This is a genomic window from Paenibacillus pseudetheri (assembly GCF_924513355.1).
GTDB classification, from domain to species: Bacteria; Bacillota; Bacilli; order Paenibacillales; family Paenibacillaceae; genus Paenibacillus_AQ; species Paenibacillus_AQ pseudetheri.
In genome coordinates, this window is the sequence record NZ_CAKMAB010000044.1 from 1 (window position 1) to 54,003 (window position 54,003).

A 54,003-nucleotide genomic window follows, 5' to 3' on the forward strand; every position below is an offset into this window, starting at 1 on the left:
ACTTTGAAAGCAAGCTTTCAAAGTAACTCCGCTCGACTTGCATGTATTAGGCACGCCGCCAGCGTTCGTCCTGAGCCAGGATCAAACTCTCCAATTAGTATTGAAAAGAGCGATATGCTCAATTTGAAACATCTGACGAGAAAATTAATTCTCACGATGAAATTTCAAAAGCGTAAAATACGCTGTGAAACTCATCAATTTTGGATTTCACTCTCGTGATTTCCTACTCACTCGTTGTTCAGTTTTCAAAGATCAATGTCTCATCTTTCGTTGTCGTTGCTTGTCAGCAGCGACCTTTATAATATATCACAGCACCTTTGTTTTCGTCAAGCGTTTTTTTAATTTCTTTTTTTCGCTTACCGTTTCAGCAAGTTGTTAATCAACATCTTGTCCAAAGGGGCGAGACTTAATGTATCATATTTTTCAAACCTACGTCAAGCATTAAAACAAAATTATTCTTAATCCTATTAACATTACCACTCCCGGAAGACCAAGAACCGTTACTGCGCCTATGGTTGCCGGATTTAATGGAATATGAACTTGTGTGATCAAACCCGAGAAATTGACAACATATATTGCGAGCGCAGCCAGTACCAAATGAACTCCGAACAGACTAAGCCATCCAAAGCCAAGTTTTTTCCGGAATACAATTACACTTAACAACACAACCGATATGACCAGTACTCCTATAGCTAACATTCTTAGCATGTTGATCCCTCCTATTTCCTTTTGACTAGCGCCTACATCTGACTGCTATTTAATCCAATGCTCTTTGCATGTTTGAGATGTATCTGATACTTGCGCTCTGCTGCCTCTAAAATATAAATAGCGTAATCAATTTGATCTTGACCCAACGCTTCATCAAACATTAGGTACGCTCTCTCCCACTCCGATTGCGCCTTACGAACCTCCAGTAACGTTTCCCAGCCCTCCGTATCTTTTCTAACCTGTTCTTCGTCTGTCCCCCGCCACAATGAGCTCCACCATCCCATTACCCATTCCTCCTTAGAATAATTTCGATGCAAAATTACATCTCGTTATTCTCATTCATATCGGGATAGGGACAAACTTAGAACAAAAAAAGGAGGCCCAAGGGCCTCCTTTTGAAAAACACGACTTTAGAGCTACTAGAATAGCTCACGACGACCTTCCAACGCTTTGGACAAGGTAACCTCGTCGGCATATTCAAGATCGCCACCAACAGGCAAGCCATGGGCTATTCTGGTGATTTTAATCTCAAAAGGTCGAACTAGACGAGAAATATACATCGCCGTTGCCTCACCCTCAATGTTGGGATTGGTCGCCATGATAAGCTCACTTACTCTTTCATCACTCAGACGAGTCAATAATTCCTTCAAGCGAATATCATCAGGGCCTATACCTTCCATAGGTGAGATTGCACCCTGAAGAACATGATAATACCCATTAAACTCTTTGGTGCGTTCTATTGCCACCAAATCTTTAGAGTCTTGGATCACACAGATCACTGAAGGATCTCTGGTTTTGTCCTGACATATCTTACAGGGGTCCGTATCCGTAATATTACAGCAGACGGAGCAATAATGAAGATTACGCTTGACGCTTACTAGCGCTTTAGCAAAATCGATGACGTCATCCTCTTTCATGTTAAGCACATGAAAAGCTAACCGGGCGGCTGTCTTCGGCCCAATCCCGGGCAAGCGCGTAAAAGCATCGATCAGCTTGGCTAGCGGTTCGGGATAATACAAATTAATAATTCTCCTTTAGACGAAAGTGGAGTGAGTGAATTAGAACAAGCCTGGGATCTTCATTCCACCAGTAAATTTACCCATATCATTGTTCGCAAGGTCTTCAGCTTGAGTCAAAGCATCATTAACCGCAGTGATTACTAAATCCTGTAGCATTTCAACATCTTCCGGATCAACAGCTTCTGGCTTGATTTGGATAGAAAGCAACTTTTTGTGACCATTCACTTGAACTGTAACTACACCGCCACCTGATGAGCCTTCAATAACCTTGCCACCTAGTTCTTCTTGAGCTTTAAGCATTTGCTCCTGCATTTTCTTAACTTGCTTCATCATTTGGTTCATATTATTCATACATCGTCTCTCCTTTGGAATGCGCAATTTGCGCTAGTATGCTTACATTACTCTTTTATGACAACAAGGTCTTCTCCAAAAAGCTGGATAGCCTCATCAATCCAAGGTTCAGATTTCGCATCTGCAGTATCATGTTCATGCTCTAGCCGCAACTCTTCTTTGCTAGGCTGTCCCACTGACTTCTGAGCGGCTTCGTTCCAATCGCGCTGCATAATAGTTACCAGTCTATAAGGTTTACCAAGACGCGCTGCAAACACATTCTCGATGACCTGTCTGTTTGCTGGCTTCTCCGTTGTATCACGATGAATCGTGTTCTTAAATGCAACAAGCACAGCATCGTCCATTACAGATACAGGTTCTCCGTCTACAAACCACGCATGAACCGTTACCTTCTCCTCTTTTACCCCTTGCAAGACAAGACTCCACTGTTTGTAGATAGCTGCAAAATCAGGACTATCCTTACCAGCAATAAACTTATCAACATTTGGAGGCATTTTGGAGGTTGCAGAGATTCTAGGCGCAGAACTTGGAGTCGGATTCGATTTCGCAGAAGAGGCACCATCTCGCCCACCTCCGGAAATACCACCGGACTGCAATGCCTGTTCCAGCTTTTTCTCCAGCGCAGTAATCTGTCTCTTGAGCAGATCAAGTTCGCCAGAGTGGACTGCAGGAGCATTTACCCCTGATCCAGCCTGCAACGCACCTAACGGAGCAGCTGATGCGGTCTCACTTTCATCTTGCTGCAAGCTACAAAGCTTCATCAACGCGACTTCAAACAAAGTCTGCGGATGAGTAGCATATTTCATTTCACCCAGGTACTTATTAAGTGTATCTACGATCTGAAACAGACGATCCCGGGAAAATGCGGTGGCCATATCTTTAAACTCGGCGGGATTAAGCACTCGCTCCGTCAGTTGATCGGCCCCGGGTACCATCTTAATCATCAATAAATCACGGAAATAATACATAAGATTCTCTAGACATTTATCAGCACTTTTACCTTCATGCATAAGCTGTTCAACAAGCTCCAGCAAAAGACCCATATCACCTTCCAATATGGCAGTGGCAAGACGTGCAAATTGCTCAGAGGGTATCCCTCCGGTCATCCCTAGCACTTGTTCGTACGTAACTTTGCCATCTGTAAAAGATGAAATCTGATCCAGCAAACTCACTGCATCGCGCATACCCCCATCAGAAAGGCGGGCAATATACTGCAATGCGTTAACATCGGCTGTAATCCCTTCCTTCTCACAGATAGCGCTTAGATGTGCTGTCTGCTCTTCCAAAGCTACTCTGCGGAAGTCAAAACGCTGACAACGAGAGATGATCGTCGCTGGCAATTTATGAGGCTCCGTAGTCGCAAGGATGAACATTGCATGTGACGGCGGCTCTTCTAATGTCTTTAATAGCGCATTAAAAGCTTCTGTTGTCAGCATATGCACTTCATCAATAATATACACTTTACGGCGCACCTCGGTAGGTGCATATTTCACCTTGTCCCGAAGGTCGCGAATCTCTTCTACACCCCGGTTGGATGCCGCGTCTATTTCCTGCACATCCATCACATTACCCGCAGTGATTCGCAAACAGGAAGGACACTCGTTGCAAGGCTCCGGACCTGGCCCACGTTCACAATTGACCGCTTTCGCTAAGACTTTAGCAGCACTTGTCTTACCAGTTCCCCGCGGACCACTGAACAGATAGGCATGCGAAACCCGCTGTTCACGAATTGCGTTTTGCAGCGTTTGGATAATGTGCTGTTGTCCAACCATGTCTTGAAACGACTGCGGCCGCCAAGCACGGTACAGCGCGATATGTTCCACTATGCATTACCCTCTCTTAGGCTGCCTCTTTCCCGGCATTTGTCGCAAATTTATTATACTATATTCATCGGCTATTGACCAAAAACAAAAAGCATCTTTGCTTGTGGCAAAGATGCTGTTATAAACAGAATTATAAACCGTGCACCTGTTATTGATGACTACGATCCAAGCGGCAACCCTACATGACTGCTCGGGCTAGGCCACCCTCCGGCACAAGAGTAACTTACTTATGGCTGCTTCCTTCCGGACCTGACCAGGTTCATAAGCACTCATTGCGGAGGACCCAACCGTCAACACAGCCCGTAGGAACCAAGGCCTCACATCGATAGCACCTCTAACAGGAATTCAACCTCGCTACAGCGGATTGCGAGTTACAGGGCACCGCTACCTCCCCGTCTAGCACGGCGAAGATAAGTATAGCTCACGCTCGGACAAAAATCAACTCCAAGACATAAAATGAGCCCCCAGCGTGAAAGCTGGGGGCTCGATCTAACCATTAAGCCGCTAAGCGGCTACTCCAATTAGATACCGTATTTCTTCTTGAATTTATCAACGCGACCGCCGGCATCCAGGAACTTCTGCTTGCCAGTGAAGAAAGGATGGCAGCTGGAGCAAATTTCAACACGAAGCTCTTGTTTAACAGAGCCAGCTTCGAAAGAGTTGCCACATGCGCAGGTTACCTTAGTTAAGTTATACTTTGGTTGAATTGCTGCTTGCATTTTGAATTTCACCTCTCATGCCCTAAGCCTCATGCGGACCCAGAGTTATATGATTACACTGTGGTATTTTAGCACGAAAAATTCAATTGATCAATATGTTTCATTGGTAATTCATTGGTACATTTACTCTATTAAATGTTGAGTTCCCGTTGCTTTACCCGAGCCATATTTGCTGGTGGTACATGTGTGTAAGAACCAATAACAACATCCGGCAATTCGTCCCGGAAAATTTCCAGCATCGTCTTCATGCCGAGAATTTCACCCTTAGCAGGAGGAATTAACTCCAGATAACTCTCTGGATCAATGTTCAGATTACGCATCTGAATAAGCTTCAGATCCGTACGTCTTACAAACTCCACCATCGCCTCAATCTCTTCTTCGCGATCAGTTACTCCAGGGAAAATCAGGTAGTTGATCGATGTGTAAACACCCTGCGAGGCAGCATATTTCAAAGACTTCTCTACATTAGCCAATGTGTAGCCACGTGGTTTGTAATAAGCATTGTAATGATCATCTAGAGCACTAATCGTGCTGACACGCATCAAATCCAGCCCAGCATCAACGATCCCTCGCATATGATCGCTTAATCCGGCATTGGTGTTGATGTTGATATAGCCCATATCTGTAATCGAGCGCACTTCACGAATTGCTTCTATAATAAGTTTTGCCTGCGTAGAAGGTTCCCCTTCACAGCCTTGTCCAAAACTGATAATCGATTCAGGCGTCTTCAAGTGCTCCAACATAACTTGTGAAATTTCATTGACCGTTGGTCGGAAATTCATCCGAGTCTGCGGTGACACAAAACCACTATCATCAGGCTGCTCAGAAATACAGCCAAAACATCCAGCATTACATGAATATGAGACAGGTACACCGCCCTCCCAACGCCCTAAGAAGGTGTTGGAGGAAGTGAGGCATTCATAACCAAGCGCACAGTTAGAAAGATGCTCATAGAGACGGTTTTCAGGATATTTGGCGGTCAACTCGCCAACACTTACCTCAAGATCCTGTTTATCACAGTTCAGTGGATTCCACTTCTCCGGATTATCGGTCGGGTCCGCCGCAACATAGAACCCGCCATCCTTCCACACTACAGCTGAATACCCAAACAGAGGAAGCTTATAAGACTTATCTGTCTTCACATACCCAGGAAGACACAAGCGAGTATAGCCCTGAGGCAGCAGTGCGCCTACAGCCTGTGAGCCATCTGGCAGCGACATCATTTCGCCGGTCTCAGGATCCATGCCCACCGCCCGCGTACTTGGCAAGCCCACAAGAGTAGCGCCTTCAGGCAGCGGGATCAATTCTTCCTCCAACATTTCAACGATCATATCTCCGCTACGGGCTAGCCCGTACAGTTCAGGATGATCATATACGTTTCCTTGCCCGTCGGCATATACCAAATACATGTTAGTCTCCTCTAATTATCAATTCTCAAGTTGTAGGTACTGATGAAGTCTTCGCCCGTGTTGTGCGACGAGCAGCCGTACCACTGTTGGAAGTTCCTCCGCTACTTGCAGTTCCATTTGGCGATTGTTTAGCTCCCGCAACGTCAAATGATGCTAAGAACTCAGCATTAGTCTTTGTATCACGCAGCTTTTTGATGAATCCCTCCACAAAATCGTAGGATTCATTCATGTTTTTGCGAATCGCCCAGATCGTATCAAGCTCTTCTTTGCTCAAGAGTACTTCTTCACGACGTGTACCTGAACGACGAATATCAATAGCAGGGAAAATACGGCGTTCCGCCAATTTGCGGTCCAAATGAAGCTCCATATTACCAGTACCCTTAAACTCTTCATAAATAATATCATCCATGCGTGATCCGGTATCAATTAAAGCAGTTGCTAAAATAGTCAGTGAACCGCCCTCTTCCACATTCCGTGCAGAGCCAAAAAACCGCTTCGGCCGATGAAAGGCTGCTGGGTCAATCCCCCCACTAAGTGTGCGTCCAGATGGTGGAACCACAAGATTATACGCACGTGCAAGACGGGTAATGCTATCTAAAAGAATAACTACATCCTTCTTGTGCTCAACTAAACGAAGAGCCCTTTGCAACACAAGTTCGGCCACCTTAATATGATTCTCTGGAAGCTCATCAAACGTCGACGCAACCACTTCGCCTTTTACTGAACGCTGCATATCGGTTACTTCTTCGGGACGCTCATCTATTAGCAATACAAAGAGTTCAATCTCAGGATTATTAGTGGAAATACTATTGGCAATTTCTTTCAAGAGGAGCGTTTTTCCTGCTTTAGGAGGTGCTACAATCAAACCCCGCTGCCCCAAACCTACAGGAGCGAGCAAATCCATTATTCGGGTAGACAAATGAGTAGGGGATGTTTCAAGTGGTAGCTTGTCTTGCGGATAAAGTGGTGTTAATGCCGGAAAATGTAGTCGCTCCGCTGCGCTAGCAGGGTTCTCACCATTAACGGCATTGACTTGAAGCAGTCCAAAATATCGTTCATTTTCTTTCGGTGTCCGGCATTTCCCAGACACAAGATCTCCGCTTCTGAGATCAAACTTCCGAATCTGTGAGGCTGAGATATAAATATCTTCAGCGCTAGGCAAATAGTTAATCGGCCTTAGAAATCCATAGCCCTCGGGTAGAATTTCCAGTACGCCTTCCATAAACATAAGACCGCTTTGCTCTGCCTGTGCCCGAAGGATCGCAAAGATCAGTTCCCGTTTCTTCAGCTGTCCGTAATACGGGATCTGGTATTTCTTGGCCAGCTTATACAACTCGGTCAGCTTCATTTCTTCCAAATCGGAAATTTGAAGATCCATGTAATAACCACCTATTCAATTTTTAAATGAGTTCGCCCTAGTCTATCTACTAGGCAAAATGATGAGTCTATTAAAATGCCCATTAGGATATTAATACCCAATTTGGAAGGATATATGCGGTAAATAAGCAAATAAACCTCCTTCCAAACGGGATATCCTAATTTTATTCGTTCTCACGCCAAACATGAGCACCAAGTTGTCGAAGGTTGCTCACTAAATTATCATAACCACGGTCAATATATTCTACGCCGGTCACCTCGGTGATCCCATCCCCTACCGTCAATCCAGCAATAACAAGAGCAGCGCCTGCCCGTAAATCGGTCGCTTTCACCTTTGCAGCGTTAAGTTTACCGCCCTCAATAATTGCAGAACGACCTTCAACGCGTATTTTCGCGCCCATTCGTACCAATTCTGGCACATGTTTAAAACGGTTGCTGTAGACGAAATCGCTAAGCACACTAACGCCTTCCGCCTGCGTTAACATACTTGTCATAGGAGATTGTAAATCTGTAGGAAAGCCAGGATAGGTCAACGCTTTGACATCTGCGTGCTCATATTTAGCTCTACCTATAACGCGAATACTTTCGTCAAGCTCTTCAATATCAACGCCCATCTCTAAAAGCTTGGCCGTTAAAGCTTCCAAGTGCTTAGGAATAACGTTATCTATCAACACATTACCACGCGTAGCCGCAGCGGCAATCATATAAGTTCCTGCTTGAATCCGATCGGGAATAATGGAGTGACGGCAACCGTGCATCTCCGATACCCCTTCGATTCTGATGGTTTCTGTACCAGCGCCTTTAATAACAGCGCCCATAGAGTTCAATAGGGTTGCTACATCTATAATCTCAGGCTCTTTAGCCGCATTTTCAATAATTGTGGAGCCTTTGGCACGTGAAGCCGCCAGCATGATGTTAATAGTGGCACCTACGCTTGATACATCTAAATAAATCTTCGCACCGCGTAGCTCTTTTGCATATAAGTGGATAGAACCATGTTCATTGGTAACTGTTGCTCCCAGTGCCTCGAATCCTTTGATATGCTGATCGATTGGACGAGGTTCGAAGTTACAACCACCGGGCAGACCTATTGTCGCCTCTTTGAATCTTCCAAGTAGAGCTCCCATCATATAATACGAAGCTCGAAGTTTCTTAACCGGACCATTAGGCATAGGTATAGAAACAATACGCGAAGGATCAATTTTCATCTGGTTGCCTGACCAAGATACACTTGCGCCAAGCTCTTGCAAGATTTCGGAGTAAACGGCTACATCACTAAGGGACGGTAAATTATCAAGAACAACTTCAGATTCGGCCAAAATCGCCGCAGGAATAAGTGCAATAGCACTATTCTTTGCTCCACTGATGGTTACAACGCCCTCTAGCGGACGTCCACCGCCAATCATTAATTTTTCCATAGATTTATCAATTTCCCCCTACGTGTATTGCAGCTGTGTGGGCAATACGTGCTGTGGACTTTTAGTGATGAAAATGGAAAGACACCGGCTAAGCGGTGTGCTTTCCTCATCAAACTATTCAACTGGGCAGAGCTACACCCTGCCCTTTACAAATTGCTTGTCCACCTGTGGCGGAAGCTAACAATGATTAGGCTTTGTTATTGGATCCAAATTCGCGGATTTTACCGATAACGGTTTCTTTGATCGCATCGCGACCTGGTGCGATGAATGTACGTGGATCGTAAGCATCAGGTTTAGCAGCTAGAACTTCGCGAACAACTTTTGCGAACACGATTTGGTTCTCAGTGTTTACGTTGATTTTGGAAGTACCCAAGGAGATAGCTTTCTTGATGTCATGTTCAGGAATACCTGTACCGCCATGAAGAACCATTGGGATGTTAGTAGCGTCGCGGATTTCTTCCATTTCTTTAAATCCGAGGTTAGGCTCGCCATGGTAAGGTCCATGAACGGAACCTAGTGCAGGAGCCAAAGTGTCGATACCTGTTTCTTTAACAATACGTACGCACTCATCAAGCTTAGCATACATGATGCCGCCGATAACGTCGTCTTCTTGTCCACCAACAGTACCTACTTCTGCTTCTACAGAAACACCTTTAGCGTGAGCATATTCAACGACTTTTTTAGTCATATCAATGTTCTCATCGATTGGGTGGTGGGAACCGTCGATCATTACGGATGTAAATCCAGCATCAATTGCTGCTTTACATTTATCAAAGCTAGATCCATGGTCAAGGTGGATCGCTACAGGAACTGTGATATTCATATCGATAATTAGACCTTCTACCATCTTAACAACAGTAGTGAAGCCGCCCATGTGACGTGCTGCGCCTTCGGATACACCAAGGATTACTGGTGATTTCTCTTGTTCAGCGGCACCAAGAATAGCTTGTGTCCACTCCAAGTTGTTAATGTTGTACTGACCTACTGCGTATTTTCCTTCAAGTGCTTTCTTCAACATGTCTGTCATAGATACTAATGGCATGGTTTCATCCTCCTAAGAATGTTGGTTGGCTATGTTTTTAAACCGACATCACATACAGGCTTATTATAACACAACCTGAGTCAAATACTAAATAGGATAAACAAAAAAATGTCCCGGTGGGACGATTTTTATCCAGCCTGTATGGCAATTAGACTCAACCTGTTATAATCACCATAACCAAATAGGATCGATACAGAAAATATCACTTTAACTGCATTGATCTACTGACTTATTATGAAGATGCATATTGACCGCTACCCGCATTTCATCGATGTCAAATGGCTTTGTGAAATGCATCAATGCGCCCAGCTTGGTTGCTTCCTTAATCATATCCAGCTCTCCATAAGCGGTCATCATAATGACTTTAATGGACGGATTTAGCTCTTTCAGATGCTTCAAAATCTCGAGTCCATCCATTCCCGGTATTTTCATATCGAGCAAAACCAAGTCAGGAGACTCACTGCGAACAATGTCTAAGGCCAATTTTCCGTTAGCTGCTTGAAATGTCGTATATCCTTCGCTATTGAACACTTCCATAAGAAGAATCCGAATCCCATTCTGATCATCGACAATTAACACTTTCTTTTTTTCCATATAATACCCTCCCAGAGATTAAGCCAGATTGACTATACCGCGCTCTCCACAGCTAACGGCCCCTTCAGAAACTAACCCATACGAAACCTATTATTCGTGCTTCACAGCCTAAATCCTTCTAATTGGATAAAATGGGTAAATAAAGAGTCTGAATTACTGTGATGTCATTTAAGAAGCTCTTCAAAATGGACAAACAGGTACAAACGCCTTCGGCGTCCTTATAAGGACGGTAGGCGTTTAAGCGTGAAATACTAGACATAAAGGATAGGTGAACAAGTTATACTTTCAAATATTAAAAAAAAGAGCCTCCAACTAGGAGACTCCTCAGATTTGATTAAGAACCCGTAGGTTCCGATAATGTTTACAAAATTACTGCTGTTCGGAATGAGTCAAAGAAGCTTTGACGAAATCACGGAACAACGGTTGTGGACGGTTCGGACGTGAAGTGAATTCCGGATGAAATTGAACCGACAAGAACCAAGGATGTCCTGGAAGCTCTACAATCTCAACTAAACGGCCATCTGGAGAGGTTCCGGAAATAACCAGACCTGCTTTTTCAATCTCATCACGGTACGTATTGTTGAACTCATACCGATGACGGTGACGCTCGTACACCAGTTCATCATCGTAGCAAGACATTGCCAAGGAACCCTCAGCAATCTTACAAGGATACAAACCAAGACGCATAGTACCACCCATATCTTCAATATCCTTCTGCTCAGGAAGCAGATCGATCAGAGGATATGGTGTGTTCGGATCGATTTCGGAGCTATTCGCACCTTGTAGACCTAGAATAGAGCGGCCATATTCGATTACGGAAACTTGCATACCTAGACAAATTCCGAAGAAAGGTATCAATTTCTCACGGGCATAACGAATCGCAGAGATTTTACCTTCAATTCCCCGATCACCGAAACCACCAGGAACTAGAATACCGCCAACACCGCGCAGCATTTCGTCCACATTTTCATCTGTGATTTCCTCTGCATTGACCCAGCGAATTTTCACTTCTGCATTGGAAGCAAAACCTGCGTGTGAAAGTGACTCAACAACGCTCAAATAAGCGTCGTGCAGGGCTACATACTTACCAACAATCGCAATTTCCACTGTTTTCTCTAGCTTCTGAATCCGCTCAAGCATACTTTCCCATTCACGCATATCTGGCGCAGGTGTTGTAAGCTTCAAATGATTAACAACAATCTCGTCCAATCCTTCATCACGAAGATTCAATGGAACTTCATACAACGTTGAAGCATCGCGGCATTCCACAACAGCATTAGCATCAATATCGCAAAAGAGTGCAATCTTCGCTTTCATATCTGCGGAAAGCTCATATTCCGTACGGCACACGATGACATTCGGTTGAATACCGATACTGCGCAGCTCTTTAACACTGTGTTGTGTCGGCTTTGTCTTCACTTCTCCAGCAGCCTTGATATAAGGAATCAAGGTTACGTGGATATACATCACATTTTCCCGTCCGATATCACTCTTGATCTGGCGAATGGCTTCCAGGAACGGAAGACTCTCAATATCACCTACGGTTCCACCAATCTCTGTGATTACAACATCAGAGTTGGTCTCCCGGCCTGCGCGGAACACGCGTTCTTTGATCTCATTCGTAATGTGTGGGATAACTTGTACAGTTCCGCCCAAATACTCTCCACGACGTTCCTTGCTGATTACGGATGAATAGATCTTACCTGTCGTCACATTGTTGTTCTTTGACAGATTAATATCGATAAACCGTTCATAATGTCCAAGGTCAAGGTCAGTCTCCGCACCGTCATCTGTTACGAATACTTCACCGTGCTGATAAGGACTCATCGTTCCAGGGTCTACGTTAAGATACGGATCAAATTTCTGAATCGTTACCTTTAGACCTCTGTTTTTGAGCAGCCTGCCCAGCGAAGCGGCAGTAATGCCCTTGCCCAGGGAAGACACAACGCCACCCGTTACAAAAATATACTTTGTCACTGTAAAACCCTCCTAAATAAAGTCCAGACATAAAAGCGGCGCATGGTGTTTATCGTAACCCGTTTTACTATCATCAAAACAGGGGAAATCAAAAGTTTGATTCACTGGGGAAAACACTTGGCGTCGTCCCGCGAATTACATAAAACTACAGCTACTTTGCATCTAAAAAAACAAAAAAGTGACACCCGTAGAACCGGGGCACTTTTTATTTTAAAAAACGCGTTTATTAACTTACATGATAAGCCCATGCAATAGTTTACTCTGACGATCCCCCACTGTCAAGGGAGGAATTATACCATTAGCAAGACTCTTTGAAATTATTTATCTTACTTGTCAGCTTCTGCATCGTCTTCATCTGAGTCATCTTCTGCATCATCTTCATCTGAGTCATCTTCGTCTATGTCATCTTCATCGATCACGACATCTTCGTCGACTTCTTCTTCGCTGTCGTCGTCGGAATAGAGGTCGTCGCGATCTTCATCGATAGCGTCGAAATCCTCTTCTTCGGCAGCGTAGTTTTCTTCTTCTTCAGCAAAGTCGTCGTCTTCCAAATCATCGTCTTCATCGTTGATGATACGCACGCGTTTGGTGTTACCAACCGGATCATCAGAGCGCTCTAGAGGATACCAGCGTTTCAATCCCCAAAGGTTGGTTCCGACACAGGCAAAACGCCCATCAATGTTAATCTCGGTATATAACTGGGCAATAGTATCTTGGCTTTGTTGATCGGTCATGCCGCGCAGCTTGGCTACCTCGACCATCAGATCACGGTAATAATACGGCGTATTGGCTGCTTTAAGTACCAGAAAGGCAAGATCCACCATTGGCATTTCTTTAACTTTCTCAGGGTCTAACTTTAAATTGAGTGGCGTACTCACTAAAGGACACTTCCTCTCACGCATTGTTCACATTACGTTTTATTTCAATAATATCCATTAACAAAACTAAGTAAAACCTATTTGACAACAAATTGCAAGTCAAAAGCGCTATCAGCTAACAGAAAGAGCCTTCAGGCTGTTATCCATAGCAGAAACCTGTCTCCATCTTAAAGAAGGATAAAGCCAAAACATATGTACCCAAGTGAAACTTATACTTCCTTCTAAATTTAAAAAAGGCGGAGGAAATCCTCCGCGCATGACTGTATCCACGCCAAGGATCGGCTCCTTACGTGATGTTACAAAGAGAGTGTTAATCTCTTCTGTCTATTTTATGTAAAGCGCCGTCTTTTGACACGATGGGCAGCCCATTTCGTTAAAAAAGGGCAAGTTCCCATTCGGACCCCCTCTTCCACTCATACAATATGGCAGCAGGGCACCGAGGAGGGGACAGCGAAACCTATGGACTATCACAAATTTTGGCACATGCTTCTTGAAGAAATATCGGTTGCCCCCAACAATGGTGAGCGGCGTATTCTTACCTTCAATGATCCCCGCCAGTATGCCGGAGCATTTACACAATGGAAAGCGCTGAAAGCGAAGCAGCCTGAGCTGCGGCAAGTGCAGGTATCTCCGCTGATCCGGGCCTTCTTTGTGCCTGCAGCCGGAGCTGGAAAACTAATGAACCGATTTGCAGATCTCCTAAATGTCGAAGAGGATCTACAAATACAAATCCATTCCATAGCTAACGAAAAGAGCGGTACCGCCACACTCCCTTGGGGAGTAAAAGCGATTCATGCTCCTCAGGCATGGTCCAAATCAACCGGAGTTCACGTCAAAATCGGCGTAATCGACACAGGTGCTGATTACCGTCATCCCGATTTGAAGCATTCATTAGCCTCCGGGGTCAACCTACTACACCGCGGAATGTTGCCGCTAGATGATAATGGACACGGGACTCACATCGCCGGCACTCTAGCTGCGGCAGGAGGAACACGCGGTATGATGGGAGTAGCACCGCGAGCGCTGTTATACCCAGTTAAGGCCTTTGATCATAGCGGCTCCGCCTATGTATCGGATATTGTGCTGGGCATTGATTGGTGTGTACAGAACAGAATCGATATCATCAATATGAGCTTCGGAATGAAAACCAGAAGCAAAGCACTTCACAATGTGGTTATAAAAGCGTACCGGGCCGGAATCGCTATCATTGCCTCCTCCGGGAATGATGGCAAACGTGGGGGGGACTATCCGGCACGATATCCTGAGACGATTGCCGTGGGCGCCATCGACAAAAGACATCGTGTTGCTGGCTTCAGCAACCGCGGTTCTTATATCGATGTATATGGCCCGGGCGAAGGCGTGCCCTCCTGTTGGCTGAAGGAGGGCTACAAAGAGATGAGCGGCACCTCCATGGCGACCTCGCATATTACGGGAGCCGCTGCACTACTGCTCGCGCTGCGACCGGGTATCTCGCCAAGGGAGCTGAAGCTGCTCTTACGCCGCACCGCGTCCCCGGTGCGGCTGCGCAAGGGGCAGCGACGCGCATCCCTTGGCGGCGGCGCTGCCGATGCCCTACGCCTGCTGAAAGCAGGAGTGAGGGCCAAGCGGGCGGTCTCCGCGAACGTATAGACCCTGCCCGGGAGCCGGGTGGGTCACTCTGACGTGAGCGCAGCTTGTGCCGGTGCGAAGAACGGCACAAAATAAAATCCGCCTCCGAGGGAACCGGAAAGCGGATTTTTTGTCGTTTGATGCCTCAATTACATGCGATCCGGTGCAGAAACACCTACAAGACGCAGGACATTAGCAATGGTGGTACGCGCAGCACCAAGCAGCGCAAGACGTGCCACGGTTTGAGCGGCATCCTCAGTGATTACACGTTCGGCTTTGTAATAACTGTGGAACATCGCAGCCAGCTCATATACATAACGGATGAGGCGATGTGGAGCATAACCTTCAGCCGCAACAGCAATTTCTGCTGGGAGCTCACCAATTTTGCGAAGCAGGTCATATTCATGCACTGCTGTCAGCTTGGAGAAGTCAATTTCAGCGTAGTCAGGAATGGAGATCCCTTGCTCCTCTGCCTGACGGAAGATGCTGCAGATACGCGCATGCGCATATTGAACGTAGAATACAGGGTTCTCATTAGAAGTAGAGATCGCCAAATCCATATCGAAATCGAGATGGGAATCCATACTACGCATGGTGAAGAAATAACGAATCGCATCGATTCCTACTTCCTCCATCAAATCTTCCATCGTAACCGCTTTGCCGGTACGCTTCGACATTTTAACCTTTTCACCATTCTGGAACAGGCTGACCATCTGAGCAATCAGAACCACTAGCTTCTCAGGATCATTGCCAAGTGCTGACATCGCCGCTTTCATCCGCGGAATATAGCCATGATGATCCGCACCCCAAATGTTAATCATTTTATCGTAACCACGACCATACTTATCGCTGTGATAAGCAATGTCCGGTGTAAGGTAGGTGTATGTGCCGTCGTTCTTAATCAGAACGCGGTCTTTATCATCGCCATACTTAGTCGTTTGCAGCCAGGTTGCCCCATCCTGCTCATAAACTTCTCCACGATCACGAAGCTCGTCTAGCGAGCGTAACACTTCTCCGTTCTCGTACAGCGAAGTCTCACTGAACCAGATATCGAAGTTTACGCGGAATAGTCCCAGATCGCGTTTGATTTTTTCGAGCTCTTTATTAAGTCCATAGGTCCGGAAAAAAGCTGCGCGGTCACTTGGGCTCATTTCGAGTAGTGTATCTCCCTTTTCAGCCACAAGCTCTTTAGCAAATCCCTTAATATCCTCGCCATGGTAACCGTCTTCAGGCATTTCTGCTTCTTGGCCCAGCTCCTGCAGGTAACGAGTTTCAATGGATTTACACAGGTTGACTACTTGGTTACCGGCATCATTAATATAATATTCCCTAGTCACCTGATAGCCTGCATAATCGAGTACGTTGCAAAGCGCATCGCCGACAGCAGCACCACGAGCATGTCCTAAATGAAGGCTACCCGTTGGATTAGCGCTGACGAACTCCATTTCAACCTTCTGACCTTGACCGACGTTAATACGGCCATAATCATCACCCTGCTCAGCAACAAGGCTAATAACTGGGTACAAATAATTCTTGGACAACGTAAAGTTAATAAAGCCTGGTCCGGCAATCTCAGCTTTTTCAATAGAAGCGCTGCTAGTATCCAAATGTTCTATAATTGCCTCAGCAATCTGGCGTGGGTTACGTTTTGCGATTTTGGTCAGCTGCATAGCAGCGTTCGTAGCCAAATCACCATGTGCCTTATCTCTTGGTACTTCCAATACGATATCCGGAACCTCTTCCGGTGCAACAATTCCTGCATTCACAATTGCATCGGCAATGGCTTCTTTTACCCGTTCATTCACTAGCTCCAACGGATTCTTTCTCTGTGTCATAATTTCGGTTCCTCCTGTATATGCAAACTAATAGCAAACTTTCCTGACAATTCCTCGTATACGTACAAATCATATTCCCATGCAACCGTTAGGGAGCGCCCTTCGCGCACCACGTCCAGCTTGTTCGTTACTGTAGAAAGATTAAACTGTGTATATGGTGAACGATAGAATCCCGGCAGACGCCGTCCGGATTGAAAGCTCTGTTCCGACTGTATCCCACCGTGGCGGATTAGCTTTAGCTGATTGCCTGCAATCTTTATTGTTGTACGAACAGAAATTTCCTCTCCTCGAGGGCCTTGCTCTAACTCTTCATATTGAATATATAGATGCGGTCCTTTGGATACTACCTCTCCATTCGCTTTCATAACATTCCGCTGACCATCTTGAAGGCTCACGAGCGTAATAGAGACGTCATATTTGTTAGACTGTATTTCGGGCATCACACGTTCCTCCATTCTGCAAGCCTCTGCATTCTGCATAAGAAAAACGCCTGTCGTAAAACTTAAACATTTTTATATTCATTCAAAGGCCTATTCGCTTTCCCATTGTACACTATATCCAGTTCAAAGAAGCATTTCAATCTCAGAATCCATTAGATCTAGCTTAGCTCATAAAATTTTACCATATTGATGAATAAAAGCACACTTGGAACATGTAGTAAAACTGTACACAAGTGCAACCAACTTCATAATCACAAAAAAACAGTTCCCTTAGGAACCGTTTAGAAAACTAAACGCCATACTCACTACCTTTACTAACCCGCTCATTACAAGGACAAAATTTTCAACGAAAATCTAAGTTGCCAAGAAGCACCGCCATCTTTAGTTACATATAACGATGAATAATCGCGTTCGCGAACGGCTAACCAGCCTTCTTTATTACTAGTGAACGAGATTACTCCTTCATACCCAGCAATCGCCGGAAGATTGGTCCACTGCTTGCCACCGTTATATGTGCGTCCTACCGCTACTTTTTCTGCTGCGTCGGAATAACCCACCAAGAAGGTCGTATTGTTCCCTATCAGCTCCAAATTTCCCGGTCTGCCAGACGCAGGCCCCTTATTTACTACAGCTTTTCCACTACCCGGAGAAGGTCCACCCCCAGCAGTTTCCTGGGCGATCACTCTATTCCAGCTTTTCCCCTTATTCGTACTTGTATATAGGGAATATGAGGTTTGACTCATCCCTGAGCCGCCAAAGAGAACCACATCAACTTGATCTCCCTTTGAAGTGATTTGCCCATACTCTGGATCGGTAAAGGCTACTTTTAACGATAAACTCCAAGTTTTACCACCATCTGCGGTCTTCATTACCCGGTAGCTGGTTCCAGGCACAGTTACAACGGCCCAGCCGGTATTACGATCACTGAAATAAGCACCATGTGTATTGGATGGGGTTGAAATCTTACTCCAGCTAAGTCCCCCGTCCTTGGTGTAATACGTTGATGCCCTGTTATACCCGAAACCAGTCTTACTGTCGATAAAATCGATTCTTTCAAAACTAACAGCTTTATTCGAAAGTCTTTTCCATTCTGAACCACCATTAGAGGTGCTGATTAAATATTGAGCTTGACCGTCTTCTACAGAAGCAAGGGCAAAACCATGCACGTTATCGGGAAAATCAATCTGTTTAAAGCTCCATTGGCCTTCATAAATTTCTTGAAAATTGCAGCCTCCATTAGAAGTGCCAATCATAAATCCATTGCCTGCTGCCCGTCCGATATCCCCATTCAAAAACTGAACATCAGAAAAGGTAAGCGGTGTGGATACGTCTCCTGAATGCTTGTTTTGCAGAGACTGTAGTAGCCCATGATCTCCAGTGCCGCAAGCCGCTGGTGTGGCCGATGCCGCAGCATGTACAGAAGAAGCTGATGCACCCCATCCTGAAACCATTATTAGCGTCGCCGAAAGGGCGGTTATTGTCGTTCTGTGAATCTTTTTCGTCCAGTTCATAGTGACACCTCCTATTGTATATATACCCTCGCTTTCAATCTCTACTCTTTTATACCTCCTGAAGCACGCATAATCCACCATTGAATAGTCACAAAATGGAAACAGTTTGTCATCTCCTATTTAAATCTCCTCCGGCGATAGTCCCTTTAACAGATCACCTAGTTATACAATGAATATCCTTCCAGTTCCTTTCCCATAATACAAGGAGAAGGGAGTCTGGTGCCATGTCACGTGAATCAACGAGTCCACCCAAACGAAAAAGCCGCTTCCGCCGTTTATTCCGGCTGCTGGTAGCCATGATTATATTGTTTCTACTGACTACGGGAGCTCTGCTCGGTTACCTATACCAAAAAGATCTCCCCCCCATTGGGGACGATGTGCGCTCCAAGCTACTAGACTCCAGGGGCAATATTCTTGCCACCTTTACCTCAGACGGGCGTAGCCGTGAACCGGTCAAACTAAGTCAAATTTCTCCCCTGCTCATTGAAGCCACGCTAGCCGTCGAGGACCGTAAGTTTTACGAGCATTCCGGATTTGATATGAAGGGAATGGCCCGGGCCGTGCTCGTCAATCTGGAAGAGGGAAACCGAACGCAAGGGGCTAGCACGCTAACTCAGCAGCTCGCGAGAAATCTTTATCTATCACACGAGAAGACATGGACGCGCAAAGCTAAAGAAGCCTTGTATACGATGCAGCTCGAGATGAAATACAGCAAAGATGAAATTTTGAACATGTATTTAAATAACATCTACTATGGTCATGGTGCCTATGGCATTGAAGCAGCCTCTCAAATGTATTTTGGTAAATCTGCGGCAGATTTAGACTTGGCAGAGAGTACCATGCTAGCTGGGATTCCAAAAGGACCAACCTATTATTCACCTTATAATCATTTAGACAACGCTAAAAAACGCCAAAAAATTATTTTGACTGTCATGGCTAATCTAGGAGAAATCACACAAGAAGAAGCGGGGCAGGCTGTTCAGGAGGACTTGAACTTAAAACCACAAGGCCAGAAAGATACCACTGTGGTTGCACCCTATTTCAAAGATTATATCCGCAATCTGGCCACAGAATCTCTTCACATCAGCAGTGATGAGCTGGAACAAGGGGGACTAAATGTTTACACTACCCTTGACCCTGACATGCAGCATGCCGCAGAACAAGCAGTCGACAAAGAGATGGATCAAAAGAGTGATCTGGAGACCGCTCTTGTTTCCATCGATCCTCGCACTGGCTACATTAAAGCAATGGTCGGCGGAAAAAATTATCGTACCAACCAATACAATCATGCTCTAGCCACTACACGTCAGCCTGGCTCTTCCTTTAAGCCGATCATGTATTTAGCAGCACTCTCTTCTAAAGAGATGACTGGTCTTTCCGTTTTCAAAAGCCAGCCAACGATGTTCCATTATGATAACAATCGTAAAACCTATCAGCCTCGGAACTTCGGGGATAAGTATCTGGGCGAAATCAATATGCGACAAGCCATTGCAGCATCCGACAATATCTATGCTGTGAATACGATCATGAAGATCGGCGCGGATAAAGTGAGCGAGATGGCAGCCAAGATGGGCATTGACAGTCCGCTTCAAAGCGTGCCGTCACTGGCACTCGGCACCTCACCGATCAGTCCGCTAGAAATGGCTGCGGCATTCACTGTTATTGGAAACAGTGGTCAGAAAATGCCAACCACAGCCATTCTGAAAATAACGGATTCCAATGGTATGGTACTGTATGAAGCACCACAGCCAAAGGGCGAAGCCATTGTAGAGCCTTCTGCCGCCTATGTATTAACCCGTTTAATGGAGGGGGTATTTGAGAATGGGGGGACAGGAAATCGCGTAGCTTCTATAATCAAACGTCCGGTAGCCGGCAAGACGGGAACTACAGATACAGACGGCTGGATGGTAGGCTTCACCCCTGAGCTATCCACTGCAGTTTGGGTTGGATATGACAAGGGGCGCGACATCACAACTACCGATGGTCGACGGGCAGCTCCAATTTTTGCGGAGTTTACTGAAAAAGCGCTGGAAAATATCCCACCTAAGATTTTTCCCATTCCAGATGGTGTAGTCAGTGTATACATCAATCCCCAGTCCGGCAAGCTAGCTACAGCAGACTGTCCCGAAAAAGAACTGGAGACTTTCATTAGTGGAACTGAGCCTACCGAATACTGTGATCAACATGGCAAAGCTCCCGCTGTCGATGATGCACAAAGCAAAGTAGATCCTGCTGAAGAAAGCCGTTCCCTGTGGAACAATATTAAACGCTGGTGGTTGAATTAACCTCTTCATTAAATGGAGAGGTTTTTCTTTATTATTACTTATTTATTGTAGAATCGATAGGATGGATAAAACTCGATTTTCACTTCTCCCACAAAGGATGTAACCGCTTCATTAATTGTATTCACCCCATTCTCTTAACTCACAATTACTGCTATAATAGTTAGTAGCAACCAAAATATAAAGATGTAAATGAGGGACATGGGATGAAGGATACAGGCATGATCCGGAGTTTAGACAGTCTTGGGAGAATTGTGGTTCCCGCAGAAATCCGTATGACTCGTAATATCGACATTGGTGATCCTATCGAATTTTTTATATTAAACGATAACACCATCATACTCAGGAAGTACACCTCGACAGAATGTACGTTTTGCAGAAGCCACGACCATGTCACCTACTATAAAGAGCAATTTATTTGCAGTAGCTGTCTAAAAGAAATTGCCGATCCTGAACGCATGTCTCAAGTGCCTGAGGCGCGCCAAGATTTTGCAGGCGAAGTGTCAGAGCACAGCAGCACGATCCGGAAGACGAAGACAGAGGATATGTGCCAACGCCTGGAGCGGGCCATAGAAGAACATCCATATGCCAATCAGAAAGAGCTTGCTGAAATTCTTGGGATCAGTCAAGCCAGAGTAAGTCAACTCAAACGCAAACTTAGTACGGCAGGCAAATTGTAAACTAATTCATTGTGTTCAATTCAAAAAGGCTTCGACTCTCCTATTTCAGGATGTCGCAGCCTTTTTTCTGTATCAGGTAATCTTGACCGGGTGATTCGTTTCTACTCAGTCAATGCAGCCTTAAGCTCATCGGAGGACGCAGTCCACCATGCCTCATTATGAGAGATCAAGAGGGATTTGAGGGCAGCTTTTTCAACTGCGCCAAGCCCTCCCACATCGATTTTGCGTTTTAGAGCAGCATCCAACTTATTGACATGCTCGGCGAGAATTTTCCATCCGCGACGCGCTTCCGTATCGATCCACATTTCACAGGCTGTTATTCCACCATAGAATTGACTATCCTGTGTACGGTCCACTGCTACCCATACCACCCAAACCTGTCTACCATTAGGTACATCTTCACGGTTCATGGAGAATTTAATACCCTTTTCAACCTTACTCTTGGCATGCATGGCACCGATATCAATGACTGCTTCACCGCCATCAATAATGACAGGTGATACGTTATTGAGCTCTATAGAGCCTGCTCCAAAGCCTTTATGTTTACTTTTGGCATTCACAATATTTAAGGCAATCTGTTTCTTGCCCTCCGGTTGTATGTTGTCCACGAGTGCACACCCTTCCTCTTACGAATAATTTAATTTTAGCTAATAATGCGGCGATTGCAAACATATACATCCCGTAGATGCTTGTCACGGGAGGAATCACACTATGAAGTCACTGTCATTAAGGTACATCATCATCTTTGCGACCCTGGCCACCCTCGTGCTATTAGGAGGCATATGGGTCTATTCGGGGGAGAACTCTACATCTTCTGTTACTAGCTTTGTTTCAAAAGAGGCCAAGTCCTCAAACGGCACAGCTCCTGCGGCTGCACCACAGCAGACACTGCCTGATAGCGCCCCCGTTCCAGCAAAAGAGGCATTAAGTCAAAGAGTTGCCGAGTATCACATTAATGTTCAGCTTATTCCTGATACAGAAACCTTAATCGCTTCTGAGACGGTAACCTGGACACACCCCGGTGCAAAACCGGTAAGTGATCTATATTTTCATATGTATCCAAATGCCTTTTCTTCACCAGATACTACCTTTATGAAGGAGTCCGGAGGAACGCTCAGAGATGACACCATGCCAGAGAACGGCTTTGGAAGTATGACTTTAACCGATTTGCGCACATCAGAAGGAACATCACTAATGCAAAGAGTGCAATTTGTACAACCCGATGATGGTAACGTCAACGATAAGACACTCCTAAAGGTACATCTCCCACAGCCAGTTAATGGTGGAGAAAGCGTCACGCTTAGACTCCAGTATGAGGTCCAGCTCCCCAAAATATTTGCCCGTATGGGCGCATCAGGCAATTTCGTGATGGCTGGGCAATGGTTCCCTAAGCTTAGTGCATACGAGCCTATGGGAACACGTGGGGTTAAGGAAGAGGGCTGGGATTTGCATCAATATCACGGCACCTCTGAGTTTTACAGCGATTTTGGTATCTTTAATGTAACGATTGCGGTTCCTTCCGACTATATGGTAGCTGCGACCGGATTTCCTGTGAAGAATGCCAAGCTGAAGCAAGATCAAAAAATATATCAGTTCTACGCTGACGATGTCCATGACTTTGCTTGGGCGGCATCCCCTGATTTTACAGTAGCCGAAGAAGCCTTCTCTACGCCAGAAGTGCCTGGTGTACGGATTAAGGTGTATCTCGATCCATTGCACAAAGACTTAAAGGAGCGATACCTTCAGGCCGCGAAGGCTGCTCTAACCTACTTCAGCAAATGGTATGGTCCTTATCCCTACTCGACTCTGTCTATTATCGTTCCGCCTAAGGAGGGCAATGGGGCTGGTGGAATGGAATATCCTACACTCATTACAGCGTTTGGAGCCAAAGACTCTTCTCCTGACACCTCACTTGAAAGAACCGTCGTTCATGAAATTGGCCATCAATACTTCTACGGTATGGTAGCCAGCAATGAATTCGAGGAGGCCTGGCTAGACGAAAGCTTCACTTCTTATGCTGAAGACAGACTCATGGAGCAAGAATATGGCATCAAAACGAATCTCCCACTTCAGTCCAGCTTGGTGACCAAATCAGAGCCGCTAAATTTAGAGACATGGAAATATGCCGGGGCAGAATCCTATAGCCGAAATGTGTATATTCGCGGAAAGCTAGTACTCAAGGATATTGAACGCCAAGTAGGCACTAAAGCAATGAATAGCATCATGTCCACTTACGCACGTAAATTCCGTTTCCAGCACCCCACTACGTCTGATTTTCAAAAAGTCGTTGAGAAGGTAACCAAAAAATCGTGGCAGCCTTATTTCGAAGATTATATTTATGGTGGTGGTGCTCCTGATTTTTCAGTAGATACGATTACGATGAAAAAGAATGGCAACAGCGATGCTCAGAGCTACGAATCCATAGTGAAGATTACAAACAAAGGAAGCCATTACGTTGACGTTCCCATTAAATTCACATTCGCCGATGGCTCTGCTACAGAGCGGGTTTGGAGCGGTGAAGGAACAGAGGCTACATTCCAATTGTTAAGCGATAAGCTTCTTCTCTCTGCTGAGGTTGATCCTGAGCATACCGTTCTTTTAGAAAACAAACATCTTAATAACTTCAGACTGGCGGAAATAGAGCCTAAAACGCTCTCCCGCTGGACATTAAGTGTAACTAAACTAGTTGAAACCGTGCTCGGAACTCTTGTCTGGTGAGGTGAATGATTGTGAGAACATCGATAACCCGCGGCTGGCAAAGCATGAAGGAGCAATTTTATATTCTGATTCTGCTCTTCATCTACCGACTGCTCTGGGGCTACTTTATGTACGGCTTCATCCGGTCTGCTATCGTTCCAATTCTACTGCGCTATCCAGATAAAGACGCTGGAGGCAGCGGTATGGGCAGACTACTCTATTATGTCGAAGGCCAGTTCAGCTTGGACACAGATCCTACGATACGTACTTGGTTATGGATGTTCCTAGGGCTTGTTGTCTTACGACTGCTACTCTCCCCCTTCATAAGAGCAGGATTACTGCATGAACTCCATCAGGAGCGAAAAGGAGAGCGTGGCCTGTTCTTTTTTCCCGGTATGAAGCTTTATGGCTTTCCAGTGTTTATCTTCAGTCTAATCGAATGGGTGCTGGGTCTACTTCCGTTATACTGGCTTGCTCCAAAAATGTACGGGCTATTCTTATCCTCCTTTCTGAACTACTCTTTGTTACTTCATCTAGTTCCATACGTATTGGCATGGCTTATATACATCTTTATCGTGCGCCTGTTCCTTCTATATATGCAGTTTGGTTATACCAGCGGCACGGGGATGTTCTCCTCCTTATTCATTTGCTTGAAGTCGCTGATTCCAGCAATAGGCATTTCAATCATACTTGGTGCAGCAGGCCTGGTCCTTTTGCTAGTGTGCGGAGTAACGGGTATCTACTGTCCTGGCCTACCAGCACTTCTTATTCGTCAACTTTCATCACTGCCCTCAACACTCTTCAAAATGTGGGGAATTTCAGCTCAATATCATCTATGGCGCAGTAAAGCATTTCCACAATAATTTGAAGCATTACAGAACATAATATAAGAGTCCCGGTTCCTGAATCAGGAGCTGGGACTCTTTCGCGTTATAGACAAATTATGAGGATTTGCAAAATCGTAAAGACTTTGTTACAATAAATCCTGTTCCATTGGTAACAAGTTTGTAATCATTTGAAACGATTTCTACATAACTTCATGTATTTGTCGTAGTCTTGTCGATAAGTCACTGTCTGGTGCATAAAACGCCGAATTCCTTGCACCGGGAAGTGGGGGAACCATATTTTGGGTGAATTGATCTCGCTTTGCAGTGATCATAGGGGAACCTTCTACCGAATCCTTAAGCTAACCTCACAGGCATTGGAAGGGGTACAAATTTTTTGAAGAACTTAAGAAAAGCATGCGTCGCTGCGGCGCTAGGACTTGTGATGGCGTTCTCTATTGGTGGAGGAAGTGCCTTTGCAGACTCTAAGATGGACAGTGTTATTTCAAAGACTGTTGGAGTTGCCTATAAAACCGGAGGCACTAGCACTGCCGGGTTTGACTGTTCTGGATTCACTACGTATGTATACAAGAAGGTGGGTCTTTCTTTGCCCCGTACTTCAAAAGCTCAATATAATGTCGGAACTCCTGTTGCCAAAAGCAAATTGCGTTCAGGTGACCTGGTTTTCTTTAACACATTGGGCAACGGCGTATCCCATGTCGGCATTTATGTTGGAAACGGAAAATTCGCACAATCATCATCTTCATATGGCGTGACCATCACTTCACTTAGCCAGTCCTACTGGGCCAATCGCTACGTTGGTGCTAAAAGAGTAATGAGTACTTCCTCATATCAAGCTGTAGCCTACGATTAATACTTCCCCACAACTATAACCTCACAATTACATTATATAGACCTGGGTTTGATTATTGACTTAATCGAATCCAGGTTTTCTCTTGCCTTACTATATTCTTTACACCACTAGAACGGACTTTAAACACTTTTATTTGATAAAAATTTCAATAAATACAAAAATTAGTTTAATATTATCGCTTACATATGCATTTTGTCTTTAAAAAAACGAATTTTTTTGCATGATTATGTTAAAAACGATTGCCAAGCGGCACTCTGTTTGTTACAATAACTGCAGTAAGATTTTAGTAACATTTTTGTAATCATTAAGTTGTTATTTACAAAGGTTTTGTCATGTATTGATTACAAGCTATCCTAATCAACAGTATCAGCCGAGTTTCCTAACTATTAGGAAAACGGGGGAACCAACTTTGGGTGAATTGACCTCCATTTTTAGAGGGGTCATAGGGGACCTTCAACCGAACCCTTAAGCTAACCTCGTAGGCATCCGGAAGGGGTATAAACTTTTGAAGAAGAAGCTAGCAGCAGCAGTACTTAGCTTTTCCATTATTTTCACCATCGGAGCAGGAAGCGCTTCCGCAGATTCCAAAATGGATAAAGTGATCGACAAGACCATCGGAACTAAGTATGTATCCGGCGGCATCTCCACAAATGGATTTGATTGCTCCGGATTTACAATGTATGTGTTTGATAAAATTGGTATCAACCTACCACACCAATCAGGTTCCCAGTATCAAATGGGTACTGCTATCTCCCAGGATGATTTAAGATCTGGAGATCTTGTATTCTTTAATACAAGTGGTAAGGGTGTCTCCCATGTCGGTATTTATGTCGGTGAAGGCAAGTTTGCACATGCATCTTCCTCACGCGGTGTAACGATTAGCTCCCTGAGTGATAGCTACTACGTGAAACGCTACATCGGTGCTAAACGGATTATGAGCACGGATGCTTATCATTCTGTTGCTTCTGAGACAGAAGATAATGATGATGTTCAATAAGTAAATCGTACATAGGCTCTTTTCCAAGATGTTGATTCTTGGGGAAGAGCTTGTTTTTTTGTCTTATTTAATATTTACCCCTCTCAGAATTTGTAAAACATGTTTCTTTTCATGACCTATGCAGTTAAAAATAAAATTATACGATTATTTTGGCCATCGCATTATTTAATGCTTCTTGGGGTTACACATAAACATCATAATTACCAGGTGGTACCTACGAAAATGCATAACCTAAGTCTTTAAAGGATTCAGACAAACTTAACCCAGCGTGTGATCCTGCATATCACGTTTCATCCCGAATTGTCTTTCATATAGTTCTTTATATACTCCATCCCTCCCTAACAGGTGTTCCTTATCACCTTCTTCAGCAATCCGTCCGTCATTTACAACGATAATATGGGATGCGTTATTAATCGTTGAAAGGCGATGTGCAATAACTATACTTGTCTTATTCATCAATAAATAATCCATTGCCTTCCGAATATAGTACTCTGATACCGCATCAAGAGATGAGGTTGCCTCATCCATTATTATAATTGGTGGATTCTTCAGCAGAACCCGAGCTATAGAAATCCTCTGCTTTTCCCCTCCAGACAATTTAACTCCACGATTTCCAACTACTGTATCATATCCATTAGGGAGATTTATAATGAACTCATGAATATAAGCTGCTTTACAAGCATTTATCATCTCTTCTTTCGGAGCACTGTAATTAGCATACTGTAGATTTTCCTTTATGGTTCCATTAAAAAGATAAGTCTCTTGAGTAACAAGACCGATTTGAGAGCGTAACGATTGCAAAGTCAGCAGACGGATATCGATACCTCCGATGGTTATGCTCCCAGAATCAATATCATACAAACGTAAGATTAAGTTAGTAATCGTCGTTTTGCCCGATCCGCTAGCACCGACTAGTGCAGTCATCTTTCCGGCGCTTGCAATGAAAGAAATATTTTGCAGTGTCGGATTTCCATTTTGATAGGAAAAGGTAACATTCTGAAATTTTATGTCTTTAATGACATTATTCTCAATGGCAACTGCATGTGGATGATCGTTAATCTGGAGCTCCATATCGAAGTACTCAAAAATACGTTCGAACAGAGCTAAGGATCTTTTTATATCGATATACAGACTAGTCAATTGATTAACCGGACCATAAAGTCTTCCCAGTAATGTTACGAAGGCGATAATAGCTCCGATAGTTATCTCTCCTTGAATAAACAAATATCCACCATACAAATAAATAAGCATCGGGCCAATACTTGTAAAAGTAGTCATGACCATTATGAACCAACGCCCAGCCGTCGACTCCCTAATTTGTAAACGTGCCGATTCAGCGTTAACCGCTTTAAAACCTTCGTATTCCTTCTCTTCTCTGGTAAATAATTTCATCAAAATATAACCGCTGAAGCTCAGTGTTTCCTGGATAATTTGATTTTCCTCTGACATCTTCTCTTGAGTCTGTTTTGCAAGCTTCCAGCGGATCTGACTCATTTTACGAGTAGGAAATATAAACAGAGGAACAGCAAACATGCCTAACAGTGCAAGTTTCCAATTCATCATTATTAGTGCAATAGCTGTGCTAGATAAGACGAGGATGTTATTGAAAAAGCTTACAACCGTGCCATTAAATACGCCCTGTATTCCTGAGATGTCGCTCGTCATTCTAGTAATAACTTCACCTTGTTTGACAGTAGAAAAAAACTGTAGCGGCATTTTTTGCAAGTGTCTGTACATTTGATTTTTCATATCATACACAATGTTTTGAGAGATGAATGCATTTAAATAACTTTGCCAAACCCCTAATAAGCCAGAAACCATTGTCGTAGTCAGGGATGCGATAACCAGTAAACATAAGAATCTTAAATCTTTCTCTGGAAGAGCCTGATCGATAATATATTGAATGAAGATGGAGGGCAATATTCCAAGCGAAGAGGTTAGACATAATATGACCATCACAAGTAGCGTATGCCTCCAATAAGGCTGAAAATACTTAGATATTCTAATAATCAATGCTTGATTAAGTTTTATTGCACTTTCATGATCATTAAACTTCATACGTCCCACTCTCATATTGCGATCCCATCCTCACTTGATGAAGTACGTAAACTTAACCCTACTACTCGATTGATATATTTTATATAAAAAAATTGTAACGGATTAGGATTTATGTCACTGACTACACTCACTTACAACTATTAGTATTTTAATTACATATTATGGATTGGAGGCTTAGCTATGAAACTAAATCTTTTTACTACAAATGCCTGTAATTTGAACTGTACATATTGTTACGAAAAAAATAAAAATAACTTAAAGATGTCCATATCTATCGGAAGACAAGTTATAGATTTCTTTTGGGGAAAAGTCAAGGATGGCATTTTTAATATTAATTTTCATGGGGGAGAGCCCCTGATTGAGTTTAGCCTCATAAAAGATTTGGTCCAGTACATAAATGAAAAATCCCGAGACCAAGAACCCCACTTCATCATCGATTACTCATTAACTACAAACGGCACATTAATCACCAAAGAAATTAGCTCGTTCTTTAAAGAAAATAAATTCAATATTCGGTTGAGCCTAGACGGCAATCAGGAGGCTCAGGACCTACATCGAAGAACTCACGGCAATCAAGGAACCTTTGACAAGGTTATTCAAGGAGCAAAATTACTGAAGGAAGATCATATTGATTTTGCCGTAAGAATGACCGTAACACCGGATAATGTTCACTTTCTTGTAGATAGTGTGATATGGCTGATTAATAATAACTTTGAAAAAATAAATATTGTCGCCGATGCATTTGCAGATTGGGATAAGAACTTTGTAATTCTAACAAACTCATTCAAGCGCATTAGAGATATATATTTAGAAGCTAGAAAAGAAAAACGGATCGTTATTAATCTTTTTGACGGGAAGTACTCTTCCTATATGCTCCATAATCCTCCGTTATTTTGTAATGCCGGTTCGGGCAGCTTTGCAATCAGTACATCAGGTCTAATCTATCCATGTGTTTATGTAGTTGACATTGAGGAGTTCTGTATTGGCGATCTCAGTAGAGGAATTTCCCCATTAAAAAGAAAGCGATGCATCGAAAGTTGTTTGAAAAGAGAGGATAGCTGTGGCGACTGTACCATCCAGGGCTTTTGTCACGCTAAGAAATGTGGATTCCTAAACTATTCCACAACCGGATATCTAGACGATCCCAATCCCTTCTTATGTAAACATGAGAAACTATTGTACAGGATGATCAGTGAGGTATTTGATCAACTCTATGGGTGGAAAGATCATCAAATCATTGGAATGCTCAATAAATTAAAGACATTCCCCCATATAAAGGCCAATGAGGATATTGAAAAATATCTATTATGAAAGGGGTTTTTATGACAAAAATGGATGAATATAGAGTCGCGCTGATTGTTCCTTTATTTTGTGAGCAGCAGGATTTCTCAGATATGGTTGTTGAGTATTTAGGATTTGGTTACATAGCGTCCTATTTGCGGAATAAAGAGATCTTAGTAGACATCATCGATCCATTTGTTCAGAAGCTCACTTCTGAAGAGGTTGTAGCAAGGGTATTACACGGGAATTACAACCTTTTAGGATTCACGCTTATGTCTTCTGATTACCTTAACGGTATGCAGAAAATTCTGAACCAGTTACCTATTGATTTCATCTCAAATGTTCACATCATGGTTGGAGGATATTATCCGACCTTTCAAAAACAAAAACTATTTACAGTCGAGCCTCGAATTAATTCATTAATAGTTGGAGAAGGCGAAGTTACTATAGCTGAACTTGTCGATAGACTAAGAACTAAAGAAGACCTACGCGGTATTACGGGATTAATTTATACGGAAGGAAACGACATTGTTACGAATAAAAGTCGGGCGTTAATGTCAGAGGAAGAATTAGATCGACTGCCGCTTCCTGCCAGAGATCATATTGACACCATTATCAAGAATAATGGCAGTATTCAAATTTTATCAAGTAGAGGATGCTTCGGGCAGTGCACCTTCTGTGCTGTTAATGTTTTTTATGATGAACAGCCCGGCCGAAAGTGGAGAAGTAGAAGTCCAGAGAGTGTAGTTAAAGAAATTGAGGAACTTGTATCCAATTACAATATTACTTATCTGCATTTCTCAGATGAGGAATTTGTTGGACCTGGCAAGAGAGGTAAGGAACGCGCAAGGAAAATTGCCGAATTAATCTTAAAAAAGAACATTAATATTCGATTCAGTATGTATTGCCGAGCAGATAGTGTTGAGGCGCAAACCTTTGAAATCTTAAAACAGGCAGGACTAGATAGTGTCTTCCTTGGTGTCGAGTTCGGTGTACAGAAGTTATTGGATTATTACAAAAAAGGGATTACTTTGGAACAAATTAAGAAGGCACTTTTCACTCTAGAATCACTAAAAATCAAGATCAAAATTGGCTACATTATGTTCGAACCAACGATTGATTTGGACTCTTTTAGGGAAAATTTAAAATTTTGCTATGAAAATACGAAGTTTACATTGAGAAGAGTAGTGAGCCAGTTAGCAGTCTACCCAAATTCAAAAGCGTACTGGACATTGCATTCGGAGATTGAAATGGATGAACAGATGTCTTTTGATAGGTTGTTTGGAGATCACTATAAATATAAATTCAAACACAAAAAAACTAATTTCTTATACAGAATACTAAAAGAATGCTTGGGTGTAATCTCGCCTTCTAAGAAATACCTGGAGATATTGAAAGAAACATCATTAGGTAAACGGGAAATTATGATTAAGGACTGGGCAACTGATGTGTACAAGATGATTGATGCTATTGCCGCTACCCTTATTTTGGAAACGAACTTATCTGAAGAAAATTTTAATAAATACTGCTCATATTTTAAAAACGAACTACTGCTGTGGGATTCGGACAAGCATAAACTAGCCGTAGTTAACCAAAAAAGGAGGTGATAAAAATGGAAAACGAAATCCAAAATAATTTATCCTCTGCAAATGAAGTTGATGAAGAATTAGAAATCGAAGGTTATAGCACTTGTTATACTTCCGGCGCTATGTGTTTTCATGATTGCTTTTGGTCCACATCAATATTTTCTGAGTCTGATTAATAACTGAAGCACCATGCCGTTCGGATCCCTTGCGATAAGAACGGCATTCTTCTTTATCTAGTTGATTAAATGAGAGGATTCTATGAGAAAAATTAAAATCGCTTTAATCGATAGCGGTGTCGACATGAATCATGCCTGCCTATCTTCTAGAAATATAACGGGAATCCGAATAATTGAAGAACATGGGGATATAAGTTATAAAAATTTCATTTTTGATTCTAATGGACATGGGACTGCTCTAGCAGGAATAATTTACGATAAATGCAGTCATGTGGACTTGCTAAGTATCGCCATTTTGGACAACAACCTTAAATGCAAATTCAAGGTTTTAAAAGAAGCAATACATTTTGCCATTGATTCTAATGTCCATATTATTAATTTGAGTCTAGGGACCGTAGTTGATAGGCATCGGGAAGAACTACATAATCTTTGTAAAGAAGCTGTAAATAAGGGCATTCACATTGTTGCAGCTTTTAACAATAATACTAGTACAAGCTATCCCGCAGAATTCATGGATGTTTTTGGTGTGAGGAACGAATATATCATAGAAAAACAGGGATTTATTTTCGATTCTAATAGCCTTAATGTCTATACCAATGGCTTCAAACAGAAAGTCTATTCAAAAAACGATACAACTCTCTATTTGTCCGGCAATAGCCTTGCTTCGGCACATTTCTCTGGCATCTTAGCGAGTATTATGTTTACGGAGGAACGTAAGGATCGGGAGTTCCTTATCAATTATCTTACTGAACATAGCATGCGATTATCTACCGTCAAAAAGAATAGGAAGGAAAGCCTGGGAAAAATATTGGATATTCAAAAGGGACTGCTCTTCCCTGTAAATGAGGAAAACATTAACCGTATACGATTACATCAAAATGGTGACCCGGACATTGTTGGACTATTAGATTATAGGTATTTTCAATTCGACCATTACTGTGTTGAAACACAAGAAGGTATAAAGAACATTAAACTTTTCAGGAATATTGAAGAGGGACTAAAGGATGCCGATGCTCTGCTTATTGGAGACATTAGCTTTATTCCCCCAAAAGAAAGACACGACTTAGTGGTTAACTTAATAACATCGGCGATAATGCTAGGGAGGAATGTATTTACTAAGGAGTTGCTCCATACCGACGATTATAAGGATTTATATGATTTATCAGTAAAACAAGGGACTTTTATCAAATCTAAATATCTTTGATCTTTAAATCTTCTGTAATCTTAATAATCAGTGCAGGGGGAGCTTATGTATAAAGTTGAACTGGAATTATTGAAAAACTGCAATTTACATTGCGCATATTGCTATCAGACTCATTCCAATCAAAAAATGGATCCGGATATCGCAAAAGAAGCAATAGACTTCGGCATCAAGAATGCTAAGGAACTGCATGCAAAGCAACTTTTAATAAGTTATTTTGGGGGAGAACCTCTTCTGCGTATAAATCAGATTAGAAGCTTAACCGAATATGCCATATCATCAGCGCAATTGCATAATATAGATGTATTTTTTGAGATAACAACAAATGCGACCTTATTTAATCAAAATATTAATAACTTTTTCATCGAGAATAATTTCTCATTAAAAATAAGTTTGGATGGATCGCAATATTATCATGATTTAAATAGGTTAACCATAAACGGCGGAGCAAGCTATGAAGCGATAACAAAAAATATGGATTCTTTTATTACGTATCAAAGAACACTTAAGAAACCCGTGCAGGTAAGCATGGTTATTAGCAAAAATACTTATCAAGGATTCTTTTCAAATATCAAACATCTACTTAGCCTGGGATTCCGACTATTTGATACTACAATTAACTTTAATGATAACTGGTCTTTAGAAGAATTTAAGCAGTTAAAAATCGAATTTGAAAAAACTGCTGATTTTTATGCACAGAAAGCTAAGTCTGGGCAATGGTTCTGCTGGACCTTTATTGACAAAGGGATTAAACCTCAGTTAAGAACTAGGAAGAATTATTTTTGTGGAGCAGGAGCCACTAGTGTATTTGTTAATACAGCCGGTGACCTCTTCCCTTGCTTTGCTTGTTTTAAGGATGAAGCACTTATCGGAACATTAAGTGATGGCTTTCGAAACAAGAGCGTAGAGAGGTTTAAACACTACAAACGTAATTTATCAGATACATGCCTAAAATGCGAGATCAAACCCTATTGCACAGTTTGTGATTGTTTAATGATGAATTTGGAGATGACCGGGGATTTTCATAACGTTCCTATGATATTTTGCGAGCTTGAGAAAATACGATATGAACTAATTCAAAAACTGCTATTAGACCCTGAATGGAACGAAGCATTTAAAAAAGTTACTATACCGAATTAAGGGGGCAGATGTGGCTTTGATGAAGTACACATGGAATCCAACAATAGATATTCAGTCTAGGGAGGATACATACCTATTTATAAACCCGGAACATGGAACCTGGTTAAAGTCAAAAACTAAGACTAAGCTTCTGCTTGAAGATATGATCAGTGGAAGGAACAGAAATGATATCTCGGAGCATACCAAATATTCTATACTCCAGCGATTCATTGAGTCAGGAATGATCATTAGAGATGGACAAGTTATGAGTACACGAAGCAAAAAGGATATAAAATCAGTGTATCTAGTTGTTACAAAAACATGTAATTTATCTTGTGATTTCTGCTCAATGGGCTCAACTCCAGCCAAATATGACCAGCTTAGCACCGAGGAAGTTAAGACGGCTATCGATAGACTTAAAGATTATTACATCGGCAGAATTGTTATTACAGGGGGAGAGCCCTTTTCTAGACGGGATATCCTTGAGCTAGTGGATTATATTCATGAAAAACTCTCCTGTAAAATAGTAATTTGCACAAATGGATTATTGCTTAACGCTGAAAAAATACAACAGCTTAGTGGCAAAGTATCCCGAATTGATATGAGTGCAGAGAATATATTTTCCAGTGTTAACAAATACGATGTTCATAAACTCTCCAATTTAATACAGAACCTCCGGCAGCATAATATTAGTCTGTGCCTTTCTTACGTCCTTACAAAACAAAACCAAACCCATGTCTTTGCGTTTCTTGATTTCATCGAACTAACAAATACCATATTTTCATTAAAAATAGTAGGTCCCATTGGAAATGCAAGAGCGCATAAACATTTGTTTTTCTCCAGCGATTCCCTTACAGAAGCTTACAGTGTGATATTCAGATACATCTATAGGATGGGCTATCAAAGCGAGCCTTTCAAACGATTTCTAATTCAGAATCTTGTACCTTCTTACGGTTGTTCTGCAAGAAACAAAATGCTGAGTATTCATGTAGATAAAAATGTATATTCTTGTCATTCTCTAACTACACCCGAATTCTCAGTAGGGAATATTATGGAGGATACTATTGACAGGATTCTTAAACAAAGTTCTAGTAAGGCTGATTCCCTATTCTATAAACAGTCTTTTGAGATAGATCAAAGAACGGTCTGTGCTGATTGTAATGTTAGATATTTTTGTCAAGGATCATGCTATGCAGAAATGTACAACAACGAAAGAAGAAAGGGCATACTACCTCCTGAATGTGGAATCAAAAAAGCAGTGCTTATTTTTAATATTTGGCACTATGATCATAAGCAATCTTTTCTGGATAATCTAAAAGTGTTCATTGACCTCCTTGAGTCTACCAAAAAACAAAAAAACGAGGTAATGCGATGAATATACTAGTAAATAGTTATTGTAACTTATCTTGTGGGTACTGTTTCGCCAAAAGCATGTTAAAAGATGACTCTATTCCTCAGAACATGTCAGTGGAAGATTTTGAATACTGCTTAAATTTTCTGAAAGATTCAAAGTTAAGCCAACTTCGTATCCTCGGGGGAGAGCCAACTGTAAGCAGCAAATTTCATGAATACTGCGATATTGCAATGACCAGAGATCATATCAAAAGAGTTTTACTTTTTTCAAATGGAATAATACCTGAGCACTCTATGGAATCAATTATAAAGATGAGATCAAAGAAAGCTATTGATATCCTTATCAACGCTAACCCCCCCGAGTTTCTACTGAGCAAATATAGTAAACTGGAACAAAGTATTCAAGTGTTACTTGAAAATAAAATTGAGGTTGTACTTGGCGTGAATCTTTCAGGCGAAAATTTTGATTATAGTTACATTCTGGATTTGTTAAAAAAGTATAAGCTTAAAACGGTGAGATGGGCTATTGTAGCCCCTACTAAAACTGATTTAGACATGTTTGAACCGCTCCAATATTATAAAAAGCAAATCCCAAACGCTTTACGATTTCTAAAAGAGTGTTATGAACTAGATGTTAAACTTGTCTCTGACTGTAATGTAATTCCTCTATGTGTGTACGACGATGCTCAGCTAAGAGAAATATCAATTTACAATCCATTTTTCTTAAACTGGAAAAGGTGTGTGCCAGTGATTGACGTTATGCCTAATTTATCTGTTATCAGATGTTTTGGAACAAGCGCTATCATGAATACATACTTAAAAAACTTCCATAATCGAAATGAACTCATTAAATACTTTACGGAGAATATTGATAATAAACTTAATGATGTCTTATTTTCCGATGAATGTAAGGATTGCATTTTACACAAAAAAAATCAATGTAGTGGAGGATGCCTACAATTTCAACTTCACAAAAAGCAAAGTTCATTATTAAGTATATAAACTAATTCACTGTCTTAAATTTGAGCTGCATGGTCTAGTTAAACTCTATGCAGCTCGTTTTGCTTTTACATTTCAAATCAGAGCCTTTTTGATATAAACGCCCCCATTTATCCCTTTACGAGCAATTCCTCCACCTTTTTGTATATAATTAGTTATAAAGTTAAACCTTCGTGAAAGGAGGTCCTTGACCTTATGATAAATCCCTCTGTTGCTTTTCATGTAGCGCCTATGGAGACCAGTCACGCGGAAGAGATTTGTAACTGGGATTACACTGCTCCTTATAATATTTACGGCTGGATGCCGTGGGAGCAAATGCAGGCTCTTGGAATCGAGTTCGGTGACCCTCAGCTACGAAATGAGCAATATGTCTCCATATTAAATGGGCAAGGGACTTTGTGTGGATTCGCGCAGTTGTTTCCAATGGAAGGTGTTGTTCGCTTGGGAATTGGCATGCACCCTGATCTATGCGGTCAAGGTCTAGGAAAAATATTCGTGGATACAATCGTGCAAGCAGCCTTAATTCGTTATCCTGAGCATGAGATTGATCTAGAGGTAATGACCTGGAACCAGCGGGCGATCCGGACTTACCAAAAGTGTGGATTTACAATTACCGATACGTATGAGCGCCTAACCCCCACAGGAAACAAACCTTTTTATTGCATGGTCTATGACAAATAATATTAAATTCCATATTTTTAATGATTTGATGGCATTGTCGTTCATTTTTTTGTCACAAACCCTATGATAACGCTTCACCTTGAGCTATAATGTAGGGAGCAGCTTACATAGAAGGGACGAACTGGGATGCAGAAATGGATCATGAGCGGTTTGTTTTTTGCCGCCTGTGCCTTTGCGGTAGTACTTATGTTTACACTTCCAGGTAAAGAAGAGGTAGCTGAACAGAATAAGCCGACGATGCCGGAAGTCCAATTGGATGCGGCAAAGGCGGAAGCAACCGTGAAAGCCAGCTGTATCACATGTCACGGTGATCAGCTTCAAGGTGGAGTTGGACCCAGCCTTCAAAATGAAGGCGGTCAGCATGATGCTGAAGAAATCTACAGTATTGTCACTAAAGGACGCGGTCAAATGCCTTCCTTTAAAGAAAAGCTAGCCCCTGAGGAGATTGCAAACGTCGCCCTTTGGCTCTCAGAGAAAAAGTAACTACCTAAGCAACTAAAAACGCCCGTGCCAGAAGATAGTTAGTTCACTATCTGCGCACGGGCGTTTATTTATGAGTTTGGGTGACACTAACGATTTTTCTCAAAGGCTTCATTAAATTCATGTACCTCTCGAATATCTAGAGCTGTAATACCGTCTTCCTCATTTGATTTCAGTCGTAAAGTCACTGTCTTATAATCAATCGTAATATGTGGATGGTGATCAAAGGCTTCTGAAATGGTGGCAACTTCATCAACGAAAGCAATACCCTTCATATATTGGCTGAACATATATTTTCGCACCATGGTATTCTCTTCCAGCTTCCAACCTTCCAGCTTGCTGATCTGCTCACGCAGTTCTTCTTCCGTAAATAACAATTCGTTTCCTCCCTTACTAAAAATTGCAGTAAAATCCGCAGGTCCGTTTACTCGTCTTATTCGTTAAACAAAACATCCCTTAGCTTCTGAGGTCCAAGGGATGTGCCAGGATAAAGGCAATATTTTCGATTAAATGTATTCAAGAATCCCAGCGATTATAACTCGGCTATACCAATTTTAACACGGGCTACTAACTACGGGCAAATTACGCCCCGCCGCCCCCTCTTCTTAAATCAAAACAACAGAGGCTAAATCCTCTTCTCCGACTAAAATATTAATGCGGTGCGTGTCCTTATCATAGATGATAACGCCGCTCCCCACCTCAATCATAGGTTCATTACCTAGCGCGAAGAAGAGATCCTCAGCCAGCGCCTCCCATACCTCCAGCTTGGATTCCTGCGGCAATTCTTTCCACTCTTCCGGATCCATTTCAAAAAATAAGTACCCATCGGAAATTCGTCCAACAGCCTCGGTTAAATCCGTCAGGATTTCACCGTAATCTCTACCATGCTTTACACCCACATGTATCACTCCGTTTTCTCCACAGATGAATAATTACTTACCTTATCCATTATAGCCGAAAAAATGACTTCACAAAAAACGGAATGATGTCGATAAATAAGAATATACGTTATTCGGTTTCGCACAGAGTGCCTTGCCGCTGTTTCAAGGATGATATACGCGGCTTTGTCGGAACACATCTTATAATCTCATGGACGAGGTGCATAATGGAAATTTCAACAATAATCGGTATAGTTTTTGGCTTAATTGCTGTAATCGGGGGTATGATCCTCAAGCACGCTCCTCTTCACGCTCTGAACACACCTGCTGCCTACGTTATTATCTTAGTGGGTACGGCGGCTTCCATCTTCATGGCCTTTCCATTCTCGGAGGTCAAGAAGATTCCAAGTCTATTTAAAATGATTTTTGTCAAACAGAAATTAATCAGTAAATCCGAGTTAATTAAAATGTTTATGGAATGGGCTTCTATTACACGGCGTGAAGGTCTGCTGGCCCTTGAGTCTAAAGTCGATGAAATAGAAGATAACTTTCTCCGAAATGGCATGCGGATGATTATTGATGGAAATGATCAGGACTTTGTCCGCGATGTTCTCATGGAGGACATCCACGCCACAGAGGATAGACATAAAGCAGGCGCACTCATTTTCTCACAAGCAGGTATGTATGCTCCTACACTTGGCGTGCTCGGGGCTGTTATCGGACTTATCGCCGCTCTGGCTGATATGAGTGATATGAACAAATTGGCTGCAGCAATCGGGGCTGCCTTTATCGCAACACTACTTGGTATCTTTACAGGTTACGTATTATGGCATCCTATTGCCAATAAGCTAAAACGACTTTCCAAACGTGAAATTGAAGTTAGAATGATGATGGTCGAAGGTCTATTGTCCATACAATCCGGTGTATCCACTATTGCCATCAATCAGAAGCTTGCTGTCTTCCTGACACCTTCGGAACGAGCTAAGTTAAATGATGAGAAGGAGGGTGGATCGGGTGAGCAAAAAGACTAGACGACACGAGGAGCATGAAGAACACGCCGATGAATCGTGGCTACTGCCTTATTCTGATCTTATGACCCTTCTGGTAGCATTGTTCATCGTAATGTATTCTATGAGTGCAACGGATGCTAAAAAATTCGAAGAGATGAGTCAAGCCTTCAGTTCCGCTCTTAATGGCGGCACAGGTATTCTTGAAGAGCGGGCGGCAATGCCATCTAAGACTCAAGAGGATTTAGGGAAAAATGATCAAATGGATAAATCAGTAGCCAAGAAAAACGAACAAACAGAAATGGCTAAGCTGCGGCAAAAGGAACAAGAGGATTTAGAGAAGCTTAAAAAGCAGTTTGATCAATATATCAGCAAGAACGGTCTAACCGATCTTCTCAGCACTAAGCTCAATCAGTCTCAGCTTATGATTACGATAAGCGATAACGCGCTGTTCGCTTCCGGACAGGCTGTAGTTAAAGATGATTCTCGTCAATTAGCAAAGTCCATCTCAACCATGCTGCAGCAATTCCCGGATTATGATGTAGTCGTGCAAGGACATACCGACAATATCCCTATCTCTAATAGCAATTACTCTTCCAACTGGGACCTGAGCGCGGATCGTGCCCTTCAGTTTATGAAGATCTTGCTAACGAATACGAATCTGAATCCACGGAAATTTAGTGCGATTGGTTATGGGGAGTACCACCCCATTTCTGAAAATACTACAGTTGTTGGAAGAAGTAAGAACCGCCGGGTTGAAGTATCAATTATTCGTAAATATCAAGAAACCAAAGAGTTCTCAGGTATCGCTCCTTCCGATGACTGATAGTTATCCTATTACAAGCATAAAGAGCTGTCCCAAGGTCTTAGACCGATGGAACAGCTCTTTTTTGATACCATTGTATTCAAAGTTATAGAAGTTGGTAGTTCAGTGTAGCTCCAAGTTCTTGCTTCTCTTCAGCAGACAACTCACGCCATTCTCCTGTTTGTAATGCCCCTAGACGAATATTCATAATCCGAATACGTTGCAGCTTTCTAACCTCGTAGCCAAAAGCGCTGCACATACGGCGGATCTGACGATTCTTACCCTCCGTCAAAATAATACGGAATACACGCTCTGTAATACGAGTGACCTCACAAGGTAGCGTCTTCTCACCTAATATCTTTACGCCGCTGGACATGCCGGTAATAAATGATGGCGTAATCGGCCTATCTACAGTAACAACATACTCTTTTTCATGCCGACCTTCGGCCCGTAAAATCTTGTTAACGATGTCTCCATCGTTGGTAAGCAGAATCAATCCTTCTGAATCCTTATCGAGCCGCCCAATCGGGAAGATTCGCTCATGGTGACCTACAAAATCAACAATATTGCCCTTTATATGCTGCTCTGTAGTTGATGTAATACCCACTGGCTTGTTTAACGCAATGTAAACCGTCTGGCTTGATGTTTCAAGCGCTACACCATCTATTCTCACATCATCGCCCGGAACGGCCTGACTGCCAAGCACAGCAGGTTGTCCGTTGATCGTAACTCTACCACCTTCCACGAGCTTATCTGCTTCACGGCGTGAACAGTAACCTGTCTCACTGATGAATTTATTAATTCTCACGTTGTCCTTCACTCCGTTCATCCTTAATATTAAGCCAAGGGGTAACCGTACCAGCTGCAGGCAGCTTGATCATAACGGTTGTCCCTTGACCCACTTCACTTTGTATTTCTAAATGACCCTTATGAGCCTGAATAATACGTTGGCTAATCATTAGCCCTAAGCCTGTTCCCGATTCCTTATTGGTGAAGAAGGGCTCACCTAGCTTAGGCAGCATATCCTTAGGAATTCCTTCGCCTTGATCTGAAATAAGAATGAGCACAGAATCCAGGGTATTGCTTAACTCCATTGAAATCACACCACCATCAGGCATAGCTTCAATAGCATTTTTGACGATATTAATAAACACCTGCTTTAGCTGGTTCACTTCACAATGTACGGTGGATGGATATTCAGAGAATGTCGCACTAAACTGAATCCCAAACAAATGAGCTTGACTGTCTAATAGAGAAACCACATCACGAAGGATAGTCCGCACATCTTTTTCCTGGAAATGAACAGCTTGGGGCTTGGCCAAAATCAAAAATTCACTTACGATCAGATTAATCCGCTCGAGCTCGGACAACATCAGTTCAATATGGAGGGGGACCAAGATCTGCTTTTCTTGTTGAAGCTGCAGAAATCCTTTTAGCGTCGTAAGAGGATTACGAATCTCATGGGCTACTCCCGCGGCTAATTGGCCTACTGTAGTCAGCTTCTCAGAGCGTCTAAGCAGTTCTTCCATTCGGTTACGTTCCGTCATATCACGTGAAACGTGAATAAACCAATGTGGATCGCCCTCTTCGTCCCGAATCAGCGAGGTACTAACACTAACTTCAATAATTGTGCCATCTCGCTTAAGTCTTATTGTTTCGATTGGTGGCAGAATTGCTCCATTTTTTAATGCGTTAAGCCGCTCCTCCTCCTGCTTGAGTGCTGGTGCAGGGATAAGATACGGCATTTTGCCTATCACCTCAGAAGCACCCCATCCATACAGTTCTTCAAAGGCTCTGTTAGTGCTAGTGATTCTTCCATCCATATCCATCGTATGAATAGCGTCAGAAGTGCCGTTAATCACAGATTCCAAATGCTCCTTAACCGCTCGGTTCTCTTCCAGTGTCTGTTTGAGTCGATTGGTGCGCTGCATGAGGTGAGCCGTCATAGCGTTGATTCGTAGTGCCAATTGCCCTAACTCATCCCGGCTGGTTACCTTAAGTGGTGGCTCGAATTTCCCTTTGGCTACATCGTTCACTTTGGCAAGTATCGCCTGAATCGGACGAGTAACAAATCCAGATAGTATGTAACTACATAACAAGAATAATGTAAGCAATAACAGTGACGTTGTCAGATTTTTAATTAATTGTTCATGAACCACAGATGAAATCACGGAGTAATCCAATACGACTCCAATCACATAAGTTTTCAGCCCAGGAGATTGAATAGGGATGTAGCTTTTGAGAACTCTTTCCCCATGTACTTTCATCTCCAGTGTAACCGGCTTCTGCTTCTCTTGAGCTAATAGAATCGCCGCTCTATCCCGCTCCACATTACCATAAGTATAGGTACCATACTTAATGGGGCGGTTACCAAGATTCTTATTCAATGTGTCACTTCCGTCAGCCTTCATACTTGCTGAACCAAATGTCACTGGGTTAAATCCTGTAAGTTCCAAGATCCCTGGATTAGCCTCTTTAGTCTGCGCCGCGATTTGATCGGGATTGGTAATTTTGACATAGTCGCTAGCTGCAGTATTGAGAATAACTGGATTTATGATGTAGTTGCTCTGTTCATCATGGTAATATCCCCACTTCTCAATGAAATCGAGATTGTAGGTTGAATAATCAAATGGGCCTGACCAAAAATGGTCCAGGGCCTGTCCCTGGTCCACGGATACCTCCTGATTATCGAACAACTCCAAAAAGGCCAGATACCAGTACCCCCAGTCCTTTGTGGACACCCCAATATCACTAGGCACCGAAGACCTTGCTATTACAATATCGTTATCAGTCTTTACCAGAATTGAAATATTAGACACGCCCACCTTGGAAGTTAGGGCCTTAAGTTCTTCATTCGTCACATTCTTATAGTCGGGGTCCAGCTCCTCGGAGGCAAAGATAGCCGCCATCCTTAAATTATGTGCAATTTGATATTCTACATAGTTAGAGCTATAGTTACTTTGTTCTACAGAAACGGCCATTTGCATAGCAGTTAGTTGCATATTATTAATGCTTTCATTCCGTAGATTGCTTTGGGCGGCATAAAGGTTAAATGTCAGGTTCAGTGCTAAAATTAGCAACACCGCCCCAAAAATAATAGCAGATAGTTTTGTCTTTATGGACAAACTGTTTGTTCACCTCTTATCCACTGGTAAATCCTTACGGAGCCTACAATTAACATCATACCTTTTGCCCTCACATTTGAAAAGACATTTCAATGAAGCATTCCCATTCAAGAAATATTGAAATTCAAAAGGTCTTTCTCTACAATATACAAGTATAAATGCCTTCGGCGTGCTAATAAGGACGGGAAGCGTTTAAGCGCGAAATATAAGGATAAAGTATAGTGTGAAACTTATACTTTCATATATTTCAAGAAACCATCCACAACTTATGCACATATAAACATTTTATTATAAAACGATGTGTACAAAAATGTGTATAAGTAGGCGGTTATCCACAGAGTTATGCACATTTTGTTAAGAACGAATATTTGTTCGTTGTACAATGGATATAAAGGAAGGGAAGATGATCTTGAATATTAGAGCAGGTGAATCGCTAAATGATATGGGAGCGGTTCATGAACATTGGATGAGGCAGGCAATCGCAGAAGCACGTAAAGCTGAGGCATTAGGTGAGGTTCCTATTGGAGCTGTCATTGTTCGACATGGTGAAATTATAGGACGCGGATACAATTTGCGAGAAACGACAATGGATTCGACAGCCCATGCAGAGATGGTAGCCATTCGTGAGGCCAGTAATGTCATGAATTCTTGGCGTCTGCTGGATTGCCAGCTGTACGTCACCCTAGAACCTTGTCCGATGTGTGCAGGAGCAATAGTGCAGTCCAGAGTGCCTCTCACGGTATATGGAACGCCTGACCCTAAAGCTGGATGTGCCGGGACCCTCATGAACTTACTTGAAGAGCCGCGATTTAATCATCGCACCGAAGTGATTCAGGGGATTTTACAAGAAGAATGTGCAGACCTACTGACCTCATTCTTTCGTCGTTTACGTCAAAAACCATCGAAAGAAGAATAAGGAGAGACCTGAAATGACCCTTACTTTATATCATACCTCACATGGTATCTATATTTCTCCACTTGAGCTTAAGGATGCACAGAGCCTGCTGGACCTTCGTTTAAATAACCGGGTAACCCACGAACCGTTTGAGCCAAAACGTGATGCGCACTTCTTTACCCTGGAGATTCAACAACAGATCATCAATCAGCGTATTGAGGACGCCCTACAGGACAGAGCTTATATGTTCGGCATTTATCTGCTGGATGGACAACTAATCGGTCAGATCACATTGTCTAATGTCTCACGAGGTGTAGCTCAGTATGCTGATTTAGGCTATTTAATGGATCATCGGATGCAGGCAAAAGGTTACATGACCGCTGCGGTCGGATTAGTTCTAGGCTACGCTTTTCGAGCCTTAGGCCTTCATAGGGTTCAAGCAGCCATCTTATTGCATAATGAGGCTTCCCGGAGGGTGCTGGAGAAGAGCGGATTCAAACCTGAAGGTATCGCCCGCCAGTATCTCAAAATAAACGGCCAGTGGCAGGATCATCAGACCTACGCAATATTAGCTGAAGATATGCTAACGGAGGAACAGAAATAGAATTCTGCATTGTCGCAGGAGTGAGCACTACTTTTTTTCCTAAAAAAAGACCCGCATGGGCGTATAATATACGCATCATGCGGGTCTTTATCTTGCGAACTGGGATTAATAAGTTCCCAAACCACCGAATTCTTCTCCAAGTTGATCCATTGTAATTACATCATCACCTTGAGGGATACCAATCTTGAATACCGGCTTCTCGTTGATCTTGCTGTATTGGCCCGTTCCATTTACTGAGAAGGCCACATTTGTGCCATCTTCCGGATTATTTACTTTAATATCCATCAATAAATCCTGATACACAGCGTATCCGTCCTTATTGATTGCAGTATTATAGTGGAACTGGTTGATGGTAAGGTACTTATCAAGATCTGCTAAGCCTTTATCCAATTCAGTTCTAGCTTCACCTGATGTAAGTTCTTCTTTAGCCTTAGCTAGATCTGCATCTTTAATCTGCAGCATATCCTTGTATTCTTCCTTGCTTACGATATCAATAATTTTAGGCAGGGCGTTATTCACCAAGATAGTGATTGCTTCTTTAACATTATCGTTAGTCACTTGGAACTGAACGACTTGTTTAGCTTCAACACCTTCTGGTAAATTTGCTTCCTTTGGACTAAGCTCTTTGAAATACTTTCCTTCGTCATATTCCGCTAATACAGTGTCCATCACTTCATTAGAGAACTTTTGCATTTTCTGCGTATCCAGAGAGCTTGGATTAAACTCAGCACCCTCTTGCTCTGCCAACGCCTTCAGATCCACCTCTACAAACTTGTTAACGATTGTCTCTGGAATCGGGAAGAACGGAATCGATGGAATCTTAACATACAACTTCTCAGTGGTCATCACCATAGGGACATTGAAGCTCATGCTCATATCGCCCTTGAGATTCAGAACCATAGTTAGCTCTGTCTGCATTGGATCAGCCTGATAAACCCCGTCGACGGTAATATCAGCATTCTTAAGCATGCTGAGTACCTGTGTGGTCATTGCAGCTGATTCAGCATCAGCAGTCTCGATGGTTAGATCATTGATCGAGAATTTACTCTTCATCTCATATGAAGACATCGTAGTCGCTTTTGAAGCAGCTGATTTTAAGGCCTCTTTTGGCGCCTCCTGTTTACTTGCACATCCTGGCAGAATTACTGCTGCTGTAAGCAACAGTGCCGCGGCCGATAAACCCCATTTTTTGTTCATTATTTTTCTCCTCTCCCATGTAAAAAAAAATCTCCCCCTCTTATCATAAACTATTTGTAAAAATCAAGAAACACTTCTTTATAATTATTATTGTTTTTATTTGTTAACCTTGCGGATTATGATGGTCTACATGATTAGCCTGCTTCACCTTTTTAGAGCCAGAAAGTGGCTCTGGTGCAGAAGAATTATGCTCCTTTCTACGCTCGCCATCGTTGGGCTGTGCCCCGGGAACTGGAATACTTTTTGGCTTTGACATTGTTCATTCCTCCTAAGGATTAGTCATGTTCTGTAGAGCCTGAGCACATTCATGAATTTGTCGTGTATACTGCTGTGCCAATTGCTGTACTGCATCACTATGCTCGTCAATATGAATTCCACTCTGCTCCACATCAAGCAGATCAACAGCGACCTCCCTGCTATCTACATACCTGCAACGAAAATCAAGTGAGTAACCTTGACGCCCAGCAGCATTGAAATGAATAAGCAGACTATTCGGATCACCTTCGTCCGCTAGTACATTGAAACTGTCCCCATCGTCCATTAACGCAGGCAGACGTTCTTGCCAAGCCGTGACAAGATTATGCTGATCTACTTCCAATTGTCTGTCCATAATTATGATCATCCTCCTTCTCTAATACATTGCGGAGAAATCAATCTTTTTATTCTTAATGGAACTAGGTTCATCAAACAATAACTAAAACTGTTCTAAATTCAAGCACAACAAAAAAACCGCCTCCAAAGGAGACGGTTTCTATCTGCTTATTTCTTAAAGTTCATAAAGGAATGGCGGAGAGGATGGGATTCGAACCCATGTGGGCTTGCACCCTAACGGTTTTCAAGACCGCCCCGTTATGACCGCTTCGGTACCTCTCCAAATGCATATAAATTTCACATGCATTAGTAATTGTACCATATGGTGCGGAGAAAAAGCAACTATTTTCTTAAATAGTTTTAGGTTGGATCGATTTTACATTGCGCATATACGGTTGTAGACATTCCGGAATCAGAACACTACCATCCTCTTGCTGATAATTCTCAAGAATTGCTGCAACAGTACGTCCAACAGCCAAAGCAGATCCGTTCAGTGTATGAACAAATTCAGGTTTGGATTTCGGATCTTTACGGAAACGAATATTTGCCCGACGCGCTTGGAAGTCCTCCGTGTTCGAGCAAGAAGAGATTTCACGGTACATTCCACTCTCAGGCAGCCACACTTCCAAATCGTACGTCTTAGCCGATGTAAAGCCCATATCAGCTGTACATAGCCCAAGTACGCGATAAGGCAATCCAAGAAGCTGCAGCACACGCTCAGCATCTGATGTCATTTTTTCTAACTCCTCATAAGAGGATTCAGGTGTAGTAAGCTTCACCAGCTCCACCTTGTTGAACTGATGCTGACGAATCAAACCACGAGTATCACGGCCCGCTGAGCCCGCCTCAGAACGGAAACACGAGCTGTATGCTACATGGTACTTAGGTAAGTCTGCTGCTGTCAAAATCTCTTCGCGATAGTAGTTCGTTACAGGTACTTCCGCTGTAGGAATCAAATAGTATTCAGTATCACGCAGCTTAAACAGATCTTCCTCAAACTTAGGAAGTTGTCCTGTTCCGTACAAGCTGTCCTTATTCACAATGTAAGGTGGCAGCATTTCTTCATAATTATGTTCACCACTGTGGAGATCCATCATAAAGTTAATTAGCGCCCGCTCTAGACGTGCTCCCAATCCTTTATAGAAAACAAACCGAGATCCCGTAACCTTAGCTGCAGCTTCAAAATCAATAATATCGAGCTGCTGTGCAAGCTCCCAGTGTGATTTTGGAGTAAATCCAAATTCTTTGGGCTCCGACCAGCGACGTAATTCAACATTATCATCCTCGGACTTCCCTACTGGAACTGAATCATGAGGAATATTCGGAATACTCATAGTAAGGTCAGCAATCTGAACTTCCAGTTCACGTACTTCGTCATCGAGCTCTTTAATTCGGTCAGATACCGTACGCATTTCTGCAATTAAGTCATCTGCTGGCTCACCATTCTTTTTCTTCTTCGCCACATCACCCGATACCGTATTGCGACGGTTCTTAAGACCCTCTGTTTCTTGCAGTAATTCACGTCTGCGTAGATCAAGTTGTGGAAAATCAGCAATCAAATCCAGCGATTTACCCCGTTTTTCTAAGGCTTGTTCAACTCGAGCGTAATCACTGCGTAATACTTTTACGTCTAACACAAAGTTTCCCTCCTGAAAACAGCCTAAACTCTTTCAAATTGCTGCTTACAGCTTTGAAAGAGTCAGGATGTTCTTATATGCGATTCTGTTGTTGCACTTGCTTAGTAGCCTCTACCATATCAGCAAAATATTGATGCAGTCTGAAATCATCGGTCAATTCTGGATGAAAAGAAGAAACCAGTAGGCTACCCTCACGCGCAGTTACAATCTCATCATTATAGACTGTAAGCACATCTACTCCTGGACCTACCTCGTTGATAAGCGGTGCACGTATAAAAACAGCACGCACTGGCTCATCAATTCCTTTTACCTCCAGATCACATTCAAAGCTTTCCCGTTGACGACCGAATGCATTCCGAGCCACCGTAATATCCATTAGCTCCAAATGCCCTGGTTCGTCGCCAGCAATTCGTTTGGCCAGAACAATCATACCCGCGCATGTTCCAAAAATCGGCTTGCCCTGATTGGAGAAATCACGTATAGCTTCGATGAAGCCGTATTTTCTCATCAGCTTACCAATCGTTGTACTCTCACCACCGGGGATAATGAGTCCATCAACCTCCTCAAGCTGCTCTACTCGCTTGATAGGTACGCCCTCTGCTCCGGTCTTCTCTATACTAACAATATGCTCCGTAACAGCGCCTTGAAGCGCCAGTACTCCTATCTTCATCCGGGCAACCTTCTCTCTATTAACGGCCACGCTCCGACATACGTTCAGCCGGGGTTAGAGTTGCAATATCAATCCCCTTCATTGGTGCACCAAGGTTCTTGGATACTTCTGCAATCAGTTTGTAATCAGTATAGTGTGTAGTAGCTTCAACAATCGCACGCGCAAATTTCTCAGGGTTGTCCGATTTAAAAATACCTGAGCCTACGAATACACCATCCGCACCCAGATGCATCATCAGGGCAGCATCGGCAGGAGTTGCTACACCGCCAGCAGCGAAGTTTACAACCGGTAGTTTACCTAGCTCATGTACTTCAAGCAGTAGCTCATAAGGAACTCCCAGGTTCTTAGCTTCATTATAAAGCTCATCCTTGGACAAATTGGTTACTTTGCGGATTTGACTGTTGATAAAGCGCATATGACGCACTGCTTCAACAATATTGCCTGTTCCTGGTTCACCTTTCGTACGGATCATGGATGCACCTTCGTTAATACGTCTCAAAGCTTCACCCAAGTCTTTAGCTCCACATACGAACGGAACAGTGAACTCACGTTTATTAATATGGAAGACTTCATCAGCAGGAGTAAGAACTTCACTCTCATCCAAATAGTCAACACCCAAGGATTCCAGGACCTTTGCTTCTACGTAATGGCCAATACGAGCCTTAGCCATAACAGGGATACTTACCACTTTGATAACCTCTTCTACAATTGTAGGATCGGCCATCCGTGCTACACCGCCAGCCGCGCGAATGTCAGAAGGTACGCGTTCCAAAGCCATAACAGCTACTGCACCAGCAGCCTCAGCAATTTTTGCTTGTTCTGCATTCATGACGTCCATAATGACGCCGCCTTTTTGCATTTCTGCCATGCCTCTTTTAACTCGCGATGTTCCAGTTTCCATGTCCTAGCCCCCCCGAATGATCTATCTTAATCTAACTTGTAATATTACCCCAATGAAGGGAAATATACAATCCACTTACTCGGATTTAACGCAATTTTCGATACTAAATTCATTAGAACAAGTTCTTGATCCCTGTAAATAAATCGCCGAAGAAATCTCCAATGGCTCTAAGGAATAAACTGAACCAACCGGCTTTCTCCGCTTCTTCAGCAGTAATCAGATTAACTGTCTTCTGCTGAACATCAGACATGCCTTCAACTTGGTAGGAATAAGTAACCTTACCCACTTTAGCAGATTGTTCTATAGGAGCAACTAAGGTTGCTGGATCATTTATTTCAACGGTTGTTTTAATTTGAGGGGAGGTTGTTCCCTTAGGGACGATAAACGAAACAGCTTCATCCGTAACTACAGACACCTTTTTATTTTTCCCTTTAAGAACTGGTACAGTTTCGTTGCCGGCTATCACTGCTTTAGGGGCTACGACCTGTTTGATTTCAAAATTATTAAATCCGTAATCGAGTACTTTCTTCGTCTCAGTAAATCGGTGCGGCTCTGTATTAGCCCCCATTACTACACTTATCAGACGCATGCCATCACGTACAGCTGTACCTGCAAAACAATATTTTGCTCTAGCGGTATGGCCTGTTTTCAGACCATCCAATCCCTCATAAGCATAAGCCTTAAAATTCTGTATATTCTTATTCGATTCCAACATCCAGTTAAAGTTAATCATTGGAGCAGTATCGCGTTCACGGAACTTATAAGACTGAACCGTTGTAAATCTATTAAAATCAGGATGATCAGTAACGATATATTTGGCAAGAATAGCAGCATCCATCGCTGACATTACGTTTTCTTTTTTATCAGTTGAGCGGTACTTCTTAGGCATGTCAGCTTTGTCTAATCCAGTAGAATTAACAAAATAGGCAGTTTTCATCCCCATCTTCTGGGCAGTCTGATTCATTAGCTCTACGAATTCCAATTCTGATCCAGAAACTAGTTCTGCCAAAGCTACTGTAGCATCATTTGCAGATCCGACAGCCATTGCTATGTACAGCTCTTCAACCGTATGCTCGTCTTTTTCCGCTAGAAAAATACGTGAGCCAACCTGTTTAGACGCATTTTCCCCTACTATGACTTTTTGATCCCATGAAATCTGTCCTGTCTTCACCGCTTCTGCTACAAGATACTCTGTCATCATCTTAGTCATACTAGCTGGAGGCAAAGCCTCATCTGCATTCATAGATAGAAGAATTTCACCTGTTGTTGGTTCTATTAGAACCGCTGATTTCAAGTTTAGACCCAGTGATTCCACAGAAGGGATCTTTACCGCTTTCTGAGTGGTTTGAGCTGCAGTACCAGCTTGTATTGTCGTTGTCGTACCTTCCTCAGCGAATGCCGGAAGTGGAGTGGAAACTAACATATTTAAAAGTAGACCTACTGTGGCTGTCTTAATCATAAATTGCTTACCGTTAAACTTCTGCTTGTGCTTCAATGATTACTACTCTCCTTTAAACCTCATATCAATAGCTTGTTCTATTCTAACACAGGGGTACACGCAAAAAAAGACAGACAGGACGAAATAGTCCTGTCTGTCCAAAAAATAGTCTTTCTAGTCCATTACACGGAGTAGTTTGGCGCTTCTTTCGTAATCTGCACATCATGTGGATGGCTTTCGCGAAGTCCAGCACTTGTGATGCGAATGAAAGAAGTGTCATTCCGAAGTTCTTCGAGCGACTTGGTACCACAGTAGCCCATACCCGAACGCAGTCCGCCAATCAATTGATGAACGGTATCCGAAAGAGGCCCTTTAAAAGCGATACGACCCTCAATTCCTTCAGGAACAAGCTTCTTATCGTCATCCTGGAAATAACGATCCTTACTACCTTGTTTCATGGCACTCATACTACCCATACCACGATATACTTTAAATTTACGGCCTTGATAAAGCTCCGATTCTCCTGGGCTTTCTTCTGTACCCGCAAACATACTTCCCATCATTACTGCATGAGCACCAGCGGCAATAGCCTTAGTAATTTCACCGGAGTACTTGATTCCACCGTCAGCGATGATAGGAACACCGTACTCACGAGCAACCGTTGCACAATCATAAATGGCTGTAACCTGCGGAACACCGATACCAGCGATAACTCGTGTTGTACAGATAGATCCTGGTCCAATACCTACTTTAACTACAGAAGCTCCAGCTTCAATAAGTTCACGGGTTGCTTCACCTGTAGCCACGTTACCGGCAACAATCGTAAGATCAGGATACAACTCACGAATTTGGCGAACGGCTTCAATAATATTAATGTGGTGACCATGTGCAGAATCGACGACGATCAAATCGACACCTGATTTCACTAACGCTGCAGTACGTTCGAATGTATCTTTAGAGATACCAACAGCTGCTCCGACTAGTAAGCGACCATGTGCATCTTTCGCTCCGTTAGGGAACTGAATAGCCTTCTCGATATCTTTAATTGTGATTAGGCCCTTAAGAACGTTATTCTCGTCCACCAGCGGTAATTTCTCAATCTTATGACGTTGTAAGATGCCTTCTGCTTCTTGAAGTGTCGTACCTACAGCAGCAGTCACGAGATTCTCATGTGTCATAACTTCTTTAATTGGAATATTAAAGTCATGAATAAAACGTAAATCTCTATTAGTTAGAATACCGACCAGTTTGTTGTCACTGTCTACAATCGGTACTCCGGAAATACGATATTTACCCATCAGCAGTTCAGCATCGGATACCAGATGTTCTGCTGAAAGAGAGAATGGGTTAGTAATAACTCCGCTCTCGGAACGCTTTACACGATCCACTTCTTCCGCTTGCTGCTCTACAGGCATATTCTTGTGAATGATCCCGATACCACCCTCACGAGCAATAGCAATGGCCATAGCCGCTTCTGTGACTGTGTCCATACCTGCACTCATAAGCGGGATGTTCAACTTCACATTCTTACTTAGAACTGTAGTCAAATCTACTTCCTTCGGCAGTACCTCAGATTTACGCGGAACCAACAGCACATCATCAAAAGTCAGACCTTCTTTACCAAACTTATCTTTCCACACCTGGGTCATTCCTCCTCGGTTGTTTTTAAATTATACCCGCCTACAAACTTTACAAGCTAAAACGCCTTTGCCGTCCTTTTAAGGATGGTAAGCATTTATGCGAGAATTATAAGGATAAAGTATAGCGTGAAACTTATACCTTCTTATAATTTAAAAGAAGAACCTTCGACTTTAAGTCCATTCACGACAGACAACTCTGTACATCTGGAAGTAGAACAAGTTCATATCTTCAATTTAGGTTTGAGATGCTTATCCAAAAATATATTATTGCCATCTTAGCAAAGGGCATTTGGACTGTCAAGAACATTACATCATCAGAGTAGGTATTCAAAAAACGACTCCCACGTAAGCGAATTCTTGGACTATTGTCCACACAGAGTGGACATTTGGTGGTGAAATTATACAATCCACCATACCCATCACCAATGCTTACACCTATCTCTAATGTAGTATCTCAAAATAAACCCTAATGAATTCTTAAATAATACAACAAAAAAACCACTGTCGATTACTCAACAGTGGTCTTGCGTGCTTGGCAACGTCCTACTCTCCCAGGACCCTTCGGTCCAAGTACCATCGGCGCTGGAGGGCTTAACGGTCGTGTTCGGGATGGGTACG

50 protein-coding genes, 1 tRNA gene, 2 rRNA genes, 1 other RNA gene and 2 riboswitches are annotated in these 54,003 nt (G+C 42.8%); of the genes, 20 read left to right on the forward strand and 34 right to left on the reverse strand.

Annotated features, from left to right (window positions below):
• From L1028_RS26215 to rpoE, 15 genes are all read right to left on the reverse strand, one after another.
• Positions 1-97 (reverse strand): 16S ribosomal RNA (locus L1028_RS26215); the annotation flags it as partial.
• A 344-nt stretch (positions 98-441) separates the two neighbouring features.
• Positions 442-699, reverse strand: a complete 258-nt coding sequence (locus L1028_RS26220) for a pro-sigmaK processing inhibitor BofA family protein (protein ID WP_423803094.1) — start codon at positions 697-699, stop codon at positions 442-444.
• Between the two features lie 41 nt (positions 700-740).
• Positions 741-992 (reverse strand): DUF2508 family protein, encoded by a 252-nt coding sequence (locus tag L1028_RS26225; protein ID WP_234540915.1) that lies wholly within the window; start codon positions 990-992, stop codon positions 741-743.
• Between the two features lie 135 nt (positions 993-1,127).
• Entirely contained in the window at positions 1,128-1,727 is a 600-nt protein-coding gene (gene recR, locus L1028_RS26230; RefSeq protein ID WP_042123249.1) for a recombination mediator RecR, read from the reverse strand.
• 39 nt (positions 1,728-1,766) lie between these two features.
• Entirely contained in the window at positions 1,767-2,078 is a 312-nt protein-coding gene (locus L1028_RS26235) for a YbaB/EbfC family nucleoid-associated protein (RefSeq protein ID WP_042183982.1), read from the reverse strand.
• A 47-nt stretch (positions 2,079-2,125) separates the two neighbouring features.
• A complete protein-coding gene (gene dnaX / locus L1028_RS26240) occupies positions 2,126-3,901 on the reverse strand; it encodes a DNA polymerase III subunit gamma/tau (RefSeq protein WP_234540916.1) in 1,776 nt (591 codons plus the stop codon).
• Positions 3,902-4,038: 137 nt separating this feature from the next.
• Positions 4,039-4,306, reverse strand: an RNA gene (ffs, locus tag L1028_RS26245) — signal recognition particle sRNA large type.
• 116 nt (positions 4,307-4,422) lie between these two features.
• Positions 4,423-4,620 (reverse strand): 50S ribosomal protein L31, encoded by a 198-nt coding sequence (rpmE, locus tag L1028_RS26250; protein ID WP_042123239.1) that lies wholly within the window; start codon positions 4,618-4,620, stop codon positions 4,423-4,425.
• 131 nt (positions 4,621-4,751) lie between these two features.
• Positions 4,752-6,029 carry a radical SAM family protein gene (locus tag L1028_RS26255; RefSeq protein WP_234540918.1) on the reverse strand — a complete coding sequence of 426 codons (1,278 nt, stop codon included), beginning with the start codon at positions 6,027-6,029 and terminating at the stop codon, positions 4,752-4,754.
• Positions 6,030-6,054: 25 nt separating this feature from the next.
• A complete protein-coding gene (rho, locus tag L1028_RS26260; RefSeq protein ID WP_042123234.1) occupies positions 6,055-7,407 on the reverse strand; it encodes a transcription termination factor Rho in 1,353 nt (450 codons plus the stop codon).
• 163 nt (positions 7,408-7,570) lie between these two features.
• A complete protein-coding gene (locus tag L1028_RS26265) occupies positions 7,571-8,824 on the reverse strand; it encodes a UDP-N-acetylglucosamine 1-carboxyvinyltransferase (protein ID WP_060623903.1) in 1,254 nt (417 codons plus the stop codon).
• A gap of 187 nt (positions 8,825-9,011) precedes the next feature.
• Complete coding sequence (gene fba, locus L1028_RS26270; protein ID WP_234540920.1) at positions 9,012-9,866, reverse strand: class II fructose-1,6-bisphosphate aldolase; 855 nt, start codon at positions 9,864-9,866, stop codon at positions 9,012-9,014.
• Between the two features lie 207 nt (positions 9,867-10,073).
• Positions 10,074-10,460, reverse strand: a complete 387-nt coding sequence (locus tag L1028_RS26275) for a response regulator (protein ID WP_042123230.1) — start codon at positions 10,458-10,460, stop codon at positions 10,074-10,076.
• A gap of 369 nt (positions 10,461-10,829) precedes the next feature.
• Complete coding sequence (locus tag L1028_RS26280; protein WP_234540922.1) at positions 10,830-12,437, reverse strand: CTP synthase; 1,608 nt, start codon at positions 12,435-12,437, stop codon at positions 10,830-10,832.
• Positions 12,438-12,763: 326 nt separating this feature from the next.
• Positions 12,764-13,315: a DNA-directed RNA polymerase subunit delta gene (rpoE, locus tag L1028_RS26285; protein ID WP_042183972.1), complete on the reverse strand. Its 552-nt coding sequence runs from the start codon at positions 13,313-13,315 to the stop codon at positions 12,764-12,766.
• Positions 13,316-13,774: 459 nt separating this feature from the next.
• On the opposite strand from rpoE, the gene L1028_RS26290 reads away from it, so the two are divergent.
• Positions 13,775-14,944: a S8 family peptidase gene (locus tag L1028_RS26290; protein WP_234540924.1), complete on the forward strand. Its 1,170-nt coding sequence runs from the start codon at positions 13,775-13,777 to the stop codon at positions 14,942-14,944.
• Positions 14,945-15,072: 128 nt separating this feature from the next.
• Here the strand turns inward: L1028_RS26290 and argS are convergent, their stop codons facing one another.
• From argS to L1028_RS26305, 3 genes are all read right to left on the reverse strand, one after another.
• Positions 15,073-16,758, reverse strand: coding sequence for an arginine--tRNA ligase (gene argS, locus L1028_RS26295; protein WP_234540926.1), 1,686 nt, complete (start codon positions 16,756-16,758; stop codon positions 15,073-15,075).
• On the reverse strand, positions 16,755-17,198 hold the full coding sequence (locus tag L1028_RS26300; protein WP_234540927.1) for a YwiB family protein: 444 nt from the start codon (positions 17,196-17,198) through the stop codon (positions 16,755-16,757). Before L1028_RS26300 ends, argS begins: the two co-directional genes overlap by 4 nt.
• A 326-nt stretch (positions 17,199-17,524) precedes the next feature.
• Positions 17,525-18,709 carry a WD40/YVTN/BNR-like repeat-containing protein gene (locus L1028_RS26305; protein ID WP_234540928.1) on the reverse strand — a complete coding sequence of 395 codons (1,185 nt, stop codon included), beginning with the start codon at positions 18,707-18,709 and terminating at the stop codon, positions 17,525-17,527.
• Positions 18,710-18,933: 224 nt separating this feature from the next.
• On the opposite strand from L1028_RS26305, the gene L1028_RS26310 reads away from it, so the two are divergent.
• Positions 18,934-20,994 carry a transglycosylase domain-containing protein gene (locus L1028_RS26310; RefSeq protein ID WP_234540929.1) on the forward strand — a complete coding sequence of 687 codons (2,061 nt, stop codon included), beginning with the start codon at positions 18,934-18,936 and terminating at the stop codon, positions 20,992-20,994.
• Positions 20,995-21,197: 203 nt separating this feature from the next.
• Positions 21,198-21,671, forward strand: coding sequence for an AbrB/MazE/SpoVT family DNA-binding domain-containing protein (locus L1028_RS26315; protein ID WP_234540930.1), 474 nt, complete (start codon positions 21,198-21,200; stop codon positions 21,669-21,671).
• A 101-nt stretch (positions 21,672-21,772) separates the two neighbouring features.
• Here the strand turns inward: L1028_RS26315 and L1028_RS26320 are convergent, their stop codons facing one another.
• Positions 21,773-22,279, reverse strand: a complete 507-nt coding sequence (locus tag L1028_RS26320; RefSeq protein ID WP_042183958.1) for a YwhD family protein — start codon at positions 22,277-22,279, stop codon at positions 21,773-21,775.
• Between the two features lie 103 nt (positions 22,280-22,382).
• On the opposite strand from L1028_RS26320, the gene L1028_RS26325 reads away from it, so the two are divergent.
• The 4 genes from L1028_RS26325 (at position 22,383) to L1028_RS26340 (ending at position 27,063) form a co-directional block, all read left to right on the forward strand.
• A complete protein-coding gene (locus L1028_RS26325; protein WP_234540931.1) occupies positions 22,383-24,389 on the forward strand; it encodes a M1 family metallopeptidase in 2,007 nt (668 codons plus the stop codon).
• Between the two features lie 11 nt (positions 24,390-24,400).
• Complete coding sequence (locus L1028_RS26330; protein ID WP_234540932.1) at positions 24,401-25,231, forward strand: hypothetical protein; 831 nt, start codon at positions 24,401-24,403, stop codon at positions 25,229-25,231.
• Positions 25,232-25,445: 214 nt separating this feature from the next.
• Positions 25,446-25,584: riboswitch (cyclic di-AMP (ydaO/yuaA leader) on the forward strand.
• Positions 25,585-25,637: 53 nt separating this feature from the next.
• Complete coding sequence (locus L1028_RS26335; protein WP_234540955.1) at positions 25,638-26,066, forward strand: C40 family peptidase; 429 nt, start codon at positions 25,638-25,640, stop codon at positions 26,064-26,066.
• A gap of 358 nt (positions 26,067-26,424) precedes the next feature.
• Positions 26,425-26,566, forward strand: a riboswitch (cyclic di-AMP (ydaO/yuaA leader).
• 5 nt (positions 26,567-26,571) lie between these two features.
• Entirely contained in the window at positions 26,572-27,063 is a 492-nt protein-coding gene (locus tag L1028_RS26340) for a C40 family peptidase (RefSeq protein WP_234540933.1), read from the forward strand.
• Between the two features lie 258 nt (positions 27,064-27,321).
• Here the strand turns inward: L1028_RS26340 and L1028_RS26345 are convergent, their stop codons facing one another.
• Complete coding sequence (locus L1028_RS26345) at positions 27,322-29,136, reverse strand: ABC transporter ATP-binding protein (protein WP_234540934.1); 1,815 nt, start codon at positions 29,134-29,136, stop codon at positions 27,322-27,324.
• 165 nt (positions 29,137-29,301) lie between these two features.
• Between L1028_RS26345 and L1028_RS26350 the strand changes: the two genes are divergently transcribed.
• The 9 genes from L1028_RS26350 to L1028_RS26390 all read left to right on the forward strand — a co-directional run bounded on the left by L1028_RS26350 (position 29,302) and on the right by L1028_RS26390 (position 38,000).
• Positions 29,302-30,432 (forward strand): radical SAM protein, encoded by a 1,131-nt coding sequence (locus L1028_RS26350; RefSeq protein ID WP_234540936.1) that lies wholly within the window; start codon positions 29,302-29,304, stop codon positions 30,430-30,432.
• A gap of 11 nt (positions 30,433-30,443) precedes the next feature.
• Complete coding sequence (locus tag L1028_RS26355; RefSeq protein ID WP_234540938.1) at positions 30,444-32,009, forward strand: B12-binding domain-containing radical SAM protein; 1,566 nt, start codon at positions 30,444-30,446, stop codon at positions 32,007-32,009.
• A 5-nt stretch (positions 32,010-32,014) separates the two neighbouring features.
• Positions 32,015-32,164 carry a hypothetical protein gene (locus tag L1028_RS26360; RefSeq protein WP_234540940.1) on the forward strand — a complete coding sequence of 50 codons (150 nt, stop codon included), beginning with the start codon at positions 32,015-32,017 and terminating at the stop codon, positions 32,162-32,164.
• An 82-nt stretch (positions 32,165-32,246) separates the two neighbouring features.
• Positions 32,247-33,368, forward strand: a complete 1,122-nt coding sequence (locus L1028_RS26365) for a S8 family serine peptidase (RefSeq protein ID WP_234540942.1) — start codon at positions 32,247-32,249, stop codon at positions 33,366-33,368.
• Positions 33,369-33,413: 45 nt separating this feature from the next.
• On the forward strand, positions 33,414-34,505 hold the full coding sequence (locus L1028_RS26370) for a radical SAM/SPASM domain-containing protein (protein WP_234540943.1): 1,092 nt from the start codon (positions 33,414-33,416) through the stop codon (positions 34,503-34,505).
• 19 nt (positions 34,506-34,524) lie between these two features.
• Entirely contained in the window at positions 34,525-35,859 is a 1,335-nt protein-coding gene (locus L1028_RS26375; protein ID WP_234540956.1) for a radical SAM/SPASM domain-containing protein, read from the forward strand.
• Positions 35,856-36,839 (forward strand): radical SAM protein, encoded by a 984-nt coding sequence (locus L1028_RS26380; protein WP_279306921.1) that lies wholly within the window; start codon positions 35,856-35,858, stop codon positions 36,837-36,839. Before L1028_RS26375 ends, L1028_RS26380 begins: the two co-directional genes overlap by 4 nt.
• A 192-nt stretch (positions 36,840-37,031) precedes the next feature.
• On the forward strand, positions 37,032-37,517 hold the full coding sequence (locus tag L1028_RS26385; RefSeq protein ID WP_234540944.1) for a GNAT family N-acetyltransferase: 486 nt from the start codon (positions 37,032-37,034) through the stop codon (positions 37,515-37,517).
• A 126-nt stretch (positions 37,518-37,643) separates the two neighbouring features.
• Positions 37,644-38,000, forward strand: coding sequence for a c-type cytochrome (locus tag L1028_RS26390; RefSeq protein ID WP_042183950.1), 357 nt, complete (start codon positions 37,644-37,646; stop codon positions 37,998-38,000).
• Between the two features lie 86 nt (positions 38,001-38,086).
• On the opposite strand, the gene L1028_RS26395 is transcribed toward L1028_RS26390, so the two are convergent.
• Entirely contained in the window at positions 38,087-38,374 is a 288-nt protein-coding gene (locus L1028_RS26395) for a 4a-hydroxytetrahydrobiopterin dehydratase (protein ID WP_234540945.1), read from the reverse strand.
• Positions 38,375-38,602: 228 nt separating this feature from the next.
• Complete coding sequence (locus tag L1028_RS26400) at positions 38,603-38,896, reverse strand: hypothetical protein (protein WP_234540959.1); 294 nt, start codon at positions 38,894-38,896, stop codon at positions 38,603-38,605.
• Positions 38,897-39,102: 206 nt separating this feature from the next.
• Here L1028_RS26400 and motA point away from each other — a divergent pair, with 206 nt between their 5' ends.
• Positions 39,103-39,906: a flagellar motor stator protein MotA gene (motA, locus tag L1028_RS26405; protein WP_234540946.1), complete on the forward strand. Its 804-nt coding sequence runs from the start codon at positions 39,103-39,105 to the stop codon at positions 39,904-39,906.
• Positions 39,890-40,708 (forward strand): flagellar motor protein MotB, encoded by an 819-nt coding sequence (locus tag L1028_RS26410; protein WP_234540947.1) that lies wholly within the window; start codon positions 39,890-39,892, stop codon positions 40,706-40,708. The genes motA and L1028_RS26410 overlap by 17 nt, the downstream gene beginning before the upstream one ends.
• Before the next feature lie 85 nt (positions 40,709-40,793).
• On the opposite strand, the gene rluF is transcribed toward L1028_RS26410, so the two are convergent.
• Positions 40,794-41,495 (reverse strand): 23S rRNA pseudouridine(2604) synthase RluF, encoded by a 702-nt coding sequence (gene rluF / locus L1028_RS26415; protein ID WP_094873285.1) that lies wholly within the window; start codon positions 41,493-41,495, stop codon positions 40,794-40,796.
• Positions 41,485-43,812, reverse strand: coding sequence for a sensor histidine kinase (locus tag L1028_RS26420; protein ID WP_234540948.1), 2,328 nt, complete (start codon positions 43,810-43,812; stop codon positions 41,485-41,487). Before L1028_RS26420 ends, rluF begins: the two co-directional genes overlap by 11 nt.
• 442 nt (positions 43,813-44,254) lie before the next feature.
• Between L1028_RS26420 and tadA the strand changes: the two genes are divergently transcribed.
• The gene (tadA, locus tag L1028_RS26425) at positions 44,255-44,728 is read left to right on the forward strand and encodes a tRNA adenosine(34) deaminase TadA (RefSeq protein WP_234540961.1); all 474 of its coding nucleotides are present in this window, start codon (positions 44,255-44,257) and stop codon (positions 44,726-44,728) included.
• Between the two features lie 13 nt (positions 44,729-44,741).
• Positions 44,742-45,311, forward strand: a complete 570-nt coding sequence (locus tag L1028_RS26430) for a GNAT family N-acetyltransferase (protein ID WP_234540949.1) — start codon at positions 44,742-44,744, stop codon at positions 45,309-45,311.
• 105 nt (positions 45,312-45,416) lie between these two features.
• Here L1028_RS26430 and L1028_RS26435 read toward each other — a convergent pair whose 3' ends face one another.
• The 10 genes from L1028_RS26435 to rrf all read right to left on the reverse strand — a co-directional run.
• On the reverse strand, positions 45,417-46,508 hold the full coding sequence (locus L1028_RS26435) for a hypothetical protein (RefSeq protein WP_234540950.1): 1,092 nt from the start codon (positions 46,506-46,508) through the stop codon (positions 45,417-45,419).
• Positions 46,509-46,611: 103 nt separating this feature from the next.
• Positions 46,612-46,764: a small acid-soluble spore protein P gene (locus L1028_RS26440; RefSeq protein ID WP_060623882.1), complete on the reverse strand. Its 153-nt coding sequence runs from the start codon at positions 46,762-46,764 to the stop codon at positions 46,612-46,614.
• 12 nt (positions 46,765-46,776) lie between these two features.
• Positions 46,777-47,118 (reverse strand): hypothetical protein, encoded by a 342-nt coding sequence (locus L1028_RS26445; protein WP_234540951.1) that lies wholly within the window; start codon positions 47,116-47,118, stop codon positions 46,777-46,779.
• Between the two features lie 174 nt (positions 47,119-47,292).
• Positions 47,293-47,381: transfer RNA gene (locus tag L1028_RS26450), tRNA-Ser, on the reverse strand.
• Between the two features lie 68 nt (positions 47,382-47,449).
• The gene (serS, locus tag L1028_RS26455; RefSeq protein WP_234540952.1) at positions 47,450-48,736 is read right to left on the reverse strand and encodes a serine--tRNA ligase; all 1,287 of its coding nucleotides are present in this window, start codon (positions 48,734-48,736) and stop codon (positions 47,450-47,452) included.
• A 73-nt stretch (positions 48,737-48,809) separates the two neighbouring features.
• Complete coding sequence (pdxT, locus tag L1028_RS26460; protein ID WP_234540953.1) at positions 48,810-49,406, reverse strand: pyridoxal 5'-phosphate synthase glutaminase subunit PdxT; 597 nt, start codon at positions 49,404-49,406, stop codon at positions 48,810-48,812.
• Between the two features lie 19 nt (positions 49,407-49,425).
• Positions 49,426-50,307, reverse strand: coding sequence for a pyridoxal 5'-phosphate synthase lyase subunit PdxS (pdxS, locus tag L1028_RS26465; protein ID WP_042123186.1), 882 nt, complete (start codon positions 50,305-50,307; stop codon positions 49,426-49,428).
• A 112-nt stretch (positions 50,308-50,419) separates the two neighbouring features.
• On the reverse strand, positions 50,420-51,766 hold the full coding sequence (locus tag L1028_RS26470; RefSeq protein WP_234540962.1) for a D-alanyl-D-alanine carboxypeptidase family protein: 1,347 nt from the start codon (positions 51,764-51,766) through the stop codon (positions 50,420-50,422).
• Positions 51,767-51,927: 161 nt separating this feature from the next.
• Complete coding sequence (guaB, locus tag L1028_RS26475; protein WP_234540954.1) at positions 51,928-53,385, reverse strand: IMP dehydrogenase; 1,458 nt, start codon at positions 53,383-53,385, stop codon at positions 51,928-51,930.
• Positions 53,386-53,915: 530 nt separating this feature from the next.
• Positions 53,916-54,003, reverse strand: a 5S ribosomal RNA gene (rrf, locus tag L1028_RS26480); the annotation flags it as partial.

Coding starts and splice junctions, on each gene's coding strand:
- L1028_RS26220 (WP_423803094.1), bottom strand. CDS start 699: ATGTTAGCTATAGGAGTACTGGTCATATCGGTTGTGTTGTTAAGTGTA.
- L1028_RS26225 (WP_234540915.1), bottom strand. CDS start 992: ATGGGATGGTGGAGCTCATTGTGGCGGGGGACAGACGAAGAACAGGTT.
- L1028_RS26235 (WP_042183982.1), bottom strand. CDS start 2,078: ATGAATAATATGAACCAAATGATGAAGCAAGTTAAGAAAATGCAGGAG.
- rpmE (WP_042123239.1), bottom strand. CDS start 4,620: ATGCAAGCAGCAATTCAACCAAAGTATAACTTAACTAAGGTAACCTGC.
- L1028_RS26255 (WP_234540918.1), bottom strand. CDS start 6,029: ATGTATTTGGTATATGCCGACGGGCAAGGAAACGTATATGATCATCCT.
- rho (WP_042123234.1), bottom strand. CDS start 7,407: ATGGATCTTCAAATTTCCGATTTGGAAGAAATGAAGCTGACCGAGTTG.
- L1028_RS26265 (WP_060623903.1), bottom strand. CDS start 8,824: ATGGAAAAATTAATGATTGGCGGTGGACGTCCGCTAGAGGGCGTTGTA.
- fba (WP_234540920.1), bottom strand. CDS start 9,866: ATGCCATTAGTATCTATGACAGACATGTTGAAGAAAGCACTTGAAGGA.
- L1028_RS26275 (WP_042123230.1), bottom strand. CDS start 10,460: ATGGAAAAAAAGAAAGTGTTAATTGTCGATGATCAGAATGGGATTCGG.
- L1028_RS26290 (WP_234540924.1), top strand. CDS start 13,775: ATGGACTATCACAAATTTTGGCACATGCTTCTTGAAGAAATATCGGTT.
- argS (WP_234540926.1), bottom strand. CDS start 16,758: ATGACACAGAGAAAGAATCCGTTGGAGCTAGTGAATGAACGGGTAAAA.
- L1028_RS26300 (WP_234540927.1), bottom strand. CDS start 17,198: ATGCCCGAAATACAGTCTAACAAATATGACGTCTCTATTACGCTCGTG.
- L1028_RS26305 (WP_234540928.1), bottom strand. CDS start 18,709: ATGAACTGGACGAAAAAGATTCACAGAACGACAATAACCGCCCTTTCG.
- L1028_RS26310 (WP_234540929.1), top strand. CDS start 18,934: ATGTCACGTGAATCAACGAGTCCACCCAAACGAAAAAGCCGCTTCCGC.
- L1028_RS26315 (WP_234540930.1), top strand. CDS start 21,198: ATGAAGGATACAGGCATGATCCGGAGTTTAGACAGTCTTGGGAGAATT.
- L1028_RS26325 (WP_234540931.1), top strand. CDS start 22,383: ATGAAGTCACTGTCATTAAGGTACATCATCATCTTTGCGACCCTGGCC.
- L1028_RS26335 (WP_234540955.1), top strand. CDS start 25,638: ATGGCGTTCTCTATTGGTGGAGGAAGTGCCTTTGCAGACTCTAAGATG.
- L1028_RS26345 (WP_234540934.1), bottom strand. CDS start 29,136: ATGAGAGTGGGACGTATGAAGTTTAATGATCATGAAAGTGCAATAAAA.
- L1028_RS26350 (WP_234540936.1), top strand. CDS start 29,302: ATGAAACTAAATCTTTTTACTACAAATGCCTGTAATTTGAACTGTACA.
- L1028_RS26355 (WP_234540938.1), top strand. CDS start 30,444: ATGACAAAAATGGATGAATATAGAGTCGCGCTGATTGTTCCTTTATTT.
- L1028_RS26360 (WP_234540940.1), top strand. CDS start 32,015: ATGGAAAACGAAATCCAAAATAATTTATCCTCTGCAAATGAAGTTGAT.
- L1028_RS26365 (WP_234540942.1), top strand. CDS start 32,247: ATGAGAAAAATTAAAATCGCTTTAATCGATAGCGGTGTCGACATGAAT.
- L1028_RS26370 (WP_234540943.1), top strand. CDS start 33,414: ATGTATAAAGTTGAACTGGAATTATTGAAAAACTGCAATTTACATTGC.
- L1028_RS26375 (WP_234540956.1), top strand. CDS start 34,525: ATGAAGTACACATGGAATCCAACAATAGATATTCAGTCTAGGGAGGAT.
- L1028_RS26380 (WP_279306921.1), top strand. CDS start 35,856: ATGAATATACTAGTAAATAGTTATTGTAACTTATCTTGTGGGTACTGT.
- L1028_RS26385 (WP_234540944.1), top strand. CDS start 37,032: ATGATAAATCCCTCTGTTGCTTTTCATGTAGCGCCTATGGAGACCAGT.
- L1028_RS26390 (WP_042183950.1), top strand. CDS start 37,644: ATGCAGAAATGGATCATGAGCGGTTTGTTTTTTGCCGCCTGTGCCTTT.
- motA (WP_234540946.1), top strand. CDS start 39,103: ATGGAAATTTCAACAATAATCGGTATAGTTTTTGGCTTAATTGCTGTA.
- tadA (WP_234540961.1), top strand. CDS start 44,255: ATGGGAGCGGTTCATGAACATTGGATGAGGCAGGCAATCGCAGAAGCA.
- L1028_RS26430 (WP_234540949.1), top strand. CDS start 44,742: ATGACCCTTACTTTATATCATACCTCACATGGTATCTATATTTCTCCA.
- L1028_RS26435 (WP_234540950.1), bottom strand. CDS start 46,508: ATGAACAAAAAATGGGGTTTATCGGCCGCGGCACTGTTGCTTACAGCA.
- L1028_RS26440 (WP_060623882.1), bottom strand. CDS start 46,764: ATGTCAAAGCCAAAAAGTATTCCAGTTCCCGGGGCACAGCCCAACGAT.
- L1028_RS26445 (WP_234540951.1), bottom strand. CDS start 47,118: ATGGACAGACAATTGGAAGTAGATCAGCATAATCTTGTCACGGCTTGG.
- pdxT (WP_234540953.1), bottom strand. CDS start 49,406: ATGAAGATAGGAGTACTGGCGCTTCAAGGCGCTGTTACGGAGCATATT.
- pdxS (WP_042123186.1), bottom strand. CDS start 50,307: ATGGAAACTGGAACATCGCGAGTTAAAAGAGGCATGGCAGAAATGCAA.
- L1028_RS26470 (WP_234540962.1), bottom strand. CDS start 51,766: ATGATTAAGACAGCCACAGTAGGTCTACTTTTAAATATGTTAGTTTCC.